53 protein-coding genes and 1 tRNA gene (1 of these 54 running past the window's edge) are annotated in these 57,671 nt (G+C 69.9%); 8 read left to right on the top strand and 46 right to left on the bottom strand.

Features of this window, described 5'->3' with window-relative positions; translation table 11 throughout:
- Together VKA86_13830 and pfkA are read left to right on the top strand one after the other, a co-directional pair.
- On the top strand, positions 1-1,375 hold the 3' portion of the coding sequence (locus VKA86_13830) for a replication-associated recombination protein A (GenBank protein HKK72293.1). Its footprint begins 2 nt before the window's first position; 1,375 of the gene's 1,377 nt are visible here — the last part of the coding sequence; only part of the start codon is in view: it crosses the left edge, with 1 base visible at position 1; it ends in the stop codon at positions 1,373-1,375.
- A complete protein-coding gene (gene pfkA, locus VKA86_13825; protein ID HKK72292.1) occupies positions 1,372-2,331 on the top strand; it encodes a 6-phosphofructokinase in 960 nt (319 codons plus the stop codon). Before VKA86_13830 ends, pfkA begins: the two co-directional genes overlap by 4 nt.
- A gap of 111 nt (positions 2,332-2,442) precedes the next feature.
- Here pfkA and VKA86_13820 read toward each other — a convergent pair whose 3' ends face one another.
- The 5 genes from VKA86_13820 to VKA86_13800 form a co-directional block, all read right to left on the bottom strand.
- Positions 2,443-3,306: a hypothetical protein gene (locus VKA86_13820; GenBank protein HKK72291.1), complete on the bottom strand. Its 864-nt coding sequence runs from the start codon at positions 3,304-3,306 to the stop codon at positions 2,443-2,445.
- A 146-nt stretch (positions 3,307-3,452) separates the two neighbouring features.
- Positions 3,453-4,328, bottom strand: coding sequence for a hypothetical protein (locus VKA86_13815; protein ID HKK72290.1), 876 nt, complete (start codon positions 4,326-4,328; stop codon positions 3,453-3,455).
- 43 nt (positions 4,329-4,371) lie between these two features.
- A complete protein-coding gene (locus VKA86_13810) occupies positions 4,372-5,031 on the bottom strand; it encodes a hypothetical protein (protein ID HKK72289.1) in 660 nt (219 codons plus the stop codon).
- 271 nt (positions 5,032-5,302) lie between these two features.
- Entirely contained in the window at positions 5,303-5,863 is a 561-nt protein-coding gene (locus VKA86_13805; protein ID HKK72288.1) for a hypothetical protein, read from the bottom strand.
- 293 nt (positions 5,864-6,156) lie between these two features.
- Entirely contained in the window at positions 6,157-12,126 is a 5,970-nt protein-coding gene (locus VKA86_13800; GenBank protein HKK72287.1) for a hypothetical protein, read from the bottom strand.
- A gap of 175 nt (positions 12,127-12,301) precedes the next feature.
- On the opposite strand from VKA86_13800, the gene VKA86_13795 reads away from it, so the two are divergent.
- The 4 genes from VKA86_13795 to VKA86_13780 all read left to right on the top strand — a co-directional run bounded on the left by VKA86_13795 (position 12,302) and on the right by VKA86_13780 (position 16,153).
- Entirely contained in the window at positions 12,302-13,240 is a 939-nt protein-coding gene (locus VKA86_13795) for an HDOD domain-containing protein (protein ID HKK72286.1), read from the top strand.
- Positions 13,237-14,889, top strand: coding sequence for a SpoIIE family protein phosphatase (locus tag VKA86_13790; GenBank protein HKK72285.1), 1,653 nt, complete (start codon positions 13,237-13,239; stop codon positions 14,887-14,889). Before VKA86_13795 ends, VKA86_13790 begins: the two co-directional genes overlap by 4 nt.
- Complete coding sequence (locus VKA86_13785; GenBank protein HKK72284.1) at positions 14,870-15,223, top strand: STAS domain-containing protein; 354 nt, start codon at positions 14,870-14,872, stop codon at positions 15,221-15,223. Before VKA86_13790 ends, VKA86_13785 begins: the two co-directional genes overlap by 20 nt.
- Positions 15,224-15,289: 66 nt before the next feature.
- Positions 15,290-16,153 carry a patatin-like phospholipase family protein gene (locus tag VKA86_13780; protein ID HKK72283.1) on the top strand — a complete coding sequence of 288 codons (864 nt, stop codon included), beginning with the start codon at positions 15,290-15,292 and terminating at the stop codon, positions 16,151-16,153.
- A 4-nt stretch (positions 16,154-16,157) separates the two neighbouring features.
- Here the strand turns inward: VKA86_13780 and VKA86_13775 are convergent, their stop codons facing one another.
- From VKA86_13775 to fusA, 22 genes are all read right to left on the bottom strand, one after another.
- Positions 16,158-19,529, bottom strand: coding sequence for a S8 family serine peptidase (locus VKA86_13775; GenBank protein HKK72282.1), 3,372 nt, complete (start codon positions 19,527-19,529; stop codon positions 16,158-16,160).
- A gap of 75 nt (positions 19,530-19,604) precedes the next feature.
- Positions 19,605-19,988 (bottom strand): YraN family protein, encoded by a 384-nt coding sequence (locus tag VKA86_13770; protein HKK72281.1) that lies wholly within the window; start codon positions 19,986-19,988, stop codon positions 19,605-19,607.
- Between the two features lie 36 nt (positions 19,989-20,024).
- Positions 20,025-20,690 (bottom strand): ribonuclease HII, encoded by a 666-nt coding sequence (locus tag VKA86_13765; GenBank protein HKK72280.1) that lies wholly within the window; start codon positions 20,688-20,690, stop codon positions 20,025-20,027.
- Positions 20,691-20,699: 9 nt separating this feature from the next.
- Positions 20,700-21,062 (bottom strand): 50S ribosomal protein L19, encoded by a 363-nt coding sequence (gene rplS / locus VKA86_13760; protein ID HKK72279.1) that lies wholly within the window; start codon positions 21,060-21,062, stop codon positions 20,700-20,702.
- Positions 21,063-21,152: 90 nt separating this feature from the next.
- The gene (gene trmD, locus VKA86_13755; GenBank protein ID HKK72278.1) at positions 21,153-21,848 is read right to left on the bottom strand and encodes a tRNA (guanosine(37)-N1)-methyltransferase TrmD; all 696 of its coding nucleotides are present in this window, start codon (positions 21,846-21,848) and stop codon (positions 21,153-21,155) included.
- 43 nt (positions 21,849-21,891) lie between these two features.
- Positions 21,892-22,413 carry a ribosome maturation factor RimM gene (rimM, locus tag VKA86_13750; protein HKK72277.1) on the bottom strand — a complete coding sequence of 174 codons (522 nt, stop codon included), beginning with the start codon at positions 22,411-22,413 and terminating at the stop codon, positions 21,892-21,894.
- Positions 22,414-22,426: 13 nt separating this feature from the next.
- Positions 22,427-22,657: a KH domain-containing protein gene (locus VKA86_13745; protein ID HKK72276.1), complete on the bottom strand. Its 231-nt coding sequence runs from the start codon at positions 22,655-22,657 to the stop codon at positions 22,427-22,429.
- Positions 22,654-23,172, bottom strand: a complete 519-nt coding sequence (gene rpsP, locus VKA86_13740; protein ID HKK72275.1) for a 30S ribosomal protein S16 — start codon at positions 23,170-23,172, stop codon at positions 22,654-22,656. The genes VKA86_13745 and rpsP overlap by 4 nt, the downstream gene beginning before the upstream one ends.
- 54 nt (positions 23,173-23,226) lie before the next feature.
- The gene (ffh, locus tag VKA86_13735) at positions 23,227-24,582 is read right to left on the bottom strand and encodes a signal recognition particle protein (GenBank protein ID HKK72274.1); all 1,356 of its coding nucleotides are present in this window, start codon (positions 24,580-24,582) and stop codon (positions 23,227-23,229) included.
- A gap of 217 nt (positions 24,583-24,799) precedes the next feature.
- Positions 24,800-25,489 carry a ribulose-phosphate 3-epimerase gene (gene rpe / locus VKA86_13730; GenBank protein HKK72273.1) on the bottom strand — a complete coding sequence of 230 codons (690 nt, stop codon included), beginning with the start codon at positions 25,487-25,489 and terminating at the stop codon, positions 24,800-24,802.
- Positions 25,461-26,186: a PASTA domain-containing protein gene (locus VKA86_13725; protein ID HKK72272.1), complete on the bottom strand. Its 726-nt coding sequence runs from the start codon at positions 26,184-26,186 to the stop codon at positions 25,461-25,463. Before VKA86_13725 ends, rpe begins: the two co-directional genes overlap by 29 nt.
- Complete coding sequence (rsmB, locus tag VKA86_13720; protein ID HKK72271.1) at positions 26,183-27,577, bottom strand: 16S rRNA (cytosine(967)-C(5))-methyltransferase RsmB; 1,395 nt, start codon at positions 27,575-27,577, stop codon at positions 26,183-26,185. Before rsmB ends, VKA86_13725 begins: the two co-directional genes overlap by 4 nt.
- The gene (fmt, locus tag VKA86_13715; GenBank protein ID HKK72270.1) at positions 27,574-28,545 is read right to left on the bottom strand and encodes a methionyl-tRNA formyltransferase; all 972 of its coding nucleotides are present in this window, start codon (positions 28,543-28,545) and stop codon (positions 27,574-27,576) included. The genes rsmB and fmt overlap by 4 nt, the downstream gene beginning before the upstream one ends.
- Before the next feature lie 4 nt (positions 28,546-28,549).
- Entirely contained in the window at positions 28,550-29,086 is a 537-nt protein-coding gene (def, locus tag VKA86_13710) for a peptide deformylase (protein HKK72269.1), read from the bottom strand.
- Positions 29,087-29,089: 3 nt separating this feature from the next.
- A complete protein-coding gene (gene yajC / locus VKA86_13705; protein ID HKK72268.1) occupies positions 29,090-29,482 on the bottom strand; it encodes a preprotein translocase subunit YajC in 393 nt (130 codons plus the stop codon).
- Positions 29,483-29,594: 112 nt separating this feature from the next.
- A complete protein-coding gene (gene tgt / locus VKA86_13700) occupies positions 29,595-30,737 on the bottom strand; it encodes a tRNA guanosine(34) transglycosylase Tgt (protein HKK72267.1) in 1,143 nt (380 codons plus the stop codon).
- Positions 30,734-31,777, bottom strand: coding sequence for a tRNA preQ1(34) S-adenosylmethionine ribosyltransferase-isomerase QueA (gene queA / locus VKA86_13695; GenBank protein HKK72266.1), 1,044 nt, complete (start codon positions 31,775-31,777; stop codon positions 30,734-30,736). The genes tgt and queA overlap by 4 nt, the downstream gene beginning before the upstream one ends.
- Entirely contained in the window at positions 31,774-32,802 is a 1,029-nt protein-coding gene (ruvB, locus tag VKA86_13690) for a Holliday junction branch migration DNA helicase RuvB (GenBank protein HKK72265.1), read from the bottom strand. Before ruvB ends, queA begins: the two co-directional genes overlap by 4 nt.
- 35 nt (positions 32,803-32,837) lie before the next feature.
- Positions 32,838-33,455, bottom strand: a complete 618-nt coding sequence (ruvA, locus tag VKA86_13685; protein ID HKK72264.1) for a Holliday junction branch migration protein RuvA — start codon at positions 33,453-33,455, stop codon at positions 32,838-32,840.
- Between the two features lie 19 nt (positions 33,456-33,474).
- Positions 33,475-33,987 carry a crossover junction endodeoxyribonuclease RuvC gene (gene ruvC, locus VKA86_13680; GenBank protein HKK72263.1) on the bottom strand — a complete coding sequence of 171 codons (513 nt, stop codon included), beginning with the start codon at positions 33,985-33,987 and terminating at the stop codon, positions 33,475-33,477.
- Complete coding sequence (locus VKA86_13675; protein ID HKK72262.1) at positions 33,984-34,739, bottom strand: YebC/PmpR family DNA-binding transcriptional regulator; 756 nt, start codon at positions 34,737-34,739, stop codon at positions 33,984-33,986. Before VKA86_13675 ends, ruvC begins: the two co-directional genes overlap by 4 nt.
- A gap of 61 nt (positions 34,740-34,800) precedes the next feature.
- Entirely contained in the window at positions 34,801-36,882 is a 2,082-nt protein-coding gene (fusA, locus tag VKA86_13670) for an elongation factor G (GenBank protein ID HKK72261.1), read from the bottom strand.
- Between the two features lie 400 nt (positions 36,883-37,282).
- On the opposite strand from fusA, the gene VKA86_13665 reads away from it, so the two are divergent.
- A complete protein-coding gene (locus VKA86_13665) occupies positions 37,283-38,152 on the top strand; it encodes a hypothetical protein (protein HKK72260.1) in 870 nt (289 codons plus the stop codon).
- A 93-nt stretch (positions 38,153-38,245) separates the two neighbouring features.
- On the opposite strand, the gene VKA86_13660 is transcribed toward VKA86_13665, so the two are convergent.
- The 13 genes from VKA86_13660 to radC form a co-directional block, all read right to left on the bottom strand.
- Positions 38,246-38,602 carry a hypothetical protein gene (locus VKA86_13660; GenBank protein HKK72259.1) on the bottom strand — a complete coding sequence of 119 codons (357 nt, stop codon included), beginning with the start codon at positions 38,600-38,602 and terminating at the stop codon, positions 38,246-38,248.
- Positions 38,603-38,904: 302 nt separating this feature from the next.
- Positions 38,905-38,989 (bottom strand) — tRNA-Leu (locus tag VKA86_13655).
- Between the two features lie 24 nt (positions 38,990-39,013).
- The gene (gene secG / locus VKA86_13650; GenBank protein HKK72258.1) at positions 39,014-39,472 is read right to left on the bottom strand and encodes a preprotein translocase subunit SecG; all 459 of its coding nucleotides are present in this window, start codon (positions 39,470-39,472) and stop codon (positions 39,014-39,016) included.
- A gap of 95 nt (positions 39,473-39,567) precedes the next feature.
- The gene (gene tpiA / locus VKA86_13645) at positions 39,568-40,338 is read right to left on the bottom strand and encodes a triose-phosphate isomerase (GenBank protein ID HKK72257.1); all 771 of its coding nucleotides are present in this window, start codon (positions 40,336-40,338) and stop codon (positions 39,568-39,570) included.
- A gap of 21 nt (positions 40,339-40,359) precedes the next feature.
- The gene (locus VKA86_13640) at positions 40,360-41,571 is read right to left on the bottom strand and encodes a phosphoglycerate kinase (GenBank protein HKK72256.1); all 1,212 of its coding nucleotides are present in this window, start codon (positions 41,569-41,571) and stop codon (positions 40,360-40,362) included.
- A gap of 163 nt (positions 41,572-41,734) precedes the next feature.
- A complete protein-coding gene (locus VKA86_13635) occupies positions 41,735-42,448 on the bottom strand; it encodes a hypothetical protein (GenBank protein ID HKK72255.1) in 714 nt (237 codons plus the stop codon).
- Positions 42,449-42,490: 42 nt separating this feature from the next.
- Complete coding sequence (locus VKA86_13630) at positions 42,491-43,354, bottom strand: shikimate dehydrogenase (GenBank protein HKK72254.1); 864 nt, start codon at positions 43,352-43,354, stop codon at positions 42,491-42,493.
- A gap of 7 nt (positions 43,355-43,361) precedes the next feature.
- Entirely contained in the window at positions 43,362-44,633 is a 1,272-nt protein-coding gene (gene rodA, locus VKA86_13625) for a rod shape-determining protein RodA (protein ID HKK72253.1), read from the bottom strand.
- Entirely contained in the window at positions 44,633-46,426 is a 1,794-nt protein-coding gene (gene mrdA, locus VKA86_13620; GenBank protein ID HKK72252.1) for a penicillin-binding protein 2, read from the bottom strand. The genes rodA and mrdA overlap by 1 nt, the downstream gene beginning before the upstream one ends.
- On the bottom strand, positions 46,419-46,925 hold the full coding sequence (gene mreD / locus VKA86_13615; GenBank protein HKK72251.1) for a rod shape-determining protein MreD: 507 nt from the start codon (positions 46,923-46,925) through the stop codon (positions 46,419-46,421). The genes mrdA and mreD overlap by 8 nt, the downstream gene beginning before the upstream one ends.
- Entirely contained in the window at positions 46,922-47,800 is an 879-nt protein-coding gene (gene mreC / locus VKA86_13610) for a rod shape-determining protein MreC (GenBank protein ID HKK72250.1), read from the bottom strand. The genes mreD and mreC overlap by 4 nt, the downstream gene beginning before the upstream one ends.
- Position 47,801: 1 nt before the next feature.
- Entirely contained in the window at positions 47,802-48,866 is a 1,065-nt protein-coding gene (locus tag VKA86_13605; protein HKK72249.1) for a rod shape-determining protein, read from the bottom strand.
- Between the two features lie 84 nt (positions 48,867-48,950).
- Positions 48,951-49,625, bottom strand: a complete 675-nt coding sequence (gene radC / locus VKA86_13600; GenBank protein ID HKK72248.1) for a DNA repair protein RadC — start codon at positions 49,623-49,625, stop codon at positions 48,951-48,953.
- Between the two features lie 244 nt (positions 49,626-49,869).
- Here radC and VKA86_13595 point away from each other — a divergent pair, with 244 nt between their 5' ends.
- Positions 49,870-51,072 carry an aspartate kinase gene (locus VKA86_13595; GenBank protein HKK72247.1) on the top strand — a complete coding sequence of 401 codons (1,203 nt, stop codon included), beginning with the start codon at positions 49,870-49,872 and terminating at the stop codon, positions 51,070-51,072.
- 7 nt (positions 51,073-51,079) lie between these two features.
- Here the strand turns inward: VKA86_13595 and VKA86_13590 are convergent, their stop codons facing one another.
- The 6 genes from VKA86_13590 to VKA86_13565 form a co-directional block, all read right to left on the bottom strand.
- Positions 51,080-52,306: a rhomboid family intramembrane serine protease gene (locus VKA86_13590; GenBank protein ID HKK72246.1), complete on the bottom strand. Its 1,227-nt coding sequence runs from the start codon at positions 52,304-52,306 to the stop codon at positions 51,080-51,082.
- Positions 52,307-52,429: 123 nt separating this feature from the next.
- The gene (locus VKA86_13585) at positions 52,430-53,425 is read right to left on the bottom strand and encodes a C40 family peptidase (protein HKK72245.1); all 996 of its coding nucleotides are present in this window, start codon (positions 53,423-53,425) and stop codon (positions 52,430-52,432) included.
- 13 nt (positions 53,426-53,438) lie between these two features.
- Positions 53,439-54,773, bottom strand: coding sequence for a GWxTD domain-containing protein (locus VKA86_13580; protein ID HKK72244.1), 1,335 nt, complete (start codon positions 54,771-54,773; stop codon positions 53,439-53,441).
- Positions 54,774-54,786: 13 nt separating this feature from the next.
- On the bottom strand, positions 54,787-55,431 hold the full coding sequence (locus VKA86_13575; GenBank protein HKK72243.1) for an ABC transporter ATP-binding protein: 645 nt from the start codon (positions 55,429-55,431) through the stop codon (positions 54,787-54,789).
- A gap of 44 nt (positions 55,432-55,475) precedes the next feature.
- Positions 55,476-56,987 (bottom strand): TolC family protein, encoded by a 1,512-nt coding sequence (locus VKA86_13570; GenBank protein HKK72242.1) that lies wholly within the window; start codon positions 56,985-56,987, stop codon positions 55,476-55,478.
- A 214-nt stretch (positions 56,988-57,201) separates the two neighbouring features.
- Positions 57,202-57,671: energy transducer TonB (locus VKA86_13565; protein HKK72241.1), on the bottom strand; the 470-nt coding region annotated here is incomplete at its 5' end.

The raw sequence follows: 57,671 nt of genomic DNA, 5'->3' as shown, positions 1-57,671 counted from the left end.
GCGCGATCTCTTCGAAGAATCGAACGAAGACGAGGAGTCCGCCGCGCCGGTGGACGCCGGTGCGCCTCTCCCCGAGCGCATGCGCCCGCGACGCCTCGACGACGTGATCGGACAGGAAGAAGCCCTCGGCCCGGGTACGGTCCTGCGCGCCGCGCTCGACACCGGGCAGCTGCCCAGTCTGATCCTCTGGGGCCCTCCCGGCTGCGGCAAGACGACTCTGGCCGCGTGCCTCGCACGGGAGGTGGGTGCGACCTTCCTCCCCTACAGTGCCGTCCGGGTCGGCGTGAAGGAACTCAAGCGCGTCATGACCGAGGCGGCGCACCTCCGCGAGCGCGGCGTCCGGGCTCCGGTGCTCTTCCTCGACGAGATCCATCGGTTCAACCGAGCCCAGCAGGACGCGCTGCTGCCCGCCGTCGAACACGGCGACGTGGTCCTGATCGGAGCGACGACCGAGAACCCGAGCTTCGAGGTGAACTCGGCGCTCCTGTCACGCTGCCGGGTGATCGTGTTGTCGGCCCTCGACGAGGATGCGCTGGTCGCGGTACAACGTCGCGCGCTCGCCGAGGACCCCGCCCTGGACGGCCTCGGCGCCGACGACGACGCGCTGCACGCCATCGCCCGGCGCAGCGGCGGCGACGCCCGGTTCGCCCTGGGCAGCCTGGAACTCGCCGCTCGGGACGCCCGGCGTGAGGACGGCGCCCGCATCGACGCCGAGCGTGCCGACCGCGTGCTGCGCGAAGCCCATCTCGTGTACGACAAGACCGGCGAGGAACACTTCAATCTGATCAGTGCTCTGCACAAGTCCTTGCGCAACAGCGACGCGCAGGCCGGCCTGTACTGGCTCGCGCGGATGCTCGAGGCCGGGGAACATCCCGGATACGTCGCGCGGCGACTCGTGCGCTTCGCGAGCGAGGACGTGGGGATGGCCGACCCCCAGGCCCTGGTACAGGCCAACGCCGCCGCCGTCGCGATCGATCGGATCGGCATGCCCGAGGGAAAGCTCGCCCTGGCCCAGGCCTGCGTCTACCTGGCGCAGGCGCCGAAGAGCAACGCTCTCTACCGCGCCTACGGTGCCGTCGGTCGAGCGATCGAGAGTGGCGAGCGGCACCCCGTCCCGCACCACCTCCGCAACGCGCCCACCGGCCTGATGCGCGAACTGGGCTACGGCGAGGGATACGCCTACGCCCACGACGACGACGCGGGCGTGGCGCCCATGCCGTGCCTGCCCGATCCGATCCGGGACGAGGTGTTCTACCGTCCCGGCGAGCACGGCTTCGAGGCGGAGGTGGCCGACCGCCTGCGTCGCGCCTGGCGTCTCGCCCGCCGACGTGGTACCGAGGGCCCTTCACCTCCTCCCGAACAGGACGAAGCATGAAGAAGATCGCCGTGATGACCAGCGGAGGGGACGCCGCGGGGATGAACGCCGCCGTGCGCGCCGTGGTCCGTACCGCCGTGTACCACGGGATCGAGGTCGTCGGCGTGCAGCGCGGCTTCGTGGGGCTCTGCGAGGGCTCCTTCGAAGCCATGGACGCGAACTCGGTCGGTGGGATCCTCCACCACGGCGGCACGATCCTGCGCACCTTCCGTTGCCCCGACTTCCAGCAGCCGACGACGCGCGAGGCCGCACGCGACCGCTTCCTCGACCTCGGAGTCGAGGGACTCGTCGTGATCGGCGGCGACGGGAGCTTCCGCGGCGCCCACTGCATCGACACCGAGTGGGACATCCCCACCGTCGGCGTTCCGGCCACGATCGACAACGACATCGACGGCACCGACTACTCGATCGGCTACGACACCGCTCTGAACATCGCCGTCGACGCCGTCGACAAGATCCGTGACACCGCGACCTCGCACGGACGCATCTTCTGCATCGAGGTCATGGGCCGCAACAGCGGCATGCTGGCCATCGCCACCGGTCTGTGCAGCGGCGCCGAGGAGGTCATCGTTCCCGAGATGCCCTTCAACATCAACGAGATGTGTCAGCGCATCGAGGGCGGCTACGATCGCGGGAAGAAGCACGCGATCATCATCATCGCCGAGGGCGCGGCCCGCGCGGACGAGATCGCGACCGGGCTCAAACTGATCCTGTCGCGCGACGTGCGCGTCGTGGTGCTGGGTCACATCCAGCGCGGGGGCGAGCCCTCCGCCTTCGACCGCATCCTCGCCTCGCGCCTCGGGACGGCCGCGGTGCAGAAGCTCCTGTCGGGCAAACGCGACGTCATGGTCGGCCTCGTCGGCGGCGAGATCTTCACGACACCGCTGGTCAAGGAGTCGCGCGGTGTGCAGCTCGTCATGCAGGAGTACCTCGACCTGCAGGACAAGCTCTGCTGAGTCCCGCACGGCCCGCCCACGAGATCTGCTGAGCGCCGCGCGACCCTCCCACGAGAAAGGCCCCCGTCGAGCGACGAGGGCCTTCGTGCGTTCGTCGGACCACGGCTCGTGTCAGGGAGCGAGGTACCGGTTCGCGTAGCGGACGAAGGTGACCTCGACCGGCGCACTCACGCGCGACTCACGACGCTCGACCCAGGGGTAGGGCTCCATGATCCTCACACCACCGATGAACGGCAGGTTCTCGGCCTGCAGCAGCTCGAAGGCCAGCTCCAGCTCCGGCGTGACGTTGGTGATCTTGAAGGTGGCATCGCTGCCCTCGGCCTGCAGGTACCACTCCATGGGCGGCTCGGCGACCGTGGTGTCGTCGGCGGCCTCCTCGGGTGCTTCCCACTCGTGGTCGGGCAGCTGGGACACGACGCCCACACCCTGCACCTCGGCGTCGACCATGTCCTCGATCGCTTCGCGCTGGTTGTAGCGCAGCGAGCCGAGGTCGAAGCCGCTGACTTCCTCGAGGTCCACGTCGGTGAACTCGGGGAGCACCGGGTCGGGCACGGAATCGAGCTCGGTGACGTTGAAGGTCTCGCCCACCGGCTCCCTCACGCGCTTGACCATGAGCCAGACGTAGGGAGAGTAGAACTTCTGCACGCCGAGCAGCTTGCCCTCCCAGTTGGCCGCACGGTTCTCGAGATCGTCGGCGACGATCACCTCGAGGTGGTTGCCCACGCGCGCGATGCCCGTGTTGCCGTCGAGCAGCACGAACTCCGGCGCGTCGACCTCGAAGAGATATCCCTCGCTCTGCACGTGGCCACGCGTGACCTGGTCGAGCGTTCCGTAGACGTAGGGATCGACCTCTTCCTCTTCACCGCAGCCGGCGACCAGCGCGGCGGACATCGCCACGCAGGCGAGCAGGGTGCGCAGTGCGAAGGGGCGGCGCCCCGCCGCGGACCGGGACCGGTCGGCAGACCTGGAGATCATGGAGAACTTCCTCCGATTTCCGTTTTCTCGGGAGAGCCCCGACAGGGGGACTCCGGTTCGATGTCTCGAAGTGCGGAGGCCCTCTCCGCAAACCCCGGTACGATACGTTCGGGGTTCGGCCGGTGTCAACCGCAGCCCCGCTCCGATCAGCCCCCGCCGCCCGGCCGACGCTGCCAGGCCACCGACAGGCTCCACTGCGTGCCGTCGAGCGTGTTCCGCCCAGAGACGAGGAACGACGCCCCGGCGCCGACCCACACGTCGCCCGCGAGACGCCACGAAGCCTCGGGACTCCAGCGCAGACTCTGCTCGTGCACCGTGACCGCGCCGACCGCCGCCTCCCCGGCGCAGAGGTCACCGTCGGCCAGGACCGCGCTCAGGTCGGACTTCACGAACACGCGATCGAAGGTCGCCCCCACCTCGGCCGCCACGGTCCACTGGTCCCCGAACACCCCACCGCGGTCGCGCCGCCCCAGAGCGAGATTGGCGTAGACAGGCAGGGGGTACAGCGACGCCCCGGCCTGGAGCCGCGTCTCGATCTCGATCCGGCCGGTCCCCGCGGGGAGGAACTGCTCCCGCTCGCCCACGGGGTCGCTGAGATCGCTCTCGGGGTAGGTCGGAACCGAGACGACCGTCTCGAGCGAAACCGGGATCGAGCCGGTGGCGAGGCCCCAACGCGCGCCCAGGCGCAGATCGCCCGTCGACCTCGTCCCGAACTCGGGAACCACGGCGTCGGTGATCCGGGCGTCCTTGACCGCCATCGACACCAGCGCCGTCACCCGGCGGTGCAGGCCGAACTCCCCGTAGACGAAGGCCTGGTGCTCGCGAAAGCTCCCGTCGAAGGACGCCGCGGGCTCCTCGTCGCCGCGGCAGTCGTGGCGGCGGTCGGTGTCGAGGTACAGCCAGCTGGTCTTGACGAAGGCTCCGCCCTCCGGCTGCAGCCACGCTCCGGCCCGACCGATACCCGGCACGAGCGTGCAGAGCACGACCAGCAGTGCGAGAGCGGTACGCGGTCTCGTGGTCACGGTACGGAGGGGGGATGGCCGGGCGCCGGGCGCCCGAGGGTTCCTACGACGACACGCTCGATCTGGGACCGAGCGAGATCGCGGTGGGCAGACGCTCCACCGCCGCCACCAGTCCTTCGTGGTCGCGCAGATGTCCCTCCCACAGCTCGTGGAACACCTGCCAGTGCCGGGGCAGCAGCGGGCTGCGGCGCGTGAAGATCCGATAGAACACGCGTCGCCGCTCGGCCTGACTCAGCCCGGGCTTCTGCCACTGGCGGAGACGGCCGTCGGTCCACACGTCCCAGCAGGCCTGCAGGGCGGCCGCCTGGTGTCGGGCGACCTCGGCCGGCCGGACCCGCTGCTCCAGCAGGTCCGCGAGCTGGAGAAGGTTGCGGTGGAGCCACCGATCGAGCAGCAGTGGTTCGAACCGCACGCCCGGCGTGGCCACGAGCGCCTCGACGTCGAGGCGGGCCAGATCGAGTCCGAGAACCCGCGTGTCGAGACGCAGGACGTCGGAGGGAGACCCGTAGAGCGTGGCGTGCACCGATCCGTCGCGTTCCGATTCGACCTGCCAGTATCCCGACCCCTCGAATTCGGGCGCGTCGAGCGCCAGCGTGAGCCGACCGACCCTCTCGGTCAGCGCGACGTGGGTGGCGGCGCGACGCGCGATCTCCGGATAGCGCCGGGCTCCGGGAAGAGCATCGGGGAAGACTTCGACGTCCACATTGCCTGCCTCTCGTCACCACGCGCGGGCCGCGGGCGGCTCCGACACGGACCGCGGACGCATCGTCGCCCCGATCGACGCGGTGCACAACCAGAAGACGCGATCCGCCCGCTCCGGGTTGCGCACCGATCGTCGTCCGTGCGGATCGGGGAGTGGCCCGGGAGGGTGCAGGAACGACATCGTCGCGCAGGGCCTTCGCGCCACGACGAAAGGGCCCGGCCAGACGGCCGGACCCTCGTCGTTCCCGTTTCCACCCGTGGCGGATCCGAGCCTAGTACAGGGACTTCACCGCGCCCCAGCTGTCCTCGCCATTGGAGACGCTGGTCACGGCGATGGTCGCGCCCTTGCCGTCGAGCGGCTTGATGTTGCCACCGCAGTCCGAGTAACGCGGGGTGGCCGGATCGGTGGCGTAGCCCTCGTACGGACCCACGGTGATGTCGGTCGCGTCGAGGAAGCCGAGCGAGTACACGGTGATCGTGTGGACCCACAGCGGGTCGTGACCCATGGTCTCCTGGAAGCTCGAGATGCACTCGCCGATCCCGATGGCGGCCCCGTTCGCGCTCGAACCGAAGTCGAGGGCTCCGGGGTAGTAGGTGTTCGAGACGACCAACAGGTCGGACGGCAGACCGACCTTGTACTCGACCGAGAAGATCGTGTCGTCGATGCCCTCGACGTAGATGTTCAGCGGGGTCGGGGTGTTCGGCTTGATGGTGGCGGCCTCGTGGTTCTCGTCGCCGATGTACAGGGCGACGGTGGGGGCGGCCTGGGCGACGGACGCGAACAGGACGGTCGCGGCCACGGCCAGCAGCGAGATCGTGCGCAAGCTCTTCATGGTTTCCTTGCTCCTTCGTGCGATCTGGGCTCGGTCCCGAATCCCGATCGCGATCGTGCGGATTGCGGGTCTCCCGAACGGCGGCATCGGCGTTCGCACGGCTTCCGGCCCCGGAACGGGCCTGCGTGAACGTCCGCATTCGCCTCCGCACGAGGCGTGCCAGTTCCCCGAGAGGGTCACGCGTGCCACGCATGGGTGGATCGGGCCGGTTCCCGGTCCCGGCGCGACGCATCATGCGGAAGGGAGTTCCCACCGCCGAGGGGCCGACCCTTCCCACCGTCGACCGTGGTCGGTCAGGCGAGAGGGTCGCGCTCGGAGTAGAGGAGACTGACCCGCCGTCGGGCCCGCAGGAGCACGCGCACGAGACGAGCCGGCAGCTCGTAGCCGGTCCCGATGGCGATCACGTGATCATGGTCGGGCCCGGCCAGGTCGTCGGGGGCCAGCAGGTGAAGACCGCGACCGGGCGCCACGGGATCGACCACCAGGGCGGAATCGAGCCGCGCCAGGACCTCGGCCACCGAACGGGAACCGTGGTCGGCCAACCAATCGCGCAGGCGTCCCGACGCGGCATCGGCGCCGAGCAGAGGATCGAGGATGCCGCTGTCGAGCACCGCGGCGGCCGCGTCGACCAGACGATCCTCCGCATCGACCCGCTCGCGCACGCGGTGCAGTCGAGCCAGGCGGAGTTCTCGCACGTCGAGACCCGAGACGTCGGTCTCGGCCGCGATCCAGCGCTGCAACCGGGCCTCGTGATCGGCGTCGCGCAGAACGGGATCCAGACGCGCGAGCACGTCGAGCACCCCGGCCTCCGGCTCGAAGACCACCAGTCTCAACGCTGCGAGCAGGTGCCGCGGTCCACTCGCCAGCCAACTCGCCGCCGTGCGGTCCTCCACCACGGCGTGGCCCGCGCGCTCCAGTGCGGCCCGCAGTTCGGCCCGGTCGTGCTCGTGGCCGACGACCACTCCGGTCCGATCGGCAGCGCGGTCCGGCGGCACCTGCTCGATCACCCACTCGGCCGCGGCCTGCAGGGTCAGCACCCGCACCCGTTCGACCGTTCCCGCCCCGCGTCCGCGGCGAGTCGTCCGCAGACGACTCGGCAGTGCGGGATCCGATCGCCGGAGCGTCTCGATCGCCCCCACCCACTCGCGGGGCAGGGTGGCGCTCACCGTGGCCTCGGCGCCGACCGGGACGTCCGCGTCGGACGGCATCAGGAGCGGATCGAAGAGCTCCCATCGGCGCGGTGTCGGGAACAGCGCCCGGACGAACTCGAGCAGATCGGGCGGAACGTCGTGGGCTCCGTCGACGGCCGCCCAGCGATAGCGACGTCGCCATCGCTCGACCAGCTCGGCTTCGCGCTCGACCGCCCGGACCGTGGCGACACGCAACTCGGCCGGCGTCATCCAGCCGGCCTCGGCCCGGGCCTGGGCTGCGCACCGGGAGAGCAGATCGAGGTCGACGTCCGCGGCCGAACCGGGCGCGATCGCACCGGCCTCACCCTGGACCACACGCCTCAGGTCCTGCGCCTCGATCGCCGGGACGTTCCCGGTGGCCCGCACGTAGCGCCGCGAGGCGCCCCGCATCAGTCGCAGTCGGACCTCCTCTCCTTCGGCGGCCCCGCCCACCGGGAGGAGGCGACGCACCACGTCGCCTTCGCTCCGGCCCGAGCTCGCGTCGAGGAAGGCGAGAGCCAGCTCCTCGATGTCGACGACGTCGGCCCCTTCGCTCGCGAGGGGCTCCCAGCGAAGACGCCCGCCGGGATGCGCGACGACGACCAGGACCCGGTCTCCACGGAGCGCGGCTCGTTCCACGTCGTCGCGCAAACGACGCTCGCCCTCGCCCCCGATCACCGACGCCCGGACCGCTCCCGGGTGCGGCTCCGCGACCTCTTCGGTGGCCGAGCCGCGCATGTCTCCCGTGACCACGTCCGCCAGGGCCACGGTCGCGTCGGGAGCGACCCCACGGATCGCGCGCTCGAAGGACGGGAGCTCGACGACGTCGGCACCCTCGGTGTCGACGCGTTCGATCACCTCGGCCCGCCGTGCCCAGTCCAGGAGTCCGGCGAGTTCCTCCACGTCCACGTCGGCAGGAAGAGCCGCCTCGTCGATCGGTGCCGCCGTCACCGCCCCGAAGACCGGCCCCACGGCGTCGAGCGCATCGAGCATCGCCGACGGGTCGGGAGCGGGTCGGTCGGCGTCGACGCCGAGGACCCCTCTGCGTCGGGCGATGACTCCGGGTCGGTCGAAGGGTTGCTCCGGTTCCGGACGCAGCCCCGCGTGCGACGGGCGACGCGAACGCGCGGGGCCCGTGCCGCGCAGACGGAACTCCACCTCGGTCCGGCTGGCGGTCCATCGCCACCGGCCGGCGAGACGGGGATCGGCCGCCCATCTCGCACCGACCGGGGGGAGCAACAACCGAAGACGGGGCGCCGGCGCTTCCATCGCGGTCAGTCGCAGGAGGAGGCCCTCGAGTTCGGACACCGAGCGCGGGCAATCGATCCAGAGCAGGCCAGGGGGAGGACCGCTCCGGTGGCGCAGCGCCTCGACGTGCAGGACGTCCGGACCGTGCTCTCCGGCCCCGACCCCGGCCAGGAGGGGCGCCTGGTCCTCCGTGTAGCTCTCGAACCCCAGCCGCGAGCGCAGACGCTGCACCAGATCGGCATCGGCCCCGATCGCCCACCACGGTTCGTCGGTGGGCCGCTGCAACGCGCGCACCAGCGCGTTCTCGAATGCCCGCAGGCGGTGCCGCTCCGACGCAGGATCCCCCGGCAGCGTCCGACCGCAGGCGGGGCACGCGATCAGGGAGGGATCACTCGGCACTGCGGATCCGCACTCGGGGCACTCCAGAGCCGGAACGTCGATCACCTCGACCTCGAGACGCCAGCGCGGAAAGGCCTCGCGACCGGTCTCGACGACGGCGACGCGGGCGTCGAGGGCGGCGGCCCAGCGCGCCGGCACGCTGCGGGCGTCGGATTCGACGGCGTCGACGAAGACCATCGCCCCCGCGCCGGAACGCTCGAGAACGTCGCGCCACGGGTGCATGGCCGCCGCCTCCGACGCCGGCCCGTCGATGCTCTCGAGGGTGGCCAGGACCTCTTCGCCGTGCACGAAGACCCAGGCCACGCTCGACACGCGTTGCGCCCACTCCCGGACGGCGTCCTCGAGCAGCAGGAGCGGATGGAGATCGACGCGCGAGAGACGACCACGCTCGGCCTCGAGCATGATGGCCCCCAGACGCTCCACCTCGCCGGGCCCGACGACGGCAGACCTGGCATCGAGCTCGTCGACGGGCGGTGTTCCGACGACGACCACGCAACGCACCCCGAGCGGACCGCCGTCACCGCTGCGCTCGGAGAGCTCGCGGACCAGACGCACGACGCGATCGCGCTGGCGGTCGGTCGCGCCCCCCACGATCAGCGGTCGACCGCGGGCCCAGTCCCGCGTGGTCCGCGCCAGCGCCTCGGCGCCGAAGTCCTGGCTCTCGTCACGGACCGCGGCGGCGGCGCGCAGGCGATCGGCGTCGAGGGGTGTGGTCCACGCGGCGCCCGCCTGCACCCCGCGCGCAGTCAGGAGATCGCGCCCGCTCGCGACACTCGCGTCGAGCGCCTCGGCCGCACCTCCACGGGTCCCCCCGCGACGGGACGCTTCGCCATGGAACCAGCCCCCCTCGCTGCCGAGCACGTGCGCCAGGCGAGGGTCGAGGCAGACCCAGCTCTCCGCCGCGTGGCCGAGACCGGCCGTGGCCCGCAGCAGCAGCAGCAGTGGATCCCGGACGGCAGGTCCGGCGAGGCGCGCGGTCACGACCAAGCGGTGCGACCGTCCGGTCCCCGCACCCTCGACCGAGGCCGCCGCGTCCGGCGGCGATCCGACCGGCTCCCACCAGCGGTGATCACCGCCCCCGAGTTCGCGCCACGCGGCGATCCGACGTTCCAGGACCCGCTCGGACCACTCCCCGAGCACCGGATCACCCGGCCGATAGCCCGGCGGAGCCATCACCACGTCGGCGGCCTCCCGGCTCTCGCTCGTCACCTGGTGGAGGGCGACGGGAACCATTCGATTCCAGTGGGTCCGCAGGGCAGGATCGAGCACACCGCCGACGACCCAGACCCACGATCGATCCGCCGCCCGGGCGCGGTCGATGGTGAAGGCCAGGCGGTCGGCGGCTCCGGTGTCGTCGATGCCGACCGTCCACGTGCGCGGATCGTCGAACAACGTGTCGGACGGTTCCTCCAGCGTCAGCCCCGACTCCCCGATCGGAACCACCCACACCCGTGCCGCCTCACGGCGGCCCTCGATCTGGGCCGGCCAGCAGCCACCGCGGGCGGTGAGCCGACAGGCGTCGCCACAGACGGCATCCGGGACGGGGGGAGCCGGCAGGTCCCCGGGCAGGTCGGGATCCCCGTTGGGGGTCTCGGCGAGGGACTTCCACAGTGCGAGAACGTGCAGTTGTCGCTCGGACGCACCCACCGCCGTGCGGATGGTGTCGTCGAGCCGTCGCAGCCAGGCCTCCGGACACCGCACCCGGCGCGGGGCCACGCTCACCCGCCGGGGATCGATCCGGGCGGCACTCCGCGCGGCAAGATCCCGGGCCCGCGACAGGCTCGCGGTCAGGAGTTCCGCGCGCTCGCTCGAGCTGGCGACGTCGACCAACTCCTCCGGGGTCGCCGGCCGATCGTGCCAGATGGTCCCCCGGCGCGAGCGATCGACCCCGCGTCCGGTCGGAATCGGATCGCCGGTCGACGCCATCGGCCAGTCGCGGGTCTCGAGGCGCGGCCACTGCAGGGGCACCACCAGGTCCACGGTCTGCAACCGTCTCTCGCCGCCGGGTCGGGCTTCGTCGAGGCGTTCGATCGCCTGGCGCAGGAGCCCGCACAGCTCCAATCCGTGGTCGGCGAGCTGGCCGAGGGCGTCGCGTCCCCAGGGCTCGGTGAACGAGGGACTGGCGCGGATCCACCCCCGGAGGCGTGGCACGAGGCTTCGGGCGCGGTCGGCCAGGGGGCGGAAGACCGGGTGCCCGTGGGGCCCGCTCCAGAGGGGGTGCGGCGCGACCGGAGCGGTCTCCTCGACGGGATCGCCCCCACTGTCGATCCGGTGTACCAGGGCCTCGACGTCGAGCACCTGCCACCAGGCGAAGAGTTCGGCCAGTCCTGCGGGCAGCGTTCCGTCGGCCAGGATCAGCGTCCCGTCGGGAAGCCATCGCCGGAGCCAGCCACGAACCTCGGGCAGGGACGCCTCGAACCGCGACCTCCCCTCCCCCGCGTCGACACGCGGCGACACGGCGAGGGCGTCGAGTGGCGTGCTGCCGCGATGCAGGACGACCACGAGGTTCGCCGCGTCGCCACTCCACACCACCGATGCCACCGGTCGCTCGTCCGCACGCGCGGTCCGGGCGTCGAGCAGCTCCGCGATCTCCGGTGGCGGCCAGACCGCACCGTGCTCCTCCGGGGTCCAGCGCTCGAGCGCCTCCCTGGCATCGGCCCCCGGGACCGCGAGAACCCCCTCGTTCACGAGCAGTCCGGCCAGTGCCCGACGTGCCGCCTCCCGCGACGTTTCGTCGAGGTCGCCGCGCAGCGCGCGCTCGACGTGCGCGAGGGCCCGTTCGCCTCCCTCGGGATCGCGCAGGGCTCCTCGCGCCGCGATCCAGCTCCAGGCGTCGGCCCCGGGACCCTCCAGGCGAGCCACCGCCGCGGCCTGACGCTCCAGCCATCGCAGCAGGGGCGTCGACACGACGCCGCTCCCCGACAACACCGATTCGGCCCACCGCCCGAGCCACTCCTCCTGCGTGGCGTCGGCCACGTCGGTGGGGAGCAGGCCCTCGTCCACGCTGCGGGCCAGGCGGCGGCAGGCCTCGAGGTAGCCGTGGAGCACGTCCCAGCGCTCGGGGCGTTCGAATCCGAAGATCCGGCTCCGCCGGTCCAGGCGGAGGGCGCGCTCGAGCAGTTGGCGGTCGGACTCGACGAGATCCTTGGCCTCACGGCCTGCGGTGCGCAGGGCCTCGTCGTGGAGGAGTCTGGCCAACGCGCGGAGATCGTCCTCCAGTCTGGTGGCCCGGTGGCCGAAGACGGGGAGGACGGGGGACGTCGACTTCCTCCCGAACCAACGGCCGAATCGGCGCAGGGCCGGTTCCAGTCCGCGCTCGACGAGGGGCGCACGGACGCGGGACCGCCTCCATTCGTCATGGGCGCGTTCGAGTTCGGCCTCGGCCGCGAGGAGGTCGCCGCGATCGAGGTGCGATCGCGCCGCGTCGAGCGCTCGGAGGTAGCTCATGGGCGGCGACGGGGTCGTTCGGGCACGATCGATGCCCCGGTTCTGGAGGGTGACGCGCGTCCCGTACGCACCGGTACGCGGTACGACGGAAGGTTCCCGCTCGAACGAGCGGACACTAGCGCACGCCCGAGGCAACGCCAACCCGAGAACCCGCGGTCCTGGGGACCAGGAGACCATGGCGAAACTCCGATACGACGACTACGTCTCGCGCGATTCCCGACGCTCCCGCGGAACCGCGGCCGGCTCCAACACCGGAGTCGCCGACGTGCGCCCGTCGACCGCCGAAGTCGACGCCGCGATCCGCCGCCTGCCCGCCCTGCCGGCGTTGTTGCACGAGCTCATGCGCGAGCTGCGCGACGCCGACGCCGACATCAAACACCTCGAGGAACGCATCTCCAGTGACGCGAGTCTGACCACGCGTGTGCTGAAGATGGCCAACAGCCCCTTCTACGTCCGCTCGGGCGAGGTCGTCGACGTCGGCCGCGCGGTCATGACCCTGGGCTTCCGGACCGTCGCCAATCTCGTCATGGCGGCCGGCCTCCGGAACACCATGGGCGGATCCCTGGGCGTCCCGACCTTCGAGCCCAACGGCGTCTTCCTGTTCAGTCTTGCCAGCGGCCTGGCGTCCGCGCGCCTGCCGCGCAAGGTCGGCGCCCTTCGCGAAGTCGCCGACGAGATGTTCGTGGCGGGCCTCCTGCACGACGTGGGACGGATCGCGATGAGCGAGTTCTACCCCCGGGTGCGCCGCGAGATCGAGGCGAACGCCGCCACTGCGCTCGAACCGGTCGGAGAACACCGGCTGCTGGGAATCGATCATCAGCAGGTGGGCGGACTGGTCCACGAGCGCTGGGGACTGCCCGACGAACTCCTCGGTGCCATCACCCGGCACCACGAACCGATCGACGCGATCCGGGACGACCCCCTGGTTCTCGGTGTGGCCGTGGTCAACGCGATGCTCGACCTGCACGGCTACGCACGCACGTGCCGCAACCCGAACGCCAGCGGAAGGGTCGAATCGCTCTGCCGTGAACTCGACACCGCGCCCGAACGGGTGGAGGACGTGATCGCCTCGGTCGAGGACGAGGTCTCGTCGATCGCGGGGAGCTTCGCGTGACCACCACCGTCCGGATCGATCGCGAGGCACTGGCCGAACGGCTCGCCTCGGCAGTGACCCCGGAAGAGGTCACCGAAGCCCTCTTCGTCTCGCTCGACGGTACCGCTCGCGGGCTCTACCTGTTCGACCAGGAGGGCGACCTGTACCTCGAGGATCGCTGCCCGCACGACGCGGCCGCGGCACGGTCCTTCGTCGAAGCCGAAGTACCGTCGCGTGCCGTACGCTTCTCGTTCCGCGATCGTCCCCTGGGTGCGGTGCTCTTCCACCGGGTTCCCGACGACCCGGCCCTACCCTCGATCCTGCAGACCCAGTTCTCGCCGGCGATCTTCCGGTCGCTGTATCTCGACGACGTCCTGTCGGACAACGATCGAATGCGCGAACAGCTGTTCTATCTCGACGAGATGGGCAAGCTCATCGGCCAGCTCGACCTCGACATGCTGCTGGTGAACATCCTCGAACTGACATCGGCCCATCTCGGTTCGGACATCGGGTCGATCACGCTCCTGCACCACGACGAACTGGTCACCGCCGTGGACTGGGGCCTCCCGCACGACGCACTGATGGCCCTGCAACGCGCCGACGGGCGGCGCGTGATCGACGAGATCATGACCTCGCGGGAACCGGTCCTGTTGGCCCGCGAGGACCTGCGGTCGGACCACCAGGGCCAGTACAACTTCGACCGGCTGCTCATGCTGCCGCTGTGTACCAACGACGCCCTGTGGGGCTGCATCAATCTGGTCGCTCCGCAGCACGTGACGGCGGTCGAGAGTCCGCTGCTGGCGTCGGTCCGCTCCGGGGTGGGTCTCGCGGCGACCGCGGTGGAGAACGCACTGCTCATCGAGATGAAGCTCTCGCGCGAACGTGAACAGGAGCAGTTGAAGGTCGGGCACCAGATCCAGAGTCAGCTCCTGCCCTCCGAACCGCCCGACCGTCCCGGACTCGAGATCGACGGCTCGTCGGTGTCGGCCACGATGATCGGCGGTGACTACTTCGACTACTTCGACCTGCCGGACGGTCGGCTCGGGCTCGTGGTGGCCGACGTGTCGGGCAAGGGCGTTCCGGCGGGTCTGATCATGACCGCGACCCGGGCCCTGTTCCGCGCGACCGCGACACGTCACTCGGATCCGGCTGCGATCCTCGGCGAGGTGAACCGCCTGCTCTGCGCCGAGGGATTCGGCGCCCGCTTCGTGACCGCCGTGTTCGCCGCCCTCGACCCGCGAACCGGAACGGTGGGCTACTCGACGGCCGGACACGACGCGCCCTCCATCCGACGCGCGGACACCGGACGCATCGACAGCTTCCCGTTGCCGGCCCTGCCGCTCGGCCTGCGGCCGGGCGCCAGTTACGAAGCGCAGACCTTCCGACTCGCCATCGACGACACCATGGTCCTGTACACCGACGGCGTGAGCGAAGCCATGGATCATTCGCGCGAGCAGTTCGGGGCCGATCGTCTGCACCGCGTGCTCGCGCACAGTCGCGGTCTCGGCGCATCCGATCTGCGTGATCGTATCCTCGCCGCGATCGACGAGCACTGCGGCACGACGCCGCGTCACGACGACACGACGTTGATCGTGGTCCGACGGACCCCGGACGTCGACGATTCCGATTCCCGATCAGGAGAGCGAGACCGTGAACGTACCGACGCATGACACCCTGTCCAGTGTTCCGGTGCACGAGCCCGAAGGGGCCGTCGACATCACCAACAGTGTCGATCTGCGCGAATCCATGTTGAACCAGGTCGAGGACGGAGCCCGAGCGGTCGTGCTGGACCTGCACGCCGTGCGCTACGTCGACAGTTCGGGCCTCTCGGCCCTGGTCAGCGTGGCGACCGCCCTGGAACGCGTGCGCGGCGTCCTGGTCCTGTGCAACGTCGACGCTGCGGTGATGAAGGTCTTGGAGATGACCCGGCTCACCGAGTACTTTCGACTGGAGTCGAGTCGCAACGCCGCGATCGAGTACGCCACGCACGCGCACGCGTCCTGAGCCGTCCGCACGCCGGTGCCGATCGACAGCGGTGACTCCCCGACCGCACCCGGGAGATACCGACCCATGAGCGATCTGCCGCGTCCGACCCTGGGCCTCGCGCTCTCCGGAGGAACCGCCAAGAGCATCGCCCACATCGGCGTGCTGCAGGCGATCGAGGAAGCCGGGCTGCGTCCGGACGTGATCGCGGGGACGAGCGGCGGTAGCCTGATCGCCGTGGTCTACGCCTCCGGTGTGGGCACCGACCGCATGGTCGAGATGGCCGGCCGCGTGAACTGGAGACGCCTCGCCCGCGTGCGCATTCCCCGTCTCGGCCTGTTCTCCAACCAGGGCGTGGCGGAACTCGTGCGCGACACGGTCGGAGACCTGACCTTCGAGGACCTCGAGATCCCCACCCACGTGGTCACCACCGACCTGCTGAGCGGGGGCAAGGCCGTCTTCAGCCACGGACCCGTGGCTCCCGCCGTTCAGGCCAGCTGCTCGATCCCGCAGATCTTCAGTCCCGTCGAGATCGGCGACGGGCTCTACGCCGACGGGGGTTTCCTCGAGTACCTGCCCCTGCCCACGCTCCGCGACATCGGCTGTACGACCATGGTCGGCGTGCACCTCGGATCCTTCGCCGACTTCACGCCGCGCCCAGGTCATCTACTGGCCATGATCATGCGGACCATCGGGATCGTGGCCGTGCGCAACGCGCGCGAGGCCGTCCCCCTGGCCGACGTGCTGATCGAGCCCGACCTGCGGGGCTTCCACTCGTTCGATCTGAAGCGACACGAGGAATTGATCGAGGTCGGGTACCGGGCGGGCACGGCCGCCGTCCCGCACATCCTCGCGGCACTCGATCGGCGGCCCTCGCCGATCCCATGGCCGGACCGTCTCCGCACCCGCCTGCTCGGCTGGTGGACCGAGGCACGGCGGCGTACGGCCTGACCGATCAGCGCACCAGAACCATACGGGCGTGGGCCGTTCTCGCGTTCCACCGCGCCACCACGTGATAGACCCCACTGGCGAGAGGCGATCCGGTGTCGTCGGTCGCGTCGAAGCGCCACTCGACCGTGCCGGCCCCATCGACCCGACCGTACTCCTCGCGAACACGCCGCCCCCGCGCGTCGAAGACGGACCAGTGCACGGCTCCGGCCCGTGGCACGCGGAGACGGATCGACGTCCGCGGGTTGAAGGGGTTCGGGTGCACTTCGAGCTCCGGACGCAAAAGGCTCGTGGTCTCCGGGACGTCCACCGCGACGCGCTCGCGGCACTCGAAACACCCCCGACGGTCCGAGCCACCCCGCTCGTCGGTCCATGCGCCGACAGCGGTGTCGACGGTCCCGCTGCCGAGCAGGGTCAGGGCACTGCCCCGTGCCGTGATCCACTCCGCCCGCTGGTCACCGTCGAGGTCCTGCACGAGCGGCGCGACGGTGCGACGATCGGGGAATCGCTCGCGCGGGAGTTCCACCGCGATCGGCACCGCCCCGGCGGTCGTGCTCCACCGGACGAGTTCCGACACGAGTCCGTAGCGGTACTCGATCCCGCGAACGCTTTCGCCCCACCCGACGATGGTCGGGACCACGATCTCGCGTGTGGGCGTCCCGGTGACGTCGGTCACCCGCGGTTCCCCGAGGAGGGCCCGGTACACGTCGAGGCGACCGTCGACGAAGTGCGGCGCGGCGTGTGTCCGCGACCACACCCTCTGCGAGCCATCGAGTTCCACCACGTGGACCCGCGCCTCGATCGGTGCCTCCTCGGCTCCGGCCACGGTCGCGACCACGTAGCTCGGCGCGCGCCCTCGCTCGAGCCGGGCCACGACCAGAGGCGAAAGGGCCGTCACGGGGAGCGCATCGGTGTCGAGCGTGATCGGTGTCGCCCCGATCCGGCTGCCGTCGGTCCGCCAGCGGTGCAGCCACGCCCCGCCGCCGTCGAGCCCGACGAGCGCCACCTCGTCGACCCGCGTTCCGGTGGCCGTGCCGAGAAGCACGGGAGCCGTGGAGCGACCGTCCAGGGCGACCGGCCAGCCCGGCAACACCGTGCCGTCGGTCTCGACTGCGGTCACGTTGCCCACGACGTCGGCGACCAGCAGTTCGTCGCGTCCGTCACCGTCGAGATCCCCCGCCGCGGGCGGGACCTCGACCGGTCCGCCGATCGGGATCTCCTGGACGACCTGCCCACTCGGATCGAGGATCGCGATTCCGGCGCTGGTCCCGACGGCGATCCGCGCGTCGGGTCCCTCGTCGACCAGCACGGGCGACGTGGTCGACAACAACGACACCGTGCGGATCCAGAGCAGATCGCCCGCGGCGTCGACCGCGAGCACCTGACCGAATTCGCTCCCGGCCACGATGGCCTCCACCGGTCCCAGACGGCCCACCGCCGGCTCGGTCAGTTCGCCGGCCCGGCCCGGAGTGAAGAACTGCTCGGGAAAGATCCCGACGTCCTCGCCGGCCAGGGTCACGACGTGGAAGGCGTGGCCGTCGGGGAAGGCCTGCAGGTTGTTCACGGTGACGACCTCGGTCGAGCCGTCGTTCCCGAAGTCGTAGCCGGTCGGACTGGTGACCTGGCGCGCGCTGAGCTCCAGGGGCCAACCCTCGAGCACGGGCGCACGGTTCTCCACGCGGAGACGTGCCAGACCGGTGCCCTCGATCCGGCGGACCACCACCACGGCCCAACCCGTCCACGAGGTCGCCAGTTCCACCCGCTCGTCCAATCCCACGCCCGCGCGCGTGCTCGCGCCCACGGGGTCGAGTCCGGCGTCCGTCTCGCGGTACACGACGAGATCGAAGTCGGCCAGGTCCCCGACCTGCAGTCGGAAGCCGAGCGGTCGCGGGATCGAGACCGGCACCCGGGCCGCCCACACCGCGGGGCCCTCGGTCGGGGCGTCGAGCGTGAAGGGCACGTCGTCGCCCGGCCACACCACGTTGCGGACGGCGTCGACGGCGGCTCGGACCTGCAGGAGCCCGTGACCGGCGAAGCGATCGGCTCCGGTCCGAACGACCCGTGGTTCGAAGACGGCGCTCGATTCGGCAGCCGCGACTTCGGCCGCGGTGGCTCTGAGCACGTCGGTGATCCACGACACCTGCGAGGCGTCGGCCCTCCACGGGTGCGACACCGAGGCCATCGTCTCGGACAGGACACTGATCGTACCGGCCACGTGGGCCGCGGCGAGAGAGGTCCCGAAGCGGAAGGCGTACGCGTCCTGGGGTTCGTTGTCGGCCACGCGCAGGCGGGCATCGGGATCGATCCTGCTCCCGCCGGGCGCGATCAGGTCGAGCGTCCCGGGGTCTTCGTCCCCCGGCGCCCACGAGGAATAGGTGGCGACAGCACCCTCAGCGTCAGAGGCACCGACGCCGATCACGCCGGGCAGGCGCGCGGGGTAGCCCATGTCGGCGCCGGGCTCGTTGCCGGCCGGAGCCACCACGGCGATCCCGCGTGCGGCGAGCGCGTCGATCGCGGGGCCGAATCCGGGATCCTCCGCCCACGTCGCCCCCACCAGACACGCGCGGATCCGGAGCCGGTCCGCATGGTCGAGCACCCAGTCGAAACCGAGCAGCAGATCGCTGGCCCAGACCTCCCACCGGTCCTCGAAGTTCCAGGTCTTCACGATCGCGAGCCGGCCCCCGGGAGCCACCCCACGCCCGTCGCCGTCGACCCGCCCCCCACCGAAACCCGCGCTCGCCAGCGCCGTCCCGTGGAAGTGGTAGTCCCAGGGTCCGACCGCGTCGGGCAGGTCGTCGGTCACGTCGTGCCAGCCGGCCACGCGCAGGCGGAGGTCGGACGGATAGGATCCCTGGACGTCGAACCAGTCGCTGGCGTCGCCGGCCAGCGGCGGCTCGTCGATGTCGTCGTCGCGCGGATCGCCGAGGTCGTCGTGCGCGGTGTCGCAGCCGCTGTCGAGGATCGCGATCGTCGAGACCGGATCGCCCTGGTACTCGAGTTCGTCCCAGACGAAGGAGCGAACACCCACGAGGGCGGTCGAGCCGGCGAGGGCCGGCGTGCCCGAGACGTCGCGCCGCAACGTTCCGAGGGCCGACCACGTGGATTCGATCTCGGCGGCGCGTGCGGCGTCCGCTTCGATCACCCAGTCGCCGCCGAAGCGATCGAGGCGCGCGACGAGGTCCACCCCGTCGTCGGTGGCCCGGCGCTGCAGTGTCGAGAGATCCGCCCCATCGGGCTGCAGGAACCATCGCACGCGGGTGGGTGCGTCGGACGCGCGCGGGAGGGTGCGATCCAGGTCGACCCGCGGGACGTCGTCGGCACGGGCCACACCGGCGCCCAGGACGACGAGCAGGACGAGGACTGTGCTGGTCGCGCGCACGAACACCTGCCGGATCGCGGGAAGAGACTCCACGCAAAGGTAGTGAGCGCGCGGCGCCGGGGTCAACGCGGTGTCTCAGACGCGAACCGCCCGCAGGTGCCGCAGGTCGAGCCCGTCGTCGTCGAGCCGCAGGGTCACCACGTCGAAACGCACGGTGCGCGCCGGCCAGGCCAGGTCGTCGCGGTCGCGCAGCAGCCGCCCCGCGACCGCGCGCAGCCGGAGCCGTTTCGCCGCCGAGATCGATTCGGCCGCGGGAACGCGCGCGCCCGCCCGCCGCAGGCGGACTTCGACGAAGACGAGACTCGTGCCCTCGCGTGCGACGAGGTCGATCTCCCCTCCGTCGCCCCGCCGATTGCGGTCGAGGATCGAGAACCCCTGCAGCCGCAGGTACAGAGCAGCTACGTCCTCACCCGCGCGGCCCCGTTCGACGGCTCCGCGCAGGGGATCGTGATCGGACATGACGGGGAACCACCCGCGGGAGGCGGGTCGTGGACTTCACTCGGCCGCGAGGTCACCGTCGAGCCGGGGCTGCGCGGCCGCGGCCACCGGGGCGAAGGAGAAACGGTGCAGCGGACAGGGACCGTGACGTCGGAGGGCGTCGAGGTGTTGCGGGGTCGGGTAGCCCACGTGCCGCTCGAAACCGTACACGGGATACCGGCGGCTCCAGGCCCGCATGAGACGATCGCGGAGCACCTTGGCCAGCACGCTCGCCGCGGCGATGCACAGGCTCCGGTCGTCACCCTTCACCAGGGGCACACCCCGGCCGCCCAGAGCCGCGGGAACACGATGTCCGTCGACGAGCACGGCGCCGGCCCGGAAGCGGCGGCGGCGCTCGAGGCGCTCCACCGCGCGCTCCATGCCGCGCTCGCTGGCGTGCAACACGTTGAGGCGGTCGACCTCGCGCGGAGAGACCGCGAGGGCGGCGAAGCGCGCACCGCAGGCGCGGATGCGCGCGTAGGCATCCTCGCGCGCGTCGGGTGTCATGAGTTTCGAGTCACGCACCCCGGGGAGGTCGGCGTCGGCGGGGAGCACCACGGCGGCCACGACCACGGGCCCGGCCAGGCAGCCACGACCCGCCTCGTCGACACCGGCGACGAGACCCCCCTCGACCCGGCGCGCGAGACGCCGGTCGAGGCGATGGCGGCGATCGGGTCCGGACAAGGTCCGGACCTACCTCTTGGTCCTGGTGTCTTCCCGGCGCTCGGCGATGCGCGCGCCCTTGCCGCTGCGCCCGCGCAGGTAGTTGAGGCGTGCCCGGCGGACCTTGCCGCGACGGGCGACCTCGATGCTCTCGATGTTCGGCGAGTGCACCGGGAACACGCGCTCGACGGCCACGCCCGAGCTGAGCTTGCGCACCGTGAAGCACTCCTCGATGGCCGAGCCCTTCCGGTCGATGACGACGCCCTGGAACATCTGCAGACGCGTCTTGTTCCCCTCGCGCACCTTCACCTGGATCTTCACGGTGTCGCCGACACGGAAGTCGGGCACGTCCTGCTTCACGCCGTCGTGACGGATCGAATCGAGGATGTTCATGGTCGGCTCCTGTCCGGCCCCTCACGGGGACCGAGGGTCCACCCGGCGGCGCGCCGCGGGTCGGGTCTGCGCCCGCCCGGGGTCACCGGATCAGGCGTCGTCGCTCAGGTCGGAACGCCGGGCGCGCGTGCGCGCTTCGGAATCCCGCTGTCGGAACTTCTCGATCGCGGCGTGGTCGCCCGAGAGCAGCGGGGCCGGCACGGGCAGCCCACGGTACTCCGGCGGACGCGTGTACCATCCGCAGTCGAGGCGGCCGTCGCGCGCCGGCCCGAAGCTGTCGGTGTCGGCCGATTCCTGCCGACCCAGCACTCCGGGGACGCGCCGCACCACCGCATCGATGACCGCCAGGGCGGCCAGTTCGCCCCCCGACAACACGAAGTCGCCGAGGGAGATCTCGTCGGTCACCACGAGCTCGCGGACGCGCTCGTCGAAACCCTTGTAGCGACCGCAGAGCAGGATCAACTGCCCCGCATCGTCGCCCGCCGGACGCTGGAGCATGTCGGCCCAGCGCTCGGCCTGTTGCTGGTCGAAGCGCCGTCCCTGCGGTGTCAGCAACACCACCGGCGCCCGACCGATCCGCACCGACTCGACCGCCTCCACCACGGGCTCGGGCCGGATCACCATGCCCGGTCCGCCCCCGTAGGGCGTGTCGTCGACGGTTCCGTGACGGTCGGCGGCGAACAGCCGGAAGTCCGTCACCACGCAACGCACCGTCCCACGCTGCAGCGCTCGTCCCACCACGCCCTCGGCCAGCACGCGCCGGCAGAGCCGCGGGAAGAGGGTCAGCAGGTCGATGCGCAGCGCGCTCTTCCCTTCGCCGCGCCGGCGCTCAGTCGTCGAGCAGCCCGGGCACGGGCTCGATCACCACGCGGCCGGCCGACCGATCGACCTCGCGGACGAAGTCGTCGATCACCGGCACGAGGATCTCGCGCTCGTCGTCGAAGGTGAGCACCCGCAACACCCGGTTGGCGGGAAGCATCCACACGTCGTCGACGCGTCCGATCCTCTCTCCCTCCGTCGTGACGACCTCGAGGTCGTGGTAGACGAAAGCCGGGAGTTCGTCTCCCTTGGGAAAGCCGGGCTGGTCGTAGTCCTCGGACCCGAAGCCCAGCAGTTGCCCTTTCAGTTCCTCGGCCCGGTCGCGATCCTCGACTCCGTGGATTCGGACGATCAGCGTCCGGCCCTTCCAGCGGTGCTGCGTGCACTGCACCCGACGATCCGGACCACCCGGCGGGCGCATACGCAGGAACTCGCTCTGCAGCACGTCCTCGTCGATGTTGCCGGTGACCAGGAGCTTGAGCTCGCCCCGCAGTCCGACGGCATTGACGACCTCGCCCATCTCGACGAACACGACCGCAACGTCCTCAGTCCAGGATCTCGAGGTCCACCCTCATGCGCTTGCGCTGCCCCAACCCGTTGAGCAGTGTGCGCAACGCCTGTGCCGTACCGCCGCCGCGGCCGATGAGGTTGCCCCGATCGTCCTCGTGCACCCGCACGTTGAAGGTCACGCGACGACCCTCGTCGATCTCCTCGATGTCGACGTGGTCGGGATGATCGACGAGATGCCGCACCACGGTCTCGACCACGGCTCTCACGACTCCGACGTCTCCCCGGCGGCCTCATCACCTTCGGCCGCACTCTCGGCGGTCGCTTCCTCGCTCGCGGGGGCCTCGGCCTTCTTCGCCTCGGCCTCGGCGGCCTTGCGCTTCTCCTGGGCCGACTGCTCGCGTTCCTGGTGCCACTTCGTCAGACGCGCCTCGCTCTCCTGACGGATCTTCTCCGACTGCTGGGAGCGACGTGTCCGGAAATCCTCGACCTTCGATTCGATCTCTTCGATCGAAGCGCCCTGCTTCATGAGGTGCCAGCGGTACATCACACCCTCGTTGCGCAGCAGACTGCCCGCAGTCCCCGTGGGCTGGGCACCCTTCTGCAGCCACTCGACGGCACGGTCGTGGTCCACCCGCAGCTCGAAGGCGTCGGGCATGGGATTGTAGAAACCCAGGTTGTCGATGTAGTCGCCGTCGCGACGCGTGCGCGAGTCGCACACGACGATCCGGTAGAACGGCGCCTGCTTCCGCCCCATCCGGGTGAGGCGAATGGTCGTGGCCATGCGGCCCTCCTTGCTCTGTGCACGCGGACGCGGCGGCGCCCGCTTCGGGTCGACTCAGGAGAAGCGCGACGGCGCCGCGCCTCCGAGCATCTGTTTGCCGAGTTTGTCCAGGTTCCCGGTCTTCTTCATCATCTTCATCATCTTCTTCATGTCGCGGTACTGCTTGAGCAGCTTGTTCACGTCGGAGACCTGGACTCCGCTTCCGCGAGCAATGCGCTTACGGCGGCTGCCGTTGATGATGTCCGGTCGCGCGCGCTCCTTGCCGGTCATCGAACAGATGATGGCCTCGGTGCGCGTCAACGCCGATTCGTCCACGTTCGCGTCCTTGAGCGCCTTGGAGTTCATGCCGGGCATCATGCCCAGTATGGACTTCAGGCTCCCCATCTTCCTCAACTGCCGGAGCTGGTCGAGGAAGTCGTCGAAGGTGAACTCGGCCTTGCGCATGCGTTCTTCCATGCGCGCGGCCTTGTCCTCGTCGATGTCCGCCTGTGCCTTCTCCACCAACGACAGGATGTCGCCCATGCCCAGGATGCGGCCGGCGATGCGGTCGGGGTGGAAGACGTCGAGATCCTTGGGCTTCTCGCCCACGCCGACGAACTTGATCGGCTTGCCGGTGACCTCGACCAGCGACAGCGCAGCACCACCGCGGGCGTCGCCGTCGAGCTTGGTGAGCACCGAACCGGTGGTGCCGATGCGCTCGTCGAAGGTCTTCGCGATGGCAACGGCCTCCTGGCCGGTCATCGCGTCGAGCACCAGAAGGCGCTCGGCCGGCTCCAGTGCCTTCTCGAGCGCGGACAGCTGCTCCATGAGGTCTTCGTCGACCTGCAGGCGACCGGCGGTGTCGACGATCAGGACGTCGCACAGCTTCTCGCGCGCGGCGGAACGCGCGGCCTCGGCGACCTCGACCACGTCCTTGGTGTCGCGCTGCGTATACACCGGCACGTCGATCTCACCGGCGAGCACCTCGAGCTGGTCGATCGCGGCCGGGCGCTGCAGGTCGCACGCGGCGAGCAGCGGCCGACGGCCCGACGTCTTCAGGTGCAGGGCGAGCTTGCTGCAGAAGCTGGTCTTCCCGCTTCCCTGCAGTCCCATGATCAGAATGGGGATCGGCGGCTTGCCGCCGTCGAGCGCGAGCGGTGAAGCTTCGGCTCCGAGCAGCTCCACCATCTCGTCGTGGACGATCTTCACGACCTGCTGGCCGGGCGTGACGCTCTCGAGCACCTCGGCCCCGACCGCGCGCTCCTTGACCCGCCCGACGAAGGTGCGCGCCACGCCGACCTCGACGTCGGCGGAGAGCAACGCACGACGGATCTCGCGCATCGCGTCGGCGACGTCTTCCTCGCGCAGCTTGCCCGCGCCGGTCAGGCCACGGAACACGCCTTCGAGTCTTTCCTGCAGATCGCCGAACACGATCTTCTCCCGACGTCGTTCTCTGCGGGGATCCCGCCCGGCCTCCCCGGGCCGGGACGAAGAACCGGGCCTGCGCCCGGTTCCGTGCGGTCGCCGGCACGCGGGGCCGGCGCTTCTCCTGCGAGTGCGTTCCCGGAAGCCGGCGCCTCCGGTTTCGAGCACAGCGTAGAACGGTAGCAAACGGCGACAAGGGCCGCAACTGGCGTCCTCGTCGCCCTCAGCCCTCCGAGCGCAGCGCGGCGATCGCCGCGGCGGGGTCGTCACCCCCGAAGACCGCCGAACCGGCGACCAGGATCTGCGCGCCGGCGGCTCGCGCCCGGGGGGCGGTGTCGGCGTTGATACCACCGTCGATCTCGAGCACGAGGTCCAGGCCGTCCTCCTCCCGCCAGCGGGCCAGTTCCTGCAGCTTGGGCAGGACGGACGGGTCGAAGGCCTGGCCCCCGAAGCCCGGGTGCACCGACATGACGAGAACGAGGTCGAATGCGCCCAGGACGTCACGCATCTTCGGTCCGATGTCGGTCCTGGGGTTGACCACGAGGCCGGGCCGGCACCCGCCCTCGCGCAGCCGCCGGGCGATGGCCACGTGGTCTGTCTCGAGTTCCCAGTGGAAGCTCACGGAATCCGCGCCGGCGTCGGCGAAGCGAGGGGCGTAGTCGGCCGGATCGGTGACCATGAGGTGGCAGTCGAGCGGCAGGCGGGTGTGCCGGCGGAGCGCCGCGGCCACGTGCGGACCCAGCGTGATGTTGTCGACGAAGTGACCGTCCATGACGTCGAGGTGGATCAGGTCCGCACCGGCCGCGTCGACCGCCTCGACCGCGGCTCCCAGCCGCGCGGCGTCGGCGGCCAGGATCGACGGCGCGACGGCTACGGCGGCGGGATCAGCCCCGGCTCGCTGCCACCAGCTCAATGGATCCTCCCGTGGGGATGCGTGACCCCGCCGGGGGCCACTGGTCGAGGACCGTACCGGGCAACTGCCCGGCGTCGGAACGATACGTGACGCGACGGATGTCGAAGCCCGCACGGCCCAGTTCCTCGCGGACCCGACCGAGGGGATTGCCGACCAGGTTCGGCATCCGGTGCCACGACCGCTCGTGGCCCTCGCGCACGAGGATCGACACCGCGCTCTCCCGCTGGACGTCGGTGCCGGCGTGCGGCCGCTGGGCCACGACGCCGAGCGAGCCGTCGGGGTCGAAGCTGCGCGCCACCCGGCCCAGCCGCAACCCGACGCGGCCGAGTTCGATCTCGCACTGGCGCTGGCTCAGACCGACCAGGTCGGGGACCCGCGCCAGGGGTTCCCCGGCCGCGACCACCACCGTCACCGGCCGACCCCGGCGCACGGCGCGCAGGGTGGGCGGGTGCTGCTCCAGGACCGTTCCGGCGGAGGCTCCCGGATCGTAGACCTCTTCGCCGGTGATCATGCGCAGTCCGAGGTCGGCGAGTTCCTGCTCCGCCTCGTCGAGCGAGCGGCCGGTCAGGTCGGGGACGAGCACCTCGGTCTGCTGGTGCACGATCCACGGCAGCAACCACAGGTCGGCCGCGCCCACGAGGGCCACGCCGAGGACCAGCACGAGCGCGAGGGTCAGGAGCAGGCGACCGAGACTCACGAAGCGACCTCACCGGTTCGCCGCAGACGCGCGGCGAATGCGCCGTCGATCCCGTGGCGGTGCGGCCAGGTCTGCAACCGGGATCCGCGCCGGAATCGTTCGTCGACGGCATCGTCCACACCGATCTCCTCGATATCCTCGCGACGGGCGAGGACGGTGTCCACCACTTCGTCGTTCTCCTCGGGCTCGAGCGAGCAGGTCGCGTAGACGATCACACCGCCGGCTCGCGTGCGGTCGATGGCCGCCTCGAGCAGTCGCGCCTGCAGCTTCGGCAGTTCGACCAGGTCTTCGGGACGGCGCAGCCAGCGCGCATCGTGACGGCGGGCGAGCACGCCCGTCCCCGTGCAGGGAGCGTCGACGAGCACGCCGTCGAAGGCGCCCGCGCGCAGGGGCAGGGCCTCACCGTCGGCCGCCACCAGGTGCACGCGGCCGCCGAGGTCGAGCCGGTCGAGTCCCTGCCGCACCCGGGTCAGTCGGGCGGCGACCGGATCGGCGGCGACGACGTGCGCCGACGTCCCCAGCAACTGGGCCAGGTGCAGGGTCTTGCCGCCGGGCGCGGCACAGGCGTCGAGAACGCGTGGCTCCGCAACCGGTTCGAGGGTCAGCAGCGGAGCCACGAGTTGAGCCGCGGCGTCCTGCACGGCACAGGACTCCTCGACCGCCTCGAGCACGACGGCCGGCGGGACCCGGGTGTCCAGCTCCAGGGCATCGGGCACCCCGTCGACGGCGTGCGTTTCCCACTCGAAGCGTCGGAGTTCGTCCTGCAGTGCGTCGCGGCGGCCGGGAGCGGCCCGCAGGTGGACGACCGGACGCTCGTTGCCCGCCGCGCACAGCGCGGACATCTCGGCGGCGCCGAGCAGAGCGTGCCACCGTTCGGCCAACCACCGCGGATGGCTGTGCCAGGTCGCGGCGTGACCGATCGGGTCCGTCCCGGGATCGGGGAAGCACGACGCCAGGTCCTCACGTGTCGCCCGGCGCAAGACGGCGTTGACCCAACCGGCAGCCCATTCCAGCCGCAGGGCATGGGTCAGGTCGACCGCCTCGCTCACCACGGCGTGATCGGGTGACCGCATTTCGGTGTGTTCGTGCAGGGCGACCCAGAAGAGGGCACGCAGGCGGGGCGGCGGCGATTTGGTGCCGTCGCTGAACACCGCGATCAGATGATCGTAGCGCGCGTGCAGACGAACCGCCCCGTAGACGATCTCGCGCAACCGGCGCCGGTCGACGTAGGCCCGATCCGATGCGCTGTCCGGACCGGGGCGACGTTCCAGGTCCTCGACCAGATCCTCGACGTGTCGGTGTCCCCTCTGCCACGCCTCCAGCAGTTCGACGGCGGCCCGCCGAACGGGATCGACCCGGCGCACCCGCCGGCCACGCACCTTCCGCCTCAAAGCCGCGGCTCCACCGGCTCGAAGCCCTCGACGGGGCGCAACGCCGCTCCCACGGCCAGCCCGTGTCCCCGCGCGCACTCGATCGGACGCATGGGTCGTCGTCCGGCCGGCTGGACGCGACGGACCAGGAGCAGATCGTCGGCACAGGCCACGAGCATTCCCTCGTCGTCGATCGTCTCGATCGTTCCCGGCGCCTCCCGCGCGGGCAGCGACAGCGCGCGGGATCCGCTCAGCTTCAGGTGTACCTCGCCGCTGCGCACGGTCACGCCCGGCCACGGATCGAAACCGCGCACGCGGTCGTGCACGCGACGGCAGGGAGCGTCGAAGTCCACGCTGCCCTCGGACTTCGAAAGCATCGGTGCGTGCGTGATCCCCTCCTCGGGCTGCGGCGTGGCGTGGGTGTCCCCCTCGTCGAGACGGCGCAGGGTCGACACCAGCAGGTCGGCACCGAGGACCGCCAGACGATCGTGCAGTTCGCCGGCGGTGAGATTCGGCTCGATCGACGTGCGGGACACGTCGTAGACATCGCCCGTGTCGACGCCGGCGGCGAGCTCCATGGTGCAGACACCGGTCTCGTCGTCGCCGGCCACGATCGCGGTGTGGATCGGCGCGGGCCCCCTCCAACGGGGGAGCAAGGAGGCATGCACGTTCAGACAGCCGAGCCGCGCTCCGCCGAGCAAGGGCTCGCGCACGATGTGCCCGAAGGCCACCACGAGCACGATGTCGGGCTCCAGGGCCAGCACCCGCTCGTACAGCGCCACCCGGTTCGCCTTGCCCCGTTCCAGCACGGCGGTGTCGAGTCCGCGCTCGACCCCCCGCGCCCGGACGGGCGTCGGTGTGGCTTTGCCTCGACGGCCTCGGACCCGGTCGGGCTGGCTGACCACCAGAGGGACCTCGAAGCCCGCGTCGACCACGGCGTCGAGCGCGGGCACGGCGAAGTCGGGGGATCCGCAGAAGACGGCGCGCATCGGTTCAGCGACCGGTCTGCTGCTGTTCGCGGGCCCGGCGCTGCAGATCCTTGAGCTTCCGGGCGAGCAGCTTGCGCTTGATCATGGGCAGGTGGTCGACGAAGAGCCTGCCGTCGAGGTGGTCGTGCTCGTGCTGGACCACCCGCGCGAGCAGTCCGTCGTCCTCGAGTTGGTGCTCGTTGCCTTCGAGGTCCTGGTAGCGCACCTGCGCGCGCACGGGGCGGTTCACGTCGGCGAAGACGTCGGGGAAGCTCAGGCAACCCTCGTTGAACTTGTCGCGCTCCTGCGAGAGGAAGGTGATCTCGGGATTCACCAGGGCGAGCGTACGCGGCAGACCCTCGCGCTGGTCCTCGGCCAGGAACATGCGTCGCGTCACGCCCACCTGCGGCGCGGCCAGACCGATCCCGCGCTCGGCGAGCATGGTGGTCTCCATGCGACGAGCGAGCGCACGCAGCTCGTCGTCGAAGGTCTCCACCGGATCGCACTTCACACGCAGATCGGGATGACCGTACAGCAGGACCTCGAGCTCTTCTTCGCGCATGACCTACTTCTTCGAGGACTTGCCGGACTTGCCGCCCTCTTCCTTGGCACCCTTGGCCGCCACACGTGACGACACCGAATTCTTCGCGACCTCGACCTTCACTCCGTCGGCGATCACGCACACGATCATGTCGTCCTTGACGTCCTGGACCGTGGCGTAGAGCCCGCCGTTGGTGAGGATCCGGTCCCCCCGGCCCAGGGCCTGCACCATCTTCTGGTGGTCCTTGTAGCGCTTCTGCTGCGGACGGATGACCAGCAGGTAGAAGATCACCATGATCAGGACCAGGGGCAGCAGCCCGATGAAGGGATTGCCCCCCTCGCCGTCGGACGGCGGGGCGAAGGCGAACGGCGCCGAAGGGGCGGCCGTGAGCAGCGCGGACGGAAGCGACAGTGCCATGGAAAGGACCTTTCGCGGGTCACGGGTCGGAGCGGGCCTCCGGGCGGCCTCGACGGAGGGAGTCTAGGTCGCGGCTCCGGAGGCGGCAAGCGACGAGGCCTCCGCGCGCCGCCTAGGCCTCGGCGGGTGCACGCGTGGGACGCGTCCCGATGCGATCCGCGAGCTGCTCGAAGCGACCCGCCTCGATGGCGTCGCGGATCTCGCGCATCAGGCGCTGGTAGTGCGTCACGTTGTGGACCGTGCCCAGGATCATCCCGAGCAGCTCGCCGGCGACCACGAGGTGACGCAGGTAGGCCCGGCTGAAGCGCCGGCAGACGGGGCAGTCGCACGCGGGATCGGGCGGACGTTCGTCCTCGGCGAAGCGGGCGTTGCGAAGATGGATCCGCCCCGCCTCGGTCAGGAGCGTGCCGTGGCGCGCCAGGCGTGTGGGGAGGACGCAGTCGAACATGTCGACCCCACCGGCGACCGCAGCGACGATGTCCTCGGGATATCCCACCCCCATGAGGTAGCGCGGCCGGTCGGCGGGCAGGAGCGCCGCCGTGCTGCGGCTCGTGCGGTGCATGTCGTCCTTCGACTCGCCCACCGACAGCCCGCCGATCGCGTAGCCGGGCAGGTCGAGCTCGATCAGCGCCTCGGCGCAGCGAGCGCGCTCGGACGCGACCAGCCCCCCCTGGACGATCCCGAACAGCGCCTGCTGGTGCCCCGCCTCGTGACGTCGCCGCGGACCGAAGTGATCGCGACAGCGCCGCGCCCAGGCGACGGTGCGGTCCACCGCGCGGGCCACGTCCTCGTCGGCGGCGGGCAGGGCCGGACACTCGTCGAAGGCCATGACCACGTCGGCGCCCAGGGCCGCCTGGACGTCCATGGCGTGTTCCGGCGTGAATCGGTGCGGACTCCCGTCGAGATGGCTGCGGAACGACACACCGTCGTCGTCGATCTCGCGCAGGTCGCCAAGGCTGAAGACCTGGAATCCCCCGCTGTCGGTGAGCATCGCTCCGTCCCAGGTGCTGAAGCGATGCAGACCGCCCAGGCGCGCGATCCTCTCGTGCCCGGGCCGCAGGTACAGGTGATAGGTGTTGGCCAGGATCATCGAGGCGCCAGTGGCCCGGATCTGCTCGGGCGTCAGTCCCTTCACCGTGGCCTGCGTCCCCACGGGCATGAACACCGGCGTTTCGATCACGCCGTGGTCGGTGTGCAGGCGCCCGCGCCGCGCACGTCCGTCGGTGTGCGTGCACTCGAAGCCGAATCCGCTCACGACGTCCTCTCGATCCAGTTCGCGTCGCCGTAGCTGTAGAACCGGTAGCCCGCCGCGACCGCCTCCTCGTAGGCCTTGCGCCAGCGGCCCGGCGCGAGGGCGGCGACGAGCAGCAACAGCGAGCTGCGGGGCAGGTGGAAGTTCGTGATCAACACGTCGACCCAGCGGAAGCGGTGGCCCGGTTTGACGAACAGCTCGGTGGCCCCGCGGAACGGATGCGGGACGTCGTCGAGCGTCTCGAGGCTGCGACAGGCGGTGGTCCCCACGGCCACGACGCGACCTCCGCGCGCGCGGGTCCGGCGCAGGGCCTCGACGGCGCCCTCACCCACCTCGCACCACTCGGCGTGCAACGTCTCGCCGGCGACGTCGTCCTCGTCGAGCGGGCGGAAGGTTCCCGGGCCCACGTGGAGCGTCACCTGCGTGCGCTCCACACCCGCGGCCTCGACACGTTCCAGCAGGCCGTCGTCGAAGTGGAGTCCCGCCGTCGGCGCGGCGACGGATCCGTCGACCCGGGCGAACACCGTCTGGTAGCGCTCCCGGTCGGTGGCGTCGTCCGGCCGGTCGATGTACGGCGGCAACGGGACGTGCCCGTGGCGGCGGCAGTGGGCGATGACCGCCTCGGGTCGATCGAGCTCGACGAGGGAGGTGCCGTCGTCGGTGCGTCGATCCACGCGCGCCTCGAGTCCTCCGTCGAGCTCGATCGACGTTCCCGGCGGCAGGCGACGGGCGGGGCGCAACATGGCCTCCCACGTGCAAGGGCCCACGTCCTCGCGCGGGCGGACCAGCAGCATCTCGACCGCGGCCGTCCCGGACCGCTTGCGTCCCAACAGGCGCGCGGGGAAGACCCGTGTGTCGTTCAGCACGAGCAGATCGCCGGGGCGCAGCAGGTCCACGACCTGCTCGAAGCGACGGTGCTCCAGCGTTCCGTCAGCGTGCCAGCACAGCAGGCGTGAACCGGTGCGACGATCGGGCGGTCGTTGGGCGATCCGCTCGGGCGGCAGGTGGTAGTCGACGTCGTCGAGACGCGGAGTCCTGCTCACAGCAGCGGATCCTCGACCGATCGCCTCGGGCGCAGGCCCAGGTGTTCGAAGGCCCGCGACGTGGCCGCGCGCCCGCGCGGCGTGCGCTGCACGAGTCCGCGCTGGATCAGGAAGGGTTCGACCACGTCCTCGAGCGTGTCCGACTCCTCGCCCAGGCTGACCGACAACGTCGACAGACCCACCGGCCCGCCCTCGAAGGTCCGCACGAGACATTCGAGGTAGTTGCGATCGAGCGTCTCGAGCCCGAGTGCGTCGACCTCGAGCAGGGTGAGCGCGCGCTGGGCGACCTCGCGATCGACGCGTGGTGCCCCCTCGACCTGCGCCACGTCGCGCACCCGCCGCAGCAGACGGTTGGCCACGCGGGGAGTCCCTCGGCTCCGGCGGGCGATCTCGTCGGCGCCGTCGTCGTCGAGCTCGACACCCAGGATCGCCGCGCTGCGCCGGACGATCACCGCCAGCTCCGCGGGCGGGTAGAAGTCGAGGTGCAGGACGATCCCGAAACGACTGCGCATGGCCGGCGTGATCATACCGGCACGCGTCGTCGCGCCGACCAGTGTGAACGGCGACAATGGGAGCTGGTAGCGCCGGGCGGCCGGCCCCTTGTCGACCACCAGTTCCACCGTGAAGTCCTCCATGGCCGGATACAAGTGTTCCTCGACCACGCGACCCAGGCGGTGGATCTCGTCGATGAACAGGCAGTGGCGCCCTTCTTCGCTCGTCAGCACACTGGCCAGTTCCGCCGCGTTCTGGAAGGCGGGGCCACTGGTGACCCGTAGCTCGCAGTCCATCTCGCGGGCCACGATTCCGGCCAGGGTGGTCTTGCCCAGACCCGGCGGCCCGTAGAAGAGCACGTGGTCGAGCATCTCGTCACGCTCGCGGGCCGCGCGCAGGAACAGCGCCAGCTGACCCTTCACCCGCTCCTGACCGATGAAGTGGTCGAGGCGGTGCGGGCGCAGCGAGGTCTCGTCACCGCGCTCGGCATCCTGCGGGCGGGGGTCGGTCCAGCGTTGCTGTGGTTCGTTCACGGATCGGGACTCCCTCGTTCGGATCGAGACCGCGCTCAGCCGGCCGGATGCAGGCGCCGCAGTGCCCGGCGCAACAGAGCCTCGACGTCGTCCGGTCGCTCGTCGTGCTCCAGCACCGCGACGATCGCCGCGCTCGCGCGATCCGGCGAGACGCCCAGTGCCTGCAGGGCCAGGAGGGCCTCGGCGGCCAGTGGATCGTCGACCTCGCCGGCGGACGCGGGCTCCGTCTCGGATGCGGGTCCCGAGTCGATCCAGGCGGCGGCCCGCTCCTGCAGATCGATGACGATGCGCTCGGCGGTCTTCTTGCCGATCCCCTTCACCGACCGCAGGGGTTCGTGATCGCCGCGGCGGATCCCGCGCAGTACCTCGTCGGCCGCGTCGTCGCCCAGTACGGCCAGCGCGACCTTCGGCCCCACTCCGTTCACCGAGATCAGTGCGCGGAAGACTTCGCGCCGGGCCGGACTGGGAAACCCGTAGAGCGTCATGTCGTCCTCACGCACCTGCAGATGCGTGTAGAGCCGGACCGGACCGACGTGGGCGGCCAGCTCGTGGCGGTGACGCTCGGGCACCCAGACCTCGTATCCGACGCCGGCGACGGACACCACCACCGGCGGTCCCAGCGAGTCGATCTCTCCCTCGACGAAGGCGTACATGGCCGCTTCCTCGGGTTCCTCAGGCGCGCGTGGATCGGGCGCGCTCCACGAGACGACGGCGCTGACGCCCGTGGGCGTGGCACACCGCCACCGCGAGCGCATCGGTGCTGTCTTCGCCCGCCTCGCGCAGGTCGACGGCCAGCAGCCGTTCGAGCATGCGCGCCATCTGGGACTTGTCCGACCGGCCGTTGCCGGTCACGGCCACCTTGATCTCGGCCGGAGCGTACTCGGCGAGATCGAGCTCGCGGCGGGCCACGCAGAGCATGATCACACCGCGGGCCTGCCCGAGCGTGAGGGCCGACTTCGGGTTCGGCCCCGTGTAGACCTGCTCCAGGCCGATGGACGCCGGTTGCAACCGATCGAGGACCCGCTCGAGTTCGTCGTGCAGCAGCAGCAGCCGCTCGGGCAAGGGCCGGCGCTCGGGCGCGACGATGGTTCCGTGTCCGAGATGGGCCAGACGCGATCCGTCGACCTCGATCGCACCCCACCCCAGGCGCCGGCTGCCGGGATCGAGCCCCAGCAGACGGATCATCCGAACAGTTCCTGGAGCTTGGCCATCTCGTCGTCGGGGATGTCGTAGTTCGCGGCGACCGAGCTGGTGTCGTCGAGATCGTCGAGCACGCTCAGGAGCTTCATGAGCCCCTCGGCGTCGCTCCCGGCGATGACCACCGTGTTGGTCGGCACGTCCTGTAGCTCGGCGGTCTGCGGCTGGATCCCGGCCGACTCGAGCGCCTTGACGACGGCGTGGAAGCCCTCGCGCGGCGTGGTCACCGTGATCACTTCGTCCTCGGTCTCGACGTCCTCGGCCCCGGCGTCGATGACGACTTCCATGACCTTCTCCTCGTCGGTCTCCGACGCGGAGACGGTGATGATGCCCTTGCGCTCGAAGTAGATCGAGGCCGATCCGGTGTCGACCATCTTGCCGTTGTGCTTGCTGAACACGTGCCGGACCTCGGCCGTGGTCCGGTTGTTGTTGTCGGTCACCGTGTTCACCAGGATCGCCACTCCGCCGTAGAAGCCGGCGAAGGTCTTCTCCTCGTAGCTGACGCCGTCGACCTCACCGGTGCCGCGCTTGATCGCGCGGTCGATGTTGTCGTTGGGCATGTTCTGCGCCTTGGCGTTGTTGATCGCCGTGCGCAGTCCGGCGTTCATCTCCGGATCCCCCCCGCCGTCTCGGGCGGCGATGGTGATCTCCTTGGCCAGGCGTGTGAAGAGCTTGCCGCGCTTCGCGTCGTTGGCGCCCTTCTTCCGCTTGATCGTCGCCCACTTGGAATGGCCGGACACGTCTCTCTCCTGCGACGGCGAGCCTGCCCGCGCTTCCGCGGGCACGCCCGGGTGATTCGGCTCAGGCCTCCTCGGCCTCGAGGGTCGACTCCTCCACGATCTTCTTGAGGACGTCGCCCGGGACTTCTTCGTACTGGTGGAACGTGCGGGTGTGCGTCGCCCGGCCCTGGCTCATGGAACGCAGGTCGGTGCTGTAACGGTACAACTCGGCGAGGGGTACGTGCGCCCGAACGATCGCCATGTGGCCCGCCGTCTCGCTCCCGAGGATCCGGCCACGACGCGAGCTCAGGTCGCCCATGACATCGCCCATGACCGAGTCGGGGACCTTGATCTCGACCTCGTAGACGGGCTCGAGGATCGTCGCCTGACCTTCGTTGAAGGCCTTGCGCATGGCCTGCCAGGCCGCGGTCTTGAAGGCCGCCTCGCTGGAGTCCACGGCGTGGTACTGCCCGTCGAAGAGTGTGGCCTTCAGGTCGACCACCCGGTAACCCGCCAGGGCACCTTTCTGCATGGTCTCGCGGATGCCCTTCTCGACGGCGGGGATGAACTTGCCGGGCACCACACCGCCGACGATGGCGTCGACGAACTCGAAGTCCTCGCCCCGCGTCAACGGCTCGAAGCGGATGTGGACGTCGGCGAACTGCCCGCGGCCGCCCGACTGCTTCTTGTGGCGGGCGTGGACCTCGATCGAGGACTTGAGCGTCTCGCGGTACGGGATCCGCGGTTCGTGACGGGTGACCTCGGCGCCGTAGCGGCGGGCCAGGCGCTCGAGGATGATGTCGAAGTGCATCTCCCCCATGCCCTCGAGCACCATCTGATGGGTCTCGGGATCCTGGCCGAACTTGAAGGTCGGGTCTTCTTCGTGGATCCGGGCCAGGCCCTGGGCGACCTTGTCGTCCTCGCCCTCCTTCACCGGACGCAGGGCCACCCGGGAGGTCGGCACGGGGTAGGCGATCGGCGGCAGGTGGGCGTCGATGCTCTTGTCGGCCAGCGTGTCGCCGCAGTGCGTGTCCTTGAGCTTCACCGCGGCTCCGAAGTCCCCGCAACCGATGCGCTCGATCTTCTCGCGGTTCTTGCCCTCGAGGCTGAAGAGCTGGGTGACGCGCTCGGTGCGGTCGTGCGTGGAGTTCCTGTACTCGTTCCCCGCCTCGATCGACCCGGCGAAGCAGCGCATGAGCGAGAATTCGCCGGCGTCCTTCTCGATCGACACCTTGAACACCCGGGCGAAAGTCGGCGCGTCGGCACCGGTCTGCAGTTCGGTCTCGGCGTCGGAGGAGTCGACGGCCTCCAGCGACGGCCGCACGTCGCTCGGAGGCAGGTACTCCTTGATGCAGTGCAGCAACGGGCGCATGCCGATGCCACCGTCGACAGCGCTCACCGCACAGATGGGGAAGAACGTGCGGTCCCGGACGCCGATCCGGATCCCCTGGGTGATCTCGTCGGTCGTCAGTTCGCCTTCCTCGAGGAATTTCTCGACCAGGGCGTCGTCGTGTTCGGCTGCGGCGTTGAACAGCTCCTCGCGCGCCGTCTCGTAGGCGTCGCGCATGTCCTCGGGGATCTCGGTCTCCTGCGAATTGCCCTGGGCGTCGTACAGGTAGGCCTTGCCCGTGGCCACGTCGATCAGACCCTGGAACTCCGGACCCTGGCCGATGGGCAGCTGCACCGGAATGGCCTTGCCGCTCAAGCGCTCGCGGATCTGGTCGTAGGTCTGCTGGAAGTCCGCGTTCTCCTTGTCCATCTTGGTCACGGTCAGGATCGCGGGCAGGCCGTTCTTCTCGACCAGCTCCCAGACCGCCTCGGTCCCGACCTCGACGCCACCATCGGCCCGCAGGACGACCATCGCGCTCTCGACGACCTGCATGGCGGCGATCGCCTCGCCCCGGAAGTCCTCGACGCCCGGGGTGTCGACCAGGTTGAACTTCGTGTTCTCGTGTTCGCACGAGCCCACCGCCGAGAAGATGCTCGTCTTGTGGTCGATCTCGCTCTGGTGGTAGTCGAGATTGCTCGTTCCCTCGTCGACACTTCCCATGCGCGCGATCGCGCCCGTCTTGAACAGGATGGCCTCGGCCAGCGTGGTCTTGCCGGCGCCCTGGTGGGCGACGAGGGCGAGATTGCGGATGTCTTGCGGTGGGTAGGACTTCAAGTCGACGGCTCCCCATGGACAAGGGTCTGGGTGGAAGATGGTCGGCGGCCCTGGCGGGCGCGGTCGCGGCCGCGAGCGACGGATTCCGGGGCGCAGAAGCCCGGATCGGCCAAGTTAGCACCGTGTCGAGAGGGGTGTCAACGCGGTGGGCGCCCCGTGTTCCGTGATCCGACGCCCGGGGGGAAACTTCGGTTCCGCCTTTGACATACGCCTCTCCGCTCCCCTACATTGAGCCGCTGTCGTGCTCGCCCGGTGGGTCTGCCGCGGACACCGCTGCGCCCGCCCGGACGAATGCGCGGGGGTTCCCTGCGGAGCCCCGAGAACCGATCCGCGCCCCCTTCCGTGGCGCCGCGGCCTCGCCGGGCCCGGTGTCGTGGGCGGGCCTTCGATCCAGGGAATCATGGACGCTCTTCTGTTTGACGGCATCCGGGCGACGACGGAGTCGGCGCCACGGCCCCTGCGCCGGGAGCAGGGCCTTCGGTCGGCACGAGCGGCGAGCGCAGGCCTGCTGCTCGTCCTGCTCCTCGTCTGGAGCGGCCAGCCCGCGCTGGCCCAGAGCGGAGACGAGGAGGAAGAGCCCCTTCTGCGTGTGCATCGCATCGAGATGTCGCTGTACGGGGGGATGATGGCCGGCGACACCTACCTCTCGCTGCCGGCCCCGCTGACCGAACTCACCAACGACACCGCCCGGGACGACATCCTGGATTTCAGCGGCGAGGTTCCGGACCCCCCCGTCCAGGCGCCGGAGAAGAAGATCGAGACGGGCTATGTCGTCGGCGGTCGCGTGAGCTTCTTCCTGAACGAGAACTTCGGCATGCAGTTGTTCGGGGAGTTCGGCCAAGCCGACGCGGTGTTCCGCGGCCGGCGCGTGATCGAGGAAGAGATCGTCGACGAGGTCACCGAGATCGACCGCGCCACGATGACGACCTTCGCGGGCGGCGGGAAGGTGGTCTACCACCTGGGCCGGGAGCGCCGGAACCCGCGGCGTCCCTTCGTACATCTCGGCTTCGGCGGCATCCTGAACCAGTTCTCCGACACCGATGACGTCGGCGCCCTCTTCTTCACCGCGGGCGGCGGATACGGATTCCCGATCGCCGGTTCGGTCCGAGGCTTCGTCGCCGCGGACCTGCGTCTGTACACCTGGGAGACCGACGAAGTGTCGCTCGACGCCTCGCTGCTGTTCCCCTCGGTGACGGCGGGCATCACCTGGCGCTACGACGTGCCGGACGAGGTCTTCGAGGACGAGGACGCTGCCACGGCCTCGCGCTGAGGCCGCGTGGAGCACCGCTCCTCTCCAGTCGGAAACGCGAACGGGCGGCGAGGATGACCTCGCCGCCCGTGTTCGTGGCGCTCGACCCGGGGTCTAACGCTTCTTCCGCGCCGCGGTCTTCTTCTTGCGGGCGGTGGTCTTCTTCTTGCGCGCCGTCGTCTTCTTCTTGCGGGCGCTGGTCTTCTTCTTGCGCGCGGTGGTCTTCTTCTTGCGCGCAGTGGTCTTCTTCTTCCGCGCCGCCGTCTTCTTCTTCTTCGCCGCGGTCTTCTTCCGCTTGGCAGCGGTCTTCTTCTTCTTCGCCGCCGTCTTCTTCTTGCGGGCGGTGGTCTTCTTCTTCCGGGCGGCCGTCTTCTTCTTGCGCGCCGTCGTCTTCTTCTTCTTGGCAGTCGCCTTCTTCTTCTTCGCGGTCGACTTCTTCTTCGCCGCGGCCAGCATGATTCCGTCTTCCATCGTCAGCCTCGCTTTATCTTGCAGCCTTGTCTTGCAGCCTTGGATCGTGGGCACGGATGCCCGCGATGGGAGCTTCGTGGATTCGCACGAAGGATCCGCGCACGGCGGAGCAATCGGCGTTCCACTCGGCTCAGCCGGCGGCATTATTCGAAGCGCATCAACGACTGTCAAACAAAAAAAATCCCGAAGAGGACTGATTTTCCCCGTCTCGCCCGCGTCGGGCGATCGATGCACACCGCGTTCACGACGTGGGGGGAAATGCGACGGCCCGGATCGTGTTCGATCCGGGCCGTCATCGTTCGTGGTGCTCGGGGCGGGATTTGAACCCGCACGGCTTTCGCCACTACCCCCTCAAGATAGCGTGTCTACCAATTCCACCACCCGAGCACGATGCTCTCGCGCGTTCGAGACCTACTGGCCTCCGCTCCGTTCAGGCGTCTCGCCCTGCGGGACGATCGACGTGTCGGCACCCGCCGGCGGCACCACGGTGTCGTCGCCACCGGGAACGATCTCGTCGTCGAGGATCAGACTGTCACCCGCCGCGCCCGCGGGCTGCTCGGGCATGACCGGCGCATCTCCGACGGGGAGCACGGTCTCACCCACGCCACCGGTCGGCCCCGTCGGAATGGCCTGGCTGCGCGTGGCCGTCATGTACGCGAGGCTGAGGCTCGTCACCATGAAGCCGATGGCCAGGTAGATGGTGGTCTTGTGCAGGAACGTGGTCACACCCACACTGCCGAACGCGGCGTCTCCCGCTCCGACACCGCCGAAGGCGCCCGACAGCCCCCCACCCTTGGAGCGCTGCAGAAGGACGACGACGACGATCAGGAACGAGATCAGCAGATGGATTCCGAAGAACAGGTAGTACATCGCGCTCTCTTCGACGACGGCGGGGTCGATCCCGGGGTTCCGGCGGCCCCGCGTTCAGGACCGGCCGTCAAAGCTAGCAACGGCCCACGGGGGTGTCAACTCGGCCGGTCCTGATAGCGGACGATCGACAGGAAACGCTCCGGATCGAGGCTCGCGCCTCCCACCAGGGCCCCGTCGACGTCCTCGCAGGCCATGTAGTCCGCGACGTTGTCCTCGTTCACGCTGCCGCCGTACAGGATACGCACCCCATCGGCGATCTGCGCGCTCGAGGCCTCGGCCAGCAGGCCGCGGACCAGAGCGTGGACCTTCTCGACGTCGTCGGGCTCGGCGCTGTGACCGGTGCCGATCGCCCACACGGGCTCGTAGGCAATGGTCATCGCCCCCACCTGCTCGGCGCGAAGATCCTCGAGAGCCCCGTGGACCTGCGTCGACACGACCTCCTCGGTCCGACCGGACTCGCGCTGCGACAGCGTCTCGCCCACGCACACCACGGGCGTCAGGCCCACGCGGAAGGCCGCCTTGACCTTTTCGCGAACGCTGGCGTCGCTCTCCTGGAAGATCTGCCGGCGTTCGCTGTGGCCGAGGATCACCCACTTCGCGCCGATCTCGCGCAGCTGCTCGGCGCTCACACCGCCGGTGACGGCCCCCGGCTCCTGTTCCACACAGTCCTGCCCGCCCCATTCGATCGCCGACTTCTCCATGATCTGCGCGACGACGGGGATGTGGACGAAGCTCGGGCACACCACCATCTCCGGACCGGCGAAGGTGGTCTGCGTGCGTCGCACCAGGGTCTCGGCCAACTCACGCGCCTGCGCGAGTCCCAGGTTCATCTTCCAGTTGCCCATCAGCAGTGGACGGCGTGCCATGTCGATCCCTCCCGGATCCGTTCAGACCGTGCTCGGCGACGCATCGCTCAGTGCGTCGACTCCCGGCAGGGACTTGCCCGCCATGAACTCCAGCGAGGCGCCCCCGCCGGTCGAGACGTGCGTGATCTTCGAAGCCAGACCGGCCTGCACGAGGGCCGAGACCGAATCGCCTCCCCCGACGACCGAGCGCGCCCCGTTCTCCGTCGAGGTCGCGATGGCCCGGGCGACGGCGCGCGTGCCCTTGGCGAAGGGCTCCATCTCGAACACGCCCATGGGGCCGTTCCAGAAGATGGTGCCCGCGCCCTCGAGGATCTCCTGGAAGCGCTTGACCGTGCGGTTGCCCACGTCGAGGCCCTGCCACCCCTCTGGGATGTCGGTCGCCAGGACTTCCTCGCGCTCGGCTTCGGCGTCGAAACGATCGGCCACGATCAGGTCCTCGGGCAGTACGATCTCGGTGTTCGACTCCTTCGTCCGGTCGAGGATCGAACGCACGGTGTCGAGCAATGGCTCTTCGACGATGCTCCGACCGGTGTCCACACCCAATACGCGGAAGAAGGTGAAGGCCATTCCCCCGCCGACGAGGATCGAGTCGACACGGCCGAGCAGGTTCTCGATCACCTCGATCTTGCCGCTGACCTTGGCCCCGCCGAGCACGGCGACGAACGGCCGCCGCGGATTCTCGAGCATCGAACCGAGGTTCTCGAGCTCCTTGTCCATGAGCAGGCCGCTGACCCGCTGCTCGAAGTGACGGGTCACTCCCACCGTCGAGGCGTGCGCACGGTGCGCCGTACCGAAGGCGTCGTTCACGTACACGTCGCCGAACTCGGCGAGCTTCGCCGAGAAGTCCGCGTCGTTGTCGGTCTCCTCACCGTGGAACCGCAGGTTCTCGAGCAGGACGATCTCGTCGCGACCGGCCTTCTCGACCACGGTCCGCGTCTCGTCCCCGATGCAGTCGGGCGCGAAGTGGACCTTGCGTCCGACGATCTCCTCGAGCCGTTCGGCGGTGGGACGGAGACTGAACTCCTCCTTGCGCTGACCCTTGGGCCGGCCGAGGTGGCTCATCAGCACCGGGCGCCCGCCGTGCGCGAGGATGTACTCGACCGTGGACGAGGCGGCACGGATGCGCGTGTCGTCGGTGATGGTGCGCTGGTCGTCGAGAGGCACGTTGAAATCGACCCGGACGAGAACACGCCGGCCGTCGAGTTGGACGTCCTGGACCGTCAGCTTCTTCATGATGCTTCCGTTCCGGCCTACTGGCCGCTCGCGTGGATTCGTGGTGGACCCCTTCGCGCCACACCCGGACTGATACCCACAAGTGGTTGGCGCGCCGATATTTATGAAGCCGCGGGGCCTCAGCTCCGGCAGTCGGCAGTCTAGGGACCGATTCCTGCCGATGTCAAGGTTGCAGCAGCCGCGGCGCCCGCCGAGCCCGGGCGAGCACGACAACCGCCGTGGGGTTTCCCCGGGCCCGCAGCAGTCGGGCGCAGACACCGACCGTGGCTCCCGACGTGATCTGGTCGTCGACCAGGACGATCGGGTCCGTCGCGCAGATCTCCGCCAGGCGCCCGACCCCGAACACACGGTCGACGTTGCGCCGGCGAGCGCGGTCGTCCGGGCTCTCGGTCTGCGACGGAGCCGCGAACCGCCGCCGCACCAGATCCTCGCGCAATCGCACGCCGGTCGCGCGAGCCAGGGTGCCGGCGATCGAGCGCACCGGACTGAATCCCCTCTGCCGCCTCCGGCGCGGATCGTCGGGAACGGGGACCACCACCGATCCGCGGGGCAACCCGCCGCCGGCGGCGACGGCGTCGACCAACGAGTCGATCCAGGGGCCGAGCAGCGCGCCCTCGCCCTCGTACTTCACCCGGTGCAGGATCGCGAACCAGGCGGGAGTGTCGGCGAGCAGGGCGAACACCGGAGTCGCCCCCGCGGCGGCGGCGATCGACAACTCGGTCGCCGGCCCGAGGCGATCGCGACAGCTGCGATGGAGCACGGCGCGTCCGCGCACCTCGAGCCACGCCCCGGCGGGCGGCTCGAACCAGTCGTCGCACACCGGACAACGTGGAGGCCAGATCAGATCGAAGAAGCCACGGACCAGGGTCGTCCGCATCGTCTCGTCTCGCGGTCCGGGAGGACACGGAAGCGGAGGCGGTCAGAACTCCAGGCCGAGCACCTCTCCCATGGCCGTCAGTGGAGGCTGCGCACCGAACCACATGGAGAACGCGAGTGCCGCCTGGGCCACGAGCATGCGACGGCCGTCGATCGCGTCCACACCGCGACCGATGGCCTGCCGCAGGAAGGCGCTGGGTCGATCGGCGTAGGTGAGGTCGACCACGATCGCCGTCGACGCCAGGCCGTCGAGCGACAACGGCGAGGGGTCCAGCTCGGGATCCAGACCGAGCGGCGTGCACTGCAGAATCAGGGTGGCCGTGGTGGGAATGCGTTCGGGTAGCGCCTCGGCCACCGCCCCCATCGCCGTCGCCCACGTCGCCCGCTCCGGACGGCGGGCCAGCACCCGGATCCGTCGGCTCCCCAACGCCCGGGCACACACCACCGCCGACCGCGCCGCTCCTCCGCTCCCGATCACCACGACCTGGTCGAGCGAACGCGCCAGGCGTCGGCCGCGCCACGACTGCAGGGCCAGTGCGAGTCCGCGCGCGTCGGTGTTGTGGGCGTGCCAGCGGTCGCGACGCCGCACCAGCGTGTTCGCCGCTCCGATCTCACGCGCCTCGTCGCTGACCTGCGCACAGAGCGCCAGGCCGTGCTCCTTGTGCGGGACGGTCAGGTTCAGCCCCAGCACCCCGTGCTCGGCGGCGGTGACCAGATACGTGGCGAGATCCTCGGTTCCGACCCGGATCGCTGCGTAGTCGTGATCGAGACCACGCGCGCGGAGCGCGGCGGTGTGCAGACGGGGGCTGAGTGAATGGGCCACGGGATCCCCGAGCACCGCGAGACCGGGCCAGGCGACCTCGTGCCCGGACGCGTCGTGCAGACGACCACCGTCGAAGACCAGCACGTCCGCCTCAGACCTCGGACCATCGCGCCGAGACGTTCAACAGGAGCCCCAGCATGATGCAACTCGCGAGCATGGAGCTTCCTCCCTTGCTGAGCAGTGGCAACGGGAGACCGGTGACCGGGAGCAGACCCACCGTGATCGCGATGTTCACCAGCGCCTGGAAGCAGAAGTAGCTCGCCACACCCACCGCGATCATGCCGCCGAAGGAACGCTTGCTGATCTCGGCCACGCGGAGTGCGCGCACGACCAGCAACAGGAAGAGTGCCAGCACGACCAACGCCCCGAGCAGACCCAGTTCCTCGCCGATCACGCTGAAGATGAAGTCGGTGTGGCGCTCCGGCAGGAAGGCCAGGCCCTTCTGGCTGCCTTCCAGGTACCCCTTGCCGGCCAGACCTCCGGATCCGATGGCGACCTTGCTCTGGAAGGTCTGGTACCCGTAGCCCAGCCGATCGGCGTCGCTGGGTGAGAAGAAGGCCAGGATCCGCGCCTGCTGGTAGGGATGCAGCTTCTCCCAGACCAACGGAATGGCCAGACCCGTGACCAGGTTGCTGCCCATGAGCAGCAGGTTCTGCACGATGTACAGACGCGCGAAGTACAACAGGCCCATGAGGGCGATCACGTACAACACCCAGGGCCAGACATCGTCCAGGGTGTGCTGTCCGGTGAACATGATCACCGCGCTGAGCACCGGCGAGATCAACGCCAACAAGAGCCGAGCCGGAACTCCGGCCCAGAACAACATGGGAACCGCCAACGCCGGATAGACCAGCGCCGTTCCCAGATCGGGCTCACGTACGACGAGCAGGAACAGGGGCAGCACGAAGGCGACCGCGCCACCCACCAGTACCTTGGCCGAGCGATCCCTCCTGCCCGCGAGGAAGCGCCCCAGCGCGAGGATCAACGCGACCTTCGCGATCTCCGAGGGCTGGAAGCTCATGCCACCGAGGGACAACCACCGACGTCCGCCCCCGGACTCCATACCGACGACGAGCACCGCGACCAGTAACACGAGCGCCACGCCGTAGGCGACGTAGGCCAGGGTGTCGAAGTGCCGGTAGGGGATCAGCAGACACAGCAGCGCCACGATCGCTCCCACCACGGCCCAGGTGACCTGCGTGTGGAACACGGCCCGCGACAGGTTCGAGGGCACGATCTCCGCCGAGCTCTGGAAATCGACGGTACAGCTGTAGACCGCGGCCAGGCCGATCGCCACCAGGGCCGCCCAGGCGATCAGGGCGAAGGCGTCGGCCCGGACGAGGATCGAAAGGACACGACCCATCAGCGCGCCTCCCCGTCGGACGCCACCGCGCCCTGGAGTTCGAAGTACTCGTGCAGGACCTCTCCGACGATCGGAGCGGCGACCTCACCGCCGTGACCAGAGTTCTCCACGATCACCGCGACGGCGACCTCCGGATTCCGCGCCGGCGCGTAGGCGACGAACCACGCGTGATGATCGCCGAAGGGGTTCTCCGAAGTTCCCGTCTTGCCCGCGACCTCGAATCCGTCGACCTGCGCGAGCCCTCCCGTCCCCAGGTCGTCGTGGACGACCGAGCGCATGGATTCCTGCAGGAAACGACGCACCCGCGGCGAGCACACCGGCTGGGTGGAGCGATACACGTGGCGCGCGTCGCGCACGCCGTAGGCGTTCTCGGTGACCAGCAACACGTGGGGACGGTACAGGTACCCGTCGCCTCCGATGGCCGCGAAGGTCCGGGCCATCTGCAGCGGCGTCACCAGCAATTCCCCCTGCCCGATCGCGAGGTTCAGCTTGACTCCGTCGGTCCACCCGCGCGGACCGTGCCGCGCGTCGAAGAAACCGGCGTCGGGGACCAGCCCCGTCTGTTCGTGGAAGGACTCCAACCCCGTGTCGTTGCCCAGGCCGAACCGCCGCGCCGTCTCGGCCAGCTGGTCCACGGTGAGCCTCTGTACGAGCTGGTAGAAGTACGTGTCGCAGCTCTGCACGATCGCACCCTCGAGGTCGAGTTCTCCGTGTCCTGTCTCCTTCCAACATCCGAAGTAGCGGTTGCCGAAACGGTAGCGGCCGTAGCAGGGATCGAAGGTCTCCTCGGGGTCGACCAGACCGCGCTCGAGCGCGGCAGCCGCGGTGATCAGCTTGAAGGGACTGCCCGGCGGGTACACTCCGCGGAAGACCCGGTTGAACTCGGGCTTGCGTGGATCCGACCGCAGCTGTGCCGCGCGTTCGTGGCTGATCCCTCCGGTGAACTCGTTGAGGTCGATCGAAGGCGCACTGGCCGCCGCCAGCACGTCACCCGTGGCGATCTCGACCACGGCGCCGGCGCCGACCCGGTCCTGCAGCAGCTCCTCCAGTCGACTCTGCAACGCGTGGTGGATCGTCAGGTACACGTGGCCGCCGGGAACCACCGGAACGTGGACTCCGGGGAGCTCGCCGACGACGTGCCCGGAGGCATTCACCTCGACCACCTTCCGGCCGTGCTCGCCACGGAGCAGGGGTTCCGCGAAGGCCTCGATGCCGGTGCGCCCGATCATGTCTCCGGCGGAATAGGGACTGTTGCGACCCGTTTCGTCGCGTCGGACCTCCCCGACGTAGCCCACGAGGTGTGGCGCGAGCGGATGGTTCGCGAGCGGGTGCTTCCGGTAGTGCCGCCTCGGTTCGACCCGCAGTTGCACCTGCGGCAACTCGACGCGGTGTTCCTCGACCACCGCGATCTGTCGAGGCGTCGCGCGGCGCACCAGTGTGATCCGATCTCCCGGCGGCGCCCGATCGACCCATTCGAGGAGAGCGTCGCGGTCGAGCTCCAGCAGACCGACCAGACGCGCCAGCACCGGGTCGTCCTCACGAACCCGGTTCCGCGGGTAGGTGATCCGCGCCTGGTAGACGTTGTGCGCGAGGGTGACGCCGGAGCGGTCGCTGATCAGTCCGCGCGGGGCGAGGACCCGTCGACTGTACTGCCGGTTCTCGCGCGCGAGCTGGGCGTAGTCCTGGTGCAGGACGACCTGCATGGTGAACAGGGTGATGGCCAGGACACCGAAGCCCACGGCCGCGGCCATCATCAGGGCACGTGCCCGCCACTGACGCGAGCGCTCATCCACGGCGCACCTCCGCCGTCCGGTTCAGCACTCCTCCGGTGACCGCCCTCGCGATCATCCCGATCAGGAGCGACACGAGACCGGTGTACACGGCGGCGGGAATCGAGTGGGTCACGAACAGTCCCAGGAACCGGGCGACGTCGAGCTGGGTGAGCCCGACGAGGTAGACGAGGTCGTGGGCGAGCACGGACATCGCCACCAGGCCGAAGTAGAACGCGGGGCCCTCGATGGCCAACGACGACGACAGTTTCCCGACCGCCCATCCCACCAGCGTCTTGGCCAGGGCATCGAGACCGAGCGTCTCGGGCGCGAGCATGCCCTGCAACAGCCCCACCAGGAATCCGAGCGCGGCACCGCCCGACGGGCCCGCCCGCAGAGCGACGAGCACCACCAGCAGCACCACGAAGTCCGGGGTGATCCCGGCGATCGAGATCCTCGGCACGAAGGCGAGCTGTGCGACCAGGGTGATGGCCACGGCCACCATCAGACGCATGCCGGTCATCGTCGTGCCCCCGCACTGGTGTCGCGGGGCGCCGCGCGCTGGCTGTCGGGCACGGACGAGACCGTGCCCTCGAAGCCGGCGTACCAGGGGCCGGAACGGGTGACCACGTACACCCGGCGCAGGGCACTGAAGCGCACGGCGCTCTCGACCTCGATCTCCTGGAAGAGTTCGCTGGGCGACGAGCGCACGCGGGTCACGCGTCCCACGGCCAGACCCTCCGGAACGGTCCCGCCCAGACCACTGGTGACGACGGCGTCCCCCACGCGTACCGGATCTCCCTGGGGCACGTGATCGACGAAGAAACGACGCCCGTCGTGACGGAGCAGGCCGGTCACGTTGGTCCGCGCCACGCGGACGCTGATCCGCGAGTCCTCCTCGGTGAGCAGCTGCACGAGCGCGAGATCGCGGTCGAGGACCTGCCGCACCCGACCCGCCAGGCCGTTCTCCGTGATGACCGGCATCCAGACCTCGAGACTGTCGGCCCCGAAGGTCTTGATCTTCGCCTGGACCGGAATGCGGCTCACCACCAGCTCGAGCACCTCGCCCGGAGCCAGGCGGCCCCGCGTGCGTTCGTAGAAGCCGGCCCGCGTCTCCAGCTCCTCGAGCCGGAGGCGGCCGCGTTCCAGGTGCGCCAGGTCGAGTTCCAGGGCCGCCACGCGCGCCCGCAGACGCTCGTTCTCACGCTCGAGCTCGAGCAGGTCCTCGACGAATCGATTCGTCCACTCGATCGGCGTGACCACGGCGTGCAACCACGCGGCACCCCGCCGCACGCGGTCGGACTCGTCCCAGGTCATCATCCAGATCGACAGCAGGATGCACACGGTCAGCACGAGTCGGTCGCCGACGCGGTGCAGGCCCTGCGGACGTTCGGCCATCTCAGTCCTTGCCGGAGTGCATGATCACGTCCTCGTAGGCCGTGATGTTGTCGAGGATCTTGCCCGTACCCAGGACGACGCAGAACAGGGGATCGTCGACCGTGTTGATCGGCAGGTTGGTGGCCTCGCGGAACAGCTCGGGCAGACTGCGCAGCAATGCACCGCCACCGGTCATGACGATCCCGCGGTCGACGATGTCGGCCGCCAGCTCGGGAGGCGTCTGCTCCAGCGCGCTCTTGAGCGCGTCGACCATCTGCGCCAGCGGCTCCTGCAGGGACTGACGAATCTCTTCGCTGCTGATGCGCAGCGTCTTGGGGATCCCGGCGACCAGGTCGCGCCCCTTGACCTCCATCTCGAGCTCGCCGTCGAGCTTGTAGGCGCTGCCGATCTCCTTCTTGATCATCTCGGCGGTCTGGTCGCCGATCAGCAGGTTGTAGTTCTTCTTCAGGTGGCTGACGATCGCGTCGTCGAGTTCGTCCCCACCCACCCGGATCGAGGTGTCGCAGACGATGCCGTTCAACGCGATCACCGCGATCTCGCTCGTGCCACCGCCGATGTCGATGATCATGTTGCCGCTGGGCTGGTCGACGGGTAGCCCCACCCCGATCGCGGCGGCGATCGGTTCGGCGACCAGGAAGACCTCGCGCGCGCCGGCGTGCTTGGCCGAGTCGCGCACGGCGCGCTTCTCGACCTCGGTGATGCCGCTCGGAACGCAGATGATGATCCGCGGCGCGATGAAGTGCCGCCGTCTCTGCGCCATCTGGATGAACTCGCGCAGCATGTGCTCGGTCACGTCGAAGTCGGCGATCACACCGTCCTTCAGCGGACGGATCGCCTCGATCTTGTCGGGCGTCTTGCCGAGCATGGCCTTCGCGGCGTGACCCACCGCGTGCACCTTGCGGGTGTGTTTGTCGACCGCCACCACGCTGGGCTCGTTCAGGACGATGCCCTTGCCCTTGATGTAGACCAGGGTGTTGGCCGTCCCGAGATCGATCGCGACGTCGTTGTTGAACAGGTTCGAGAACCGGTTCCACAGACCCGCCTGCTGTCCGTTTTCCTTGGACATTTGCTTCGCGTTCCCTCGCTGGAGCGCTGACCCCACGCGGGCCCGTGTCCGGGGCCCCTCCTGTCGCCCGGGAACTCCTACCCCTCAGAGAAGGTGGCGTTCCCGCAGACTCACCCACCGTCCGGCCCCGACCACGAGGTGATCGAGGACCTCGATTCCCAGTGTCTCTCCGCAGCGCTGCAGCCGCCGGGTGAGACGGACGTCGTCGTCACTCGGCTCCGGATCGCCGGACGGGTGGTTGTGCGCCAGGATCAGCGCCACCGCCCCGACGGCGATCGCGTCGCGGAAGACCTCGCGCGGGTGCACGCCCGCCGAGTTGATCTGGCCCAGGGCCACCGTGGTCGCGCGTAGCGCCTGGTGCCGGGCCCCCAGACACAACACCACCACGGCTTCCTGTTCGAGCCCCTCCAGCAGCGGTCCCAGCAGGGCCAGGGCCTCCTCCGGGCCTTCGATGGTCCGCACGTCCGACACTTCGGGCCGCACCGAGCGCCGGCCGAGTTCGAAGGCCGCCGCGAGGGCCGCCGAGCGAGCCGCCCCGATGCCGTCGAGCGACTCGAGGACGGCCGGTCCGCACCGGGCCAGACGCTGCAGCGTTCCGAATCGCTGGAGGACTCCCCGAGCCAGGGCAAGGGTGCTGCCACGGCCGCTCCCCCCTCCGAGAACCAGGGCGACCAGCTCCACCGCGGACAGGGAACCGGCGCCGAGCCGATGGCAACGTTCCCGCGGACGCTCGTCCGGGGGCAGCTCGTGCATGCGCATGCCACGTCGAGGGAGGACGGGCCCACACCGCGGCCCCGGATGTGGATGGATTGCCTAAGCTGTTGATCTCAAAGCACCTACGTTGCCACGGCGGCGGCAGCATAGCAGAGCTCGGCCACCGCATCAACCGGGAATTGGCCAAGGCGGCAGGGTTTGGACTACTGTTTGCCCGCGTCGGTGGATCGACCGGCGTCGATTCCGGTCCCGAGTGATCCGGGGTTCTGCGGCGGGGAGGTCGAGGCGGTTGCGGGTACGCGTCCTGAAGTTCGGTGGTTCATCTCTCGCCGGTGGTGATCAGATCGAGACCGCCGCGGCCCGTGTCTCCGAGGTCACGCGCGCCGGTCTCAAGGTGATCGTGGTGGTGTCGGCCATGGGTGGGGCGACCGACCAGCTACTGGCCCTGGCCCGGCGCCTCCATCCCGAGGCCCCCGGCGAGGAGCTCGACCGGCTCCTTGCCACCGGCGAGTCGCAGGTGGCGGCACTCATGGCGCTGGCACTGCAGCAGCGGGGTCTCGCCGGTCGGTCGTTCAGTGGCGGCGAAGCCGGCCTGATCACCGACGCCTGTTTCGGCCGCGCCCGGATCCTCGACGTGAATCCCTCACCCGTCGCGGCCAGTCTGGCCGCGGGCGAGATCCCGGTGGTCGCCGGCTTCCAGGGACAGACACGCGACGGGCGGATCACGACGCTCGGACGCGGCGGCAGTGACATCACCGCCGTCGCACTGGGTCACGCCCACCATGCCGACCGCGTGGTCTTCTTCCGGCACGTCGAGGGTGTGCACTCGGCCGACCCACGCATGCTGTCGCTCAGCTACCGTCTCGAACGGCTCGACTACGACGCCATGATCGATCTGGCCGAGGCCGGAGCAGCACTGTTGCACCCGCAGTCGCTCGAGCAGGCCCGTGCGTATCGCCTGCCCCTCGAGGTGCGCGGGATCACCAGCACGTCCGACAGCACCTTCATCGGCGACGAGTCCGCCGTGAACCACCTACCGGTGTGGATGATCGTGCTCAGCCATCCCGTGGCGGTGCTCTCGGTCGACTCCTTGCCACAGGACACGGGGACCATCGCCCGTCTGCTCCACCTGCTCGACCGCACCGACCTGTGCATCGACGGCTGCGTGCAATCCACCGACTCGCGCACCGGCCTGTGCCTCACGCTGACCCTCCCCGACCTCGAGGGACCGACGCTGCACGAACAGTTGTCGGACTTCCTGCGCGAGGAGCCGGGCCTGCGCTTCTCGATCGAGCGTCGACAGCGACGGGTCACCCTGGTGGGCCGGGGTGTGGCGAGCCGGCGGGTGCAGGTGGCGATCGACCACGTCGCGCAGCGCATGGGCCCCCCGCTCTCGAGCTTCGGCGGCCAGCGCCACCGTGCGTTCCTGGTACCCGACGCCGAGGGGCGCGGCTGGCTGGCCAGTCTGCACCAGGAGCTCATCAAGCGCTGACCGAGTTTCAGGCGGCTGCGCTCCGCCGGCGGAGCTGGCGGCGCTCCTGCTCCAGCCAGGCCTGCAACGGATGATCGGGGAAGTCCCGACGCGCCTGCTCGAAGAGTTCGAGACCTTCGTCGGTCCGGTGCAGACGCGTGACCAGGATCGTCGCCGCACGCACCAGTCCGTGCACCGCCTCGGGATGATCGCGGTGGAAACGGTGCAGGTCGAGGTAGGCGGTCACCGCCTCGCGTTCACGTCCGAGCTTCTCGAGGAAGTGCGCGATCCGCTTCTGCTCGTACAACGAGAGGTGGAAGACCGGGTCCCCGCGCCGGGCTTCCCCGTAGGCGTCGCAGGCGACCTGCAGACGGTCCTCGGCCAGGGCGGCGTCCACCACCGTCCGGTACTCTCGCGACGACCCCACCACGTCACGCGCCACCCGAAGCGCCCTCGCGAGTTCCAGGCGGGCTTCCTCGTCGTGGGGCATCGTCTCGACGTAGCGAAGCAGTGAACCCACTGCGGCGTGCGACTCGCCGCGCTCCAGATGGCGTCGCCCCTTCACCAACCATCGCTCGGTCGACGCGCGCCACGGCAGGCCGAGGGCAAGACCCATGATCAGTCCGGTGGCGAGCCCGCCGAGGTGTGCCCCGTAGCTCGTTCCCCCGGCGGGACCACTGACCATCGCCATGACCACCTGCAGCAGGACCCAGAGCAGGACCGCGACCACCGACGGCAGCGTCGCCACACCGGCCCGGTTGACGGCCTGCAGCGGCATGAAGGCCCACCACGCGATCCTCACGCGTCCCCACGGGAACCGCAGCAGGAACAGACCGAGCAGGCCGCTGATCGCACCACTGGCCCCGACGAGGGCTCCCCAGGCCGCCTGCGGCGCCAGGTTCATCACGACCGCACCGTGCGACAGGCTCGCCAGATAGCCCGTTCCGACGAAGAGTAGCAGGAAGCCCAGACGCCCGAGCACCCGCTCGAGCGCCGGACCGAACACCCACAGGTAGAGCGCATTGCCGAGGAGGTGGATCCAGCCACCGTGCAGGAAGATCGCCGTGGCCGGCGTCAGCAGGTCCATCTCGGCGGGCCGGTAGGCGTAGCTCCACCACGAGACGTCGGTCAGGTCACGCAGCGGATGCGCCAGGACGTGCACCACGACCATGGTCGTCATCAACGCCCAGGTGATCCACGCCGGACGCGCCCGCGGGACGTCGACACCGACGGGGTAGTAGTAGAAGAAGTACACCAGAATTCACGATCCGGGCGCCGGGGAGAGCCTTTGGCTCCCGGTCACCGCAAGCAACGTTCCCGCTCCCGGGTTCGGTCGGCGACCGGACACGGGCACGACGGTGTCGGGCCTTCCGAGCCACTACGAAGGACGGCGATCCGTCGGCGTCCTCCGCCACAGCGTCGGGCGCGGACCGGTTCCGCCGAGGTCCGGACGCCGAACTGCGGACAACCGCTCCATCAGCGGGGCGATCTCGCGCAGTGGGTCGCGACGCACCGATCCCCGGCAGTGGATCATGCCACCGCGGCCGTCGTGGATCCCCAGGTGGTCGGCCGGATCCCCGAAGAACAGCAGATCTCCCGCACTCCAGGCCGTGGGCTCGGGATCGACCGGCCGGCCCGTGTGCTGCTGCTGGGAGGCGTCCCGCGGCAGGGCGACTCCGGCCAGGGCGAACAGCATCTGCACGAAACCGCTGCAGTCGAAGCCCAGGGGACTGCGTCCGCCCCAGCGGTAGGGAGTCCCGGTGAGCATGCGGGCATGACGCAGGACACCGCGGGGATCGGCGCGCACCGCCGTCTCGACACTCCGGGCCGGGATCCAGCCCTCGTGACCGTGCACGGTCGAGACCAGGCGCCAGTCGCCGCGCGTGGCCGTGTCGGCGTCGACCCGCAGGAGCGGCGTGCCCAGGACCAGCGGGACCGCAGCGAAGGTGTCCGAGATCCACAGTGTCCCGAGGGGCTCGGCGTAGCGACCGATCCAGCGCCCCTCGATCGCCGCGCGCTCCGCCTCGGTGTCCTCCTCGAGCACCCAGCGGTGCACCCAGCCGATGTAGTCGTCCTCTCCGGCGACCAACCACCAGTCGCCACGGCGTAGCAGGCCGAGCAGGTGCTCGCCGCCCCGCACCTCGCTGATCGTCTCGGCGCGGTGTGCCGGCTCACCGCGCACGGGCTCGAGGACACTCGTCAGACGCAACGGACCGTGTGGTTCGAGGGCAGGAACACCTACGGCCCGGGCAGCGGTGTCCGGATGGGCAACGATCCCGCCGCCCGGTCCGACTCCGATCCAGGCGTTCTTCCAGTCGACGTCGCTTGCGCGCGCCGCCGACACCAGATCTTCGCGGAGATCGGAATCGATCATGCCGGATCGCCCCTCAGATCGCCTCGCGCCACACGAGCCGGTAGGTCCCGAAGCCGTCGGTGTCGCGGAAGTAATACAGGAGACCGAGTTCACGGTAGCGCCACACCTCGAAGCGCTCGTTCGAATCGAACCCCGGAGCCGAGCTCTCGATGGTCTGGGGGGGGCCGTGCAACAGCCAGATCCGTCCCCGGTCGCTGAGAGCGCCGTCGCGGAATCCGTCGCGCAGGTTGGCCCGCGCGTAGGCGACCCGACGGTGGTGCTCCTCGAGGGCTTCGTTGCGCTCGGTCGAAGGAACGGGATCGCGACGCTGCCAGAACGCGCGCCAGCGTGCGACGCGCCCGCCCACCGACGCGTCGCGCAGACGCTCGAGTTCGTCACGGGCGGCGATGATCTCGATACGCTCGAGGTTGGCCTCCCAGCTGCGACCGTCGGTCAGATCGAGTCCGCGGTTCTCGATCTCGACCTCGACGCCGTCCGTTCCCGGCAGGGACACGCGGACCCGGTTGCCCCCGAAGGCCAGTCCCGATCCCGGAACGCGCACCAGTGCTCCGGTCTCGCTGCCCGCCCGGGGGATCTCGAAGGTCTGCCGCCAGCGCGAGGTGGCGGTGTCCTCGTTCACCACCCGAACCGTCACGAGGTAGGTGGAATCGGGAACGTCACGGCGCAGGTCGAAGATCCGCAGCAGCATCCACGGCGGGCCCGTGGCCAGGTCGAAGGGGCCGCGCTCGTGACGGTCGAAGACCGCGGGGTCGGGCATGGCGTGGCCCATGACCTCGAAGGCCGTGGGGATCTCCTCGAGGGCATCCTGTTGCCGGTAGAGGGTGGGATGCCCCAGTGTCAGCCCCCCGCTGCGGAAACCCGCGGTCTCGAGCCCGATCGTGCGCCGGGCGCGACGACGTGTGCCGTCGATCGCGACCTGGACCTCGATCACCTGCGCACCCGGTGCCGCGCCCTCGACCCGGCGCAGTGCCATGCCGACCGTCCGGCGCAAGACCTTCGACTTCCGGGTCTCGTCGAAGTCCTCCGCGTAGGCGGTGCCACCCCACTCGCGCAACTGCACGGCCTCGCCGGCGACCCGCTGGATCGCTCGCAAACGGTAGTGCGAGACGTATCCCTGGTCCTCACGGAAGAAGACCATGCGTCGATACGGAATGGAGACGGTCACCGTCGCCCGTGGTCGCCCCTCTTCGTCGAGCCCGGCCAGGACGTCGGCCTCGAACCAGGGGTCGTCGTCCATCCCCGGCACCGGACCCGGCGCACCTGAACACCCGCCCAGCAGGAGCACGAGCGCGACCGCCACCACCCCGGCGGTACGAGGAGGACTCGGCGGGATCGCACGACCGATCATGGTGTCCAAGGCTTCACCCGCCGGGGGGACCGTCGTAGGCGATGCGTCCGTCGTGCAGGCGCACGACACGCTGGGCACGGGCGGCCACGTCCGACTCGTGCGTCACCATGATGATGCTCAGGCCGCGGCCGTGCAAGTCGTCGAGCAGGTCGAGGATCTCGGCCCCGGTCCGCGAGTCCAGATTGCCCGTGGGCTCGTCGGCCAGCAGCAGCGAGGGTTCGTTCACCAGCGCACGCGCGATCGCCACGCGCTGACGCTGGCCTCCCGACAGCTGGTTCGGCCGGTGCCCGGCGCGGTCGGCGAGGCCCACCGAGACCAGTGCGCGCTCGGCCCGCGCGGTCCGCTCCCGGTCCGCCGCCCCCGCGTAGATCAGGGGCAGTTCCACGTTCTGCTGGGCGGTGGCACGCGGTAGCAGGTGGAAGCCCTGGAAGACGAATCCGATCTCCGCATTGCGGATGCCGGCGAGTTCGTCGTCGTCGAGCGTGCCGACGTCCCGGCCGACGAGGCGATAGGTCCCGGCCGACGGCGTGTCCAGGCACCCGATCAGGTTCATGAGCGTCGACTTGCCCGACCCCGAAGGACCCATGATCGCCACGTAGCTGCCCGTGTCGATCCGCAGGTCGACACCGCGCACGGCGTGCACCGCGGTGTCGCCCATGTGGTAGGTCTTCCCGAGACTGTCGCAGTCGATCAGCACGTGTCCTACTCCTGGCGCGCCGCCACGGCCGACGCTCCCGTGGCCCGGTCGAGCTGCCGGCGGAACTTGATCGCGTTGACCTGCGCGTCCACCCGATCGCGGCGGGCCTGGGCCAGGTTCACCTGCGCGGTGATCACGTCCAACTGGGTCCCCGCTCCCACCTCGAAGCGCTCGTTGGCCAGCCGCAGGTCCTCCGTGGACTGCTCCACCGCGACCGACGACACCTCGTGCGTTTCGATCGCCTCGGTCAGGTTGTTCCAGAGGTTCACGACCTCGAGCTCCACGTTCAACTGCTGCTGCCGGACCTGGTACTCGGACCGCCGCCGCTGCGCCACCGCATTGCGCGTTCGTTGCTGCGTTCGCCAACGGTCGAAGATCTGCCACTGACCCTGGATGCCGTAGGAGAACTGCGTGTTCTCCTGCGCACCGAAACGGAACGGCGTCTCCGACTCGCTGCGCGAGTACTGGGCGAAGATCTGCACCGAGGGCCAGTATCCCGCCCGGGCCCGTGTCACGCCGGCCCGGCTGGCCTCGAGGCGGTACTCGGCTGCGGCCAGGTCCAGCCGCTGCTGCCGGGCGGTCGCGAGCAGGGTGTCCACGGGCGGGACCTCGATCCGGGAGACGGCCGGGAGATCGCTCTCGACCTCGAAGGTGCGCGCGCCGGGGATGTTCATTGCGTGGGCCAGGACCAGGAAGGCATTGCGCTCCCCGTTCCGCTCGCGCACCACGTCGAGCTTGGTCTGCTGGTGGCGGACCTTCGCCTGCAGTACGTCGCTCCGCGTCGAGATGCCGAGTTCGAAGTAGGTCTCGGTCCGCTCGAGCTCCCGCAAGGCCAGCTCCTGGGCGTCGATGGCGACCTGCACCCTCTGCTGGGCACGGATGTAGTCGTAGAAGGCGTTCGTGACGTCTTCGCGCAGGACGTCGCGCTGGTAGTCGAGAGTCGCCACGCTGGCTTCGTAGTTGGCACTGGCCTGCGAGCGCTCGGCGATCCGGTCGAAGCCGTTGAAGACGGTCCAGTTCGACGAGATCGACTGGCTCTCGAAGGTCTGATCGATCGTGGCGTCGCGGACCTGGTCGGTGCGCACCTGGGTGATCGTACTGAGCGTGTCCCCGCCGACGGTCACGATCAGGGGGTTGCCCTGCGCGTCGACGAAGGGAAAGGGCACCAGCTCCGGTCGCGTGACCACCTGGTCGAGTTCCGTCCGCTCGCTCTCCTGGTACGACGCGCTCACGCCGAGGTCGGGGAGCCACTGCATGAGCGCGGCCAGCTTGTCGGTCTTCGCGGTGAGGACGTCCTCCTCGAAGCCACCCAGCACGACCGAGCCGACTTCCGCTGCGCGGATGCACTCCTCGAGAGTCGCCGGCTTACCGTCGTAGACGGCTTCCAGGGCGTCCTCGAGCGCATCGAGCTTGTCCTCGAGCTGCGCGGCCGCGACGCCGGGCAGGAGCGCGGTGGCCACCACGGCCAACGTGAGGACGATTCCGAGCCACGAGCCTCGGTTGCGAACGGACTGCATGAAAGCCTCCCCTTGGGATTCGGTCACCCGGACTCACCGGGACCGCCGGGCCGGTTCGGTGCCCGGACACTGTTGTGCTCTACGCGGGACACGCGCTCGGGTTACAGGGTTCGACGGATGACGGCGATCGGACGCCGACACCGCCCGAAACGCACACGCCGGCTCCGAGCGGGAGCCGGCGTGAGCCAGGGATTCGGATCTCCGGCCGATCGGTCTAGAACAGCGTGAAATTGTACGGCAACGTGACCCAGACCTCGACCGGGATGTCACGCTGCTTGCCCGGCGTGAAGGTCGCGCGCTGCGCGGCCTGGATCGCCGCCTGGTCGAGCACGGGGTGCACGCTCTTGGAGATCCGCGTGGCCTTCACCCGACCGTTGGTGCCGACGAGCACGTCGACCATCACCAGACCCTCCAGTCCGGCCTCCCGCGCGAACTCCGAGTACTCGGGGTTCACGAAGTTCACGATCTCGGGCTTGGTGTCGAAGGCCACGAAGTCGTTGCCCGCTCCCCCACCTCCACCGGGGGGCGGTGGCACGTACTCGTCGAAACTCTGGGGCAGCGTGTCCGCGATCTCGACGTCCTCCTCCACCTCCGCGTCGGGCGCGGCCTCCACCGGCACCTGGGGTTTCGGAAGCTCCTGCGGGGGCGGCGGGATGTCGACCGTCTCGGGGATGTCGACGACCT

Source organism: Candidatus Krumholzibacteriia bacterium, assembly GCA_035268685.1.
Lineage (GTDB): Bacteria > Krumholzibacteriota > Krumholzibacteriia > JAJRXK01 > JAJRXK01 > JAJRXK01.
The sequence above is the reverse complement of the archived record's forward strand: the minus strand, read 5'-3'. Positions and strand labels throughout refer to the sequence as shown.

What these genes read in the sequence shown, in the direction of transcription:
- VKA86_13795 (HKK72286.1), top strand. Translation starts at nt 12,302, where the DNA reads ATGGCGAAACTCCGATACGACGACTACGTCTCGCGCGATTCCCGACGC.
- VKA86_13585 (HKK72245.1), bottom strand. Translation starts at nt 53,425, where the DNA reads ATGATCGATTCCGATCTCCGCGAAGATCTGGTGTCGGCGGCGCGCGCA.
- VKA86_13800 (HKK72287.1), bottom strand. Translation starts at nt 12,126, where the DNA reads ATGAGCTACCTCCGAGCGCTCGACGCGGCGCGATCGCACCTCGATCGC.
- VKA86_13770 (HKK72281.1), bottom strand. Translation starts at nt 19,988, where the DNA reads ATGTCCGATCACGATCCCCTGCGCGGAGCCGTCGAACGGGGCCGCGCG.
- fmt (HKK72270.1), bottom strand. Translation starts at nt 28,545, where the DNA reads ATGCGCGCCGTCTTCTGCGGATCCCCCGACTTCGCCGTGCCCGCGCTC.
- VKA86_13665 (HKK72260.1), top strand. Translation starts at nt 37,283, where the DNA reads ATGGACGCTCTTCTGTTTGACGGCATCCGGGCGACGACGGAGTCGGCG.
- ruvA (HKK72264.1), bottom strand. Translation starts at nt 33,455, where the DNA reads ATGTACGCCTTCGTCGAGGGAGAGATCGACTCGCTGGGACCGCCGGTG.
- def (HKK72269.1), bottom strand. Translation starts at nt 29,086, where the DNA reads ATGCGCGAAGAAGAGCTCGAGGTCCTGCTGTACGGTCATCCCGATCTG.
- VKA86_13575 (HKK72243.1), bottom strand. Translation starts at nt 55,431, where the DNA reads ATGGGCGACACCGCGGTGCACGCCGTGCGCGGTGTCGACCTGCGGATC.
- pfkA (HKK72292.1), top strand. Translation starts at nt 1,372, where the DNA reads ATGAAGAAGATCGCCGTGATGACCAGCGGAGGGGACGCCGCGGGGATG.
- VKA86_13820 (HKK72291.1), bottom strand. Translation starts at nt 3,306, where the DNA reads ATGATCTCCAGGTCTGCCGACCGGTCCCGGTCCGCGGCGGGGCGCCGC.
- secG (HKK72258.1), bottom strand. Translation starts at nt 39,472, where the DNA reads ATGTACTACCTGTTCTTCGGAATCCATCTGCTGATCTCGTTCCTGATC.
- VKA86_13635 (HKK72255.1), bottom strand. Translation starts at nt 42,448, where the DNA reads ATGCGGACGACCCTGGTCCGTGGCTTCTTCGATCTGATCTGGCCTCCA.
- radC (HKK72248.1), bottom strand. Translation starts at nt 49,625, where the DNA reads ATGCGCATGCACGAGCTGCCCCCGGACGAGCGTCCGCGGGAACGTTGC.
- rpsP (HKK72275.1), bottom strand. Translation starts at nt 23,172, where the DNA reads ATGGCCACGACCATTCGCCTCACCCGGATGGGGCGGAAGCAGGCGCCG.
- VKA86_13580 (HKK72244.1), bottom strand. Translation starts at nt 54,773, where the DNA reads ATGATCGGTCGTGCGATCCCGCCGAGTCCTCCTCGTACCGCCGGGGTG.
- VKA86_13570 (HKK72242.1), bottom strand. Translation starts at nt 56,987, where the DNA reads ATGCAGTCCGTTCGCAACCGAGGCTCGTGGCTCGGAATCGTCCTCACG.
- yajC (HKK72268.1), bottom strand. Translation starts at nt 29,482, where the DNA reads ATGGCACTGTCGCTTCCGTCCGCGCTGCTCACGGCCGCCCCTTCGGCG.
- VKA86_13805 (HKK72288.1), bottom strand. Translation starts at nt 5,863, where the DNA reads ATGAAGAGCTTGCGCACGATCTCGCTGCTGGCCGTGGCCGCGACCGTC.
- mreD (HKK72251.1), bottom strand. Translation starts at nt 46,925, where the DNA reads ATGACCGGCATGCGTCTGATGGTGGCCGTGGCCATCACCCTGGTCGCA.
- VKA86_13660 (HKK72259.1), bottom strand. Translation starts at nt 38,602, where the DNA reads ATGGAAGACGGAATCATGCTGGCCGCGGCGAAGAAGAAGTCGACCGCG.
- VKA86_13605 (HKK72249.1), bottom strand. Translation starts at nt 48,866, where the DNA reads ATGTCCAAGGAAAACGGACAGCAGGCGGGTCTGTGGAACCGGTTCTCG.
- rplS (HKK72279.1), bottom strand. Translation starts at nt 21,062, where the DNA reads ATGAACATCCTCGATTCGATCCGTCACGACGGCGTGAAGCAGGACGTG.
- VKA86_13780 (HKK72283.1), top strand. Translation starts at nt 15,290, where the DNA reads ATGAGCGATCTGCCGCGTCCGACCCTGGGCCTCGCGCTCTCCGGAGGA.
- rodA (HKK72253.1), bottom strand. Translation starts at nt 44,633, where the DNA reads ATGGGTCGTGTCCTTTCGATCCTCGTCCGGGCCGACGCCTTCGCCCTG.
- VKA86_13640 (HKK72256.1), bottom strand. Translation starts at nt 41,571, where the DNA reads ATGAAGAAGCTGACGGTCCAGGACGTCCAACTCGACGGCCGGCGTGTT.
- tpiA (HKK72257.1), bottom strand. Translation starts at nt 40,338, where the DNA reads ATGGCACGCCGTCCACTGCTGATGGGCAACTGGAAGATGAACCTGGGA.
- ruvC (HKK72263.1), bottom strand. Translation starts at nt 33,987, where the DNA reads ATGATCCGTCTGCTGGGGCTCGATCCCGGCAGCCGGCGCCTGGGGTGG.
- mreC (HKK72250.1), bottom strand. Translation starts at nt 47,800, where the DNA reads ATGGCCGAACGTCCGCAGGGCCTGCACCGCGTCGGCGACCGACTCGTG.